Annotated in this window: 50 protein-coding genes, 1 pseudogene and 1 riboswitch (1 of these 52 cut by a window edge); of the genes and pseudogenes, 30 read left to right on the forward strand and 21 right to left on the reverse strand. The window is 71.4% G+C overall.

What is annotated here, in order from left to right; all coding sequences use genetic code 11:
* Window positions 1-498: 498 nt before the first annotated feature.
* The gene (locus tag CFN78_RS16025) at window positions 499-1305 is read left to right on the forward strand and encodes a TIGR04222 domain-containing membrane protein (RefSeq protein WP_165777575.1); all 807 of its coding nucleotides are present in this window, start codon (window positions 499-501) and stop codon (window positions 1303-1305) included.
* Window positions 1306-1436: 131 nt separating this feature from the next.
* On the opposite strand, the gene CFN78_RS16030 is transcribed toward CFN78_RS16025, so the two are convergent.
* Both CFN78_RS16030 and CFN78_RS16035 read right to left on the reverse strand, forming a co-directional pair.
* Entirely contained in the window at window positions 1437-1868 is a 432-nt protein-coding gene (locus CFN78_RS16030) for an FHA domain-containing protein (RefSeq protein ID WP_094863627.1), read from the reverse strand.
* A gap of 403 nt (window positions 1869-2271) precedes the next feature.
* Window positions 2272-3189, reverse strand: a complete 918-nt coding sequence (locus tag CFN78_RS16035) for a cobalamin-binding protein (RefSeq protein ID WP_094863787.1) — start codon at window positions 3187-3189, stop codon at window positions 2272-2274.
* A gap of 375 nt (window positions 3190-3564) precedes the next feature.
* Between CFN78_RS16035 and CFN78_RS16040 the strand changes: the two genes are divergently transcribed.
* Window positions 3565-6141: a LamG-like jellyroll fold domain-containing protein gene (locus CFN78_RS16040; protein ID WP_420807890.1), complete on the forward strand. Its 2577-nt coding sequence runs from the start codon at window positions 3565-3567 to the stop codon at window positions 6139-6141.
* 124 nt (window positions 6142-6265) lie between these two features.
* Entirely contained in the window at window positions 6266-7231 is a 966-nt protein-coding gene (locus CFN78_RS16045; RefSeq protein WP_240519491.1) for a helix-turn-helix transcriptional regulator, read from the forward strand.
* A 31-nt stretch (window positions 7232-7262) separates the two neighbouring features.
* On the opposite strand, the gene CFN78_RS16050 is transcribed toward CFN78_RS16045, so the two are convergent.
* Window positions 7263-8225, reverse strand: a complete 963-nt coding sequence (locus CFN78_RS16050) for a DUF3048 domain-containing protein (RefSeq protein ID WP_094863629.1) — start codon at window positions 8223-8225, stop codon at window positions 7263-7265.
* Window positions 8226-8331: 106 nt separating this feature from the next.
* On the opposite strand from CFN78_RS16050, the gene CFN78_RS16055 reads away from it, so the two are divergent.
* The 7 genes from CFN78_RS16055 (at window position 8332) to CFN78_RS16085 (ending at window position 16505) form a co-directional block, all read left to right on the forward strand.
* Window positions 8332-9564 (forward strand): serine hydrolase domain-containing protein, encoded by a 1233-nt coding sequence (locus CFN78_RS16055; protein WP_094863630.1) that lies wholly within the window; start codon window positions 8332-8334, stop codon window positions 9562-9564.
* A gap of 157 nt (window positions 9565-9721) precedes the next feature.
* Window positions 9722-9813: riboswitch (cobalamin riboswitch) on the forward strand.
* Between the two features lie 107 nt (window positions 9814-9920).
* Window positions 9921-10481: a hypothetical protein gene (locus tag CFN78_RS16060; RefSeq protein ID WP_094863631.1), complete on the forward strand. Its 561-nt coding sequence runs from the start codon at window positions 9921-9923 to the stop codon at window positions 10479-10481.
* Window positions 10481-12016 carry a prenyltransferase/squalene oxidase repeat-containing protein gene (locus CFN78_RS16065; protein ID WP_094863632.1) on the forward strand — a complete coding sequence of 512 codons (1536 nt, stop codon included), beginning with the start codon at window positions 10481-10483 and terminating at the stop codon, window positions 12014-12016. Before CFN78_RS16060 ends, CFN78_RS16065 begins: the two co-directional genes overlap by 1 nt.
* A 41-nt stretch (window positions 12017-12057) precedes the next feature.
* A complete protein-coding gene (locus CFN78_RS16070) occupies window positions 12058-12897 on the forward strand; it encodes a hypothetical protein (RefSeq protein ID WP_094863633.1) in 840 nt (279 codons plus the stop codon).
* Window positions 12898-12922: 25 nt separating this feature from the next.
* Window positions 12923-13999: a CbiQ family ECF transporter T component gene (locus CFN78_RS16075; RefSeq protein WP_094863789.1), complete on the forward strand. Its 1077-nt coding sequence runs from the start codon at window positions 12923-12925 to the stop codon at window positions 13997-13999.
* The gene (locus CFN78_RS16080; protein ID WP_094863634.1) at window positions 13996-15627 is read left to right on the forward strand and encodes an ABC transporter ATP-binding protein; all 1632 of its coding nucleotides are present in this window, start codon (window positions 13996-13998) and stop codon (window positions 15625-15627) included. The genes CFN78_RS16075 and CFN78_RS16080 overlap by 4 nt, the downstream gene beginning before the upstream one ends.
* Window positions 15624-16505 carry an ECF transporter S component gene (locus CFN78_RS16085; protein WP_094863635.1) on the forward strand — a complete coding sequence of 294 codons (882 nt, stop codon included), beginning with the start codon at window positions 15624-15626 and terminating at the stop codon, window positions 16503-16505. Before CFN78_RS16080 ends, CFN78_RS16085 begins: the two co-directional genes overlap by 4 nt.
* On the opposite strand, the gene CFN78_RS16090 is transcribed toward CFN78_RS16085, so the two are convergent.
* Both CFN78_RS16090 and CFN78_RS16095 read right to left on the reverse strand, forming a co-directional pair.
* Window positions 16482-17534 carry a FecCD family ABC transporter permease gene (locus CFN78_RS16090; RefSeq protein WP_094863636.1) on the reverse strand — a complete coding sequence of 351 codons (1053 nt, stop codon included), beginning with the start codon at window positions 17532-17534 and terminating at the stop codon, window positions 16482-16484. The two genes, CFN78_RS16085 and CFN78_RS16090, sit on opposite strands and share 24 nt — an antisense overlap.
* Entirely contained in the window at window positions 17531-18577 is a 1047-nt protein-coding gene (locus CFN78_RS16095; RefSeq protein WP_094863637.1) for a FecCD family ABC transporter permease, read from the reverse strand. The genes CFN78_RS16090 and CFN78_RS16095 overlap by 4 nt, the downstream gene beginning before the upstream one ends.
* Window positions 18578-18723: 146 nt before the next feature.
* On the opposite strand from CFN78_RS16095, the gene CFN78_RS16100 reads away from it, so the two are divergent.
* From CFN78_RS16100 to CFN78_RS16110, 3 genes are all read left to right on the forward strand, one after another.
* Window positions 18724-20388, forward strand: coding sequence for an ABC transporter transmembrane domain-containing protein (locus CFN78_RS16100; protein ID WP_094863790.1), 1665 nt, complete (start codon window positions 18724-18726; stop codon window positions 20386-20388).
* Window positions 20385-22151, forward strand: coding sequence for an ABC transporter ATP-binding protein (locus CFN78_RS16105; RefSeq protein WP_094863638.1), 1767 nt, complete (start codon window positions 20385-20387; stop codon window positions 22149-22151). Before CFN78_RS16100 ends, CFN78_RS16105 begins: the two co-directional genes overlap by 4 nt.
* 89 nt (window positions 22152-22240) lie before the next feature.
* A complete protein-coding gene (locus tag CFN78_RS16110; protein ID WP_094863639.1) occupies window positions 22241-23062 on the forward strand; it encodes a pentapeptide repeat-containing protein in 822 nt (273 codons plus the stop codon).
* Window positions 23063-23090: 28 nt separating this feature from the next.
* Here the strand turns inward: CFN78_RS16110 and CFN78_RS16115 are convergent, their stop codons facing one another.
* From CFN78_RS16115 to CFN78_RS16135, 5 genes are all read right to left on the reverse strand, one after another.
* Window positions 23091-24125, reverse strand: a complete 1035-nt coding sequence (locus tag CFN78_RS16115; RefSeq protein ID WP_094863640.1) for an iron-siderophore ABC transporter substrate-binding protein — start codon at window positions 24123-24125, stop codon at window positions 23091-23093.
* 57 nt (window positions 24126-24182) lie between these two features.
* A complete protein-coding gene (locus CFN78_RS16120; RefSeq protein WP_240519492.1) occupies window positions 24183-25160 on the reverse strand; it encodes an iron-siderophore ABC transporter substrate-binding protein in 978 nt (325 codons plus the stop codon).
* Window positions 25161-25261: 101 nt separating this feature from the next.
* Window positions 25262-26101 carry an ABC transporter ATP-binding protein gene (locus CFN78_RS16125; RefSeq protein WP_094863642.1) on the reverse strand — a complete coding sequence of 280 codons (840 nt, stop codon included), beginning with the start codon at window positions 26099-26101 and terminating at the stop codon, window positions 25262-25264.
* 8 nt (window positions 26102-26109) lie between these two features.
* On the reverse strand, window positions 26110-27168 hold the full coding sequence (locus CFN78_RS16130; RefSeq protein ID WP_240519493.1) for a FecCD family ABC transporter permease: 1059 nt from the start codon (window positions 27166-27168) through the stop codon (window positions 26110-26112).
* Window positions 27165-28208 carry a FecCD family ABC transporter permease gene (locus tag CFN78_RS16135; protein ID WP_094863643.1) on the reverse strand — a complete coding sequence of 348 codons (1044 nt, stop codon included), beginning with the start codon at window positions 28206-28208 and terminating at the stop codon, window positions 27165-27167. Before CFN78_RS16135 ends, CFN78_RS16130 begins: the two co-directional genes overlap by 4 nt.
* Before the next feature lie 784 nt (window positions 28209-28992).
* Between CFN78_RS16135 and CFN78_RS16140 the strand changes: the two genes are divergently transcribed.
* A complete protein-coding gene (locus CFN78_RS16140; protein ID WP_133116363.1) occupies window positions 28993-29985 on the forward strand; it encodes a hypothetical protein in 993 nt (330 codons plus the stop codon).
* Between the two features lie 785 nt (window positions 29986-30770).
* Here the strand turns inward: CFN78_RS16140 and CFN78_RS16145 are convergent.
* Window positions 30771-31064, reverse strand: a complete 294-nt coding sequence (locus tag CFN78_RS16145; RefSeq protein ID WP_094863645.1) for a WhiB family transcriptional regulator — start codon at window positions 31062-31064, stop codon at window positions 30771-30773.
* A gap of 104 nt (window positions 31065-31168) precedes the next feature.
* Window positions 31169-31498 (reverse strand): annotated as a pseudogene (locus CFN78_RS16150) (excinuclease ABC subunit UvrA); the annotation flags it as partial.
* Window positions 31499-31551: 53 nt separating this feature from the next.
* Between CFN78_RS16150 and CFN78_RS16155 the strand changes: the two are divergent.
* Window positions 31552-32109 carry a helix-turn-helix transcriptional regulator gene (locus tag CFN78_RS16155; protein ID WP_133116364.1) on the forward strand — a complete coding sequence of 186 codons (558 nt, stop codon included), beginning with the start codon at window positions 31552-31554 and terminating at the stop codon, window positions 32107-32109.
* 34 nt (window positions 32110-32143) lie between these two features.
* Here CFN78_RS16155 and CFN78_RS16160 read toward each other — a convergent pair whose 3' ends face one another.
* From CFN78_RS16160 to CFN78_RS16170, 3 genes are all read right to left on the reverse strand, one after another.
* Window positions 32144-33415, reverse strand: coding sequence for a fatty acid desaturase family protein (locus CFN78_RS16160; protein ID WP_094863647.1), 1272 nt, complete (start codon window positions 33413-33415; stop codon window positions 32144-32146).
* Window positions 33416-33431: 16 nt separating this feature from the next.
* Window positions 33432-34529: a ferredoxin reductase gene (locus tag CFN78_RS16165; protein WP_094863648.1), complete on the reverse strand. Its 1098-nt coding sequence runs from the start codon at window positions 34527-34529 to the stop codon at window positions 33432-33434.
* Window positions 34530-34693: 164 nt separating this feature from the next.
* Window positions 34694-35692, reverse strand: a complete 999-nt coding sequence (locus CFN78_RS16170; protein ID WP_094863649.1) for a hypothetical protein — start codon at window positions 35690-35692, stop codon at window positions 34694-34696.
* A 287-nt stretch (window positions 35693-35979) separates the two neighbouring features.
* Here CFN78_RS16170 and CFN78_RS29790 point away from each other — a divergent pair, with 287 nt between their 5' ends.
* Both CFN78_RS29790 and CFN78_RS16180 read left to right on the forward strand, forming a co-directional pair.
* Complete coding sequence (locus CFN78_RS29790; RefSeq protein WP_420807891.1) at window positions 35980-36426, forward strand: DUF742 domain-containing protein; 447 nt, start codon at window positions 35980-35982, stop codon at window positions 36424-36426.
* A gap of 248 nt (window positions 36427-36674) precedes the next feature.
* Window positions 36675-37931 carry a multidrug effflux MFS transporter gene (locus CFN78_RS16180; protein WP_094863651.1) on the forward strand — a complete coding sequence of 419 codons (1257 nt, stop codon included), beginning with the start codon at window positions 36675-36677 and terminating at the stop codon, window positions 37929-37931.
* Here the strand turns inward: CFN78_RS16180 and CFN78_RS16185 are convergent.
* Window positions 37915-38787, reverse strand: a complete 873-nt coding sequence (locus CFN78_RS16185; RefSeq protein WP_094863652.1) for a hypothetical protein — start codon at window positions 38785-38787, stop codon at window positions 37915-37917. The genes CFN78_RS16180 and CFN78_RS16185 overlap by 17 nt on opposite strands.
* A gap of 138 nt (window positions 38788-38925) precedes the next feature.
* On the opposite strand from CFN78_RS16185, the gene CFN78_RS16190 reads away from it, so the two are divergent.
* The 4 genes from CFN78_RS16190 to CFN78_RS16205 all read left to right on the forward strand — a co-directional run bounded on the left by CFN78_RS16190 (window position 38926) and on the right by CFN78_RS16205 (window position 42603).
* Window positions 38926-39708 carry an enoyl-CoA hydratase-related protein gene (locus CFN78_RS16190; RefSeq protein WP_094863653.1) on the forward strand — a complete coding sequence of 261 codons (783 nt, stop codon included), beginning with the start codon at window positions 38926-38928 and terminating at the stop codon, window positions 39706-39708.
* Between the two features lie 30 nt (window positions 39709-39738).
* Window positions 39739-41514: a CoA-transferase gene (locus CFN78_RS16195; RefSeq protein ID WP_094863654.1), complete on the forward strand. Its 1776-nt coding sequence runs from the start codon at window positions 39739-39741 to the stop codon at window positions 41512-41514.
* A complete protein-coding gene (locus tag CFN78_RS16200) occupies window positions 41511-41831 on the forward strand; it encodes a carboxymuconolactone decarboxylase family protein (RefSeq protein WP_165777576.1) in 321 nt (106 codons plus the stop codon). The genes CFN78_RS16195 and CFN78_RS16200 overlap by 4 nt, the downstream gene beginning before the upstream one ends.
* Window positions 41832-41907: 76 nt before the next feature.
* Window positions 41908-42603, forward strand: coding sequence for a GntR family transcriptional regulator (locus tag CFN78_RS16205; RefSeq protein ID WP_094863656.1), 696 nt, complete (start codon window positions 41908-41910; stop codon window positions 42601-42603).
* Between the two features lie 25 nt (window positions 42604-42628).
* On the opposite strand, the gene CFN78_RS16210 is transcribed toward CFN78_RS16205, so the two are convergent.
* The 3 genes from CFN78_RS16210 to CFN78_RS16220 are packed head-to-tail and all read right to left on the reverse strand — an operon-like array spanning window position 42629 to window position 46792.
* Window positions 42629-44281, reverse strand: a complete 1653-nt coding sequence (locus CFN78_RS16210; RefSeq protein ID WP_165777577.1) for a class I adenylate-forming enzyme family protein — start codon at window positions 44279-44281, stop codon at window positions 42629-42631.
* Complete coding sequence (locus CFN78_RS16215) at window positions 44278-45483, reverse strand: thiolase C-terminal domain-containing protein (RefSeq protein ID WP_094863658.1); 1206 nt, start codon at window positions 45481-45483, stop codon at window positions 44278-44280. Before CFN78_RS16215 ends, CFN78_RS16210 begins: the two co-directional genes overlap by 4 nt.
* Entirely contained in the window at window positions 45476-46792 is a 1317-nt protein-coding gene (locus CFN78_RS16220; protein WP_094863659.1) for a Zn-ribbon domain-containing OB-fold protein, read from the reverse strand. Before CFN78_RS16220 ends, CFN78_RS16215 begins: the two co-directional genes overlap by 8 nt.
* 145 nt (window positions 46793-46937) lie before the next feature.
* Between CFN78_RS16220 and CFN78_RS16225 the strand changes: the two genes are divergently transcribed.
* The 3 genes from CFN78_RS16225 (at window position 46938) to CFN78_RS16235 (ending at window position 49707) form a co-directional block, all read left to right on the forward strand.
* Entirely contained in the window at window positions 46938-47783 is an 846-nt protein-coding gene (locus tag CFN78_RS16225) for a hypothetical protein (protein ID WP_133116365.1), read from the forward strand.
* A 125-nt stretch (window positions 47784-47908) separates the two neighbouring features.
* Window positions 47909-49219 (forward strand): MFS transporter, encoded by a 1311-nt coding sequence (locus CFN78_RS16230; RefSeq protein WP_165777578.1) that lies wholly within the window; start codon window positions 47909-47911, stop codon window positions 49217-49219.
* Window positions 49220-49452: 233 nt separating this feature from the next.
* Window positions 49453-49707 carry a hypothetical protein gene (locus tag CFN78_RS16235; RefSeq protein ID WP_133116366.1) on the forward strand — a complete coding sequence of 85 codons (255 nt, stop codon included), beginning with the start codon at window positions 49453-49455 and terminating at the stop codon, window positions 49705-49707.
* Between the two features lie 103 nt (window positions 49708-49810).
* Here CFN78_RS16235 and CFN78_RS16240 read toward each other — a convergent pair whose 3' ends face one another.
* Window positions 49811-50233 carry an SsgA family sporulation/cell division regulator gene (locus tag CFN78_RS16240; RefSeq protein ID WP_094863663.1) on the reverse strand — a complete coding sequence of 141 codons (423 nt, stop codon included), beginning with the start codon at window positions 50231-50233 and terminating at the stop codon, window positions 49811-49813.
* 526 nt (window positions 50234-50759) lie between these two features.
* On the opposite strand from CFN78_RS16240, the gene CFN78_RS16245 reads away from it, so the two are divergent.
* Entirely contained in the window at window positions 50760-51434 is a 675-nt protein-coding gene (locus CFN78_RS16245) for a FadR/GntR family transcriptional regulator (protein WP_094863664.1), read from the forward strand.
* Between the two features lie 101 nt (window positions 51435-51535).
* The gene (locus CFN78_RS16250) at window positions 51536-52888 is read left to right on the forward strand and encodes an amino acid permease (protein ID WP_094863792.1); all 1353 of its coding nucleotides are present in this window, start codon (window positions 51536-51538) and stop codon (window positions 52886-52888) included.
* A 46-nt stretch (window positions 52889-52934) separates the two neighbouring features.
* Here the strand turns inward: CFN78_RS16250 and CFN78_RS16255 are convergent, their stop codons facing one another.
* Window positions 52935-54104 (reverse strand): NAD(P)/FAD-dependent oxidoreductase, encoded by a 1170-nt coding sequence (locus CFN78_RS16255; protein WP_094863665.1) that lies wholly within the window; start codon window positions 54102-54104, stop codon window positions 52935-52937.
* Between the two features lie 137 nt (window positions 54105-54241).
* On the opposite strand from CFN78_RS16255, the gene CFN78_RS16260 reads away from it, so the two are divergent.
* The 4 genes in view from CFN78_RS16260 to CFN78_RS16275 are tightly spaced (each overlapping or abutting the next) and all read left to right on the forward strand, a layout consistent with a single transcriptional unit that may run on beyond the window.
* Entirely contained in the window at window positions 54242-55276 is a 1035-nt protein-coding gene (locus tag CFN78_RS16260) for an acyl-CoA dehydrogenase family protein (protein ID WP_205660534.1), read from the forward strand.
* The gene (locus CFN78_RS16265; protein WP_094863666.1) at window positions 55273-56046 is read left to right on the forward strand and encodes a PIG-L deacetylase family protein; all 774 of its coding nucleotides are present in this window, start codon (window positions 55273-55275) and stop codon (window positions 56044-56046) included. The genes CFN78_RS16260 and CFN78_RS16265 overlap by 4 nt, the downstream gene beginning before the upstream one ends.
* Window positions 56043-56657, forward strand: coding sequence for an SAM-dependent methyltransferase (locus tag CFN78_RS16270; RefSeq protein WP_094863667.1), 615 nt, complete (start codon window positions 56043-56045; stop codon window positions 56655-56657). Before CFN78_RS16265 ends, CFN78_RS16270 begins: the two co-directional genes overlap by 4 nt.
* Window positions 56654-56884: the 5' portion of a glycosyltransferase family 2 protein gene (locus CFN78_RS16275; protein ID WP_094863668.1), read on the forward strand. The gene runs 459 nt beyond the window's last position; the window shows 231 of its 690 coding nt (coding positions 1-231); it begins with the start codon at window positions 56654-56656; the stop codon falls past the right edge of the window. Before CFN78_RS16270 ends, CFN78_RS16275 begins: the two co-directional genes overlap by 4 nt.

Raw genomic sequence — 56884 nt, forward strand, 5'->3', positions numbered from 1 at the left:
CCACTAACACCCGACACCTACAGCGCAGGGCCGCCACCGGCACCAGCCGGAGGCGGCCCTGCGCCACGTCCGACGGGTTCACACGCGTCCAACGCGGTCACATGGAACGATGGTGAGGTGGTGAACCTGCCATGGTTCGTTCGATCACCCAGCGGTGTTTGCCGAGCTCGTGCTCGACTCGACCCCCTCGCGGGCGGTCCGGACCTTAGTCGTGGCCGCACCTGACCGCCCCCGTGGTCGTCGAGCACATGAACGTGGACGACGAGGGCGCTTTCCGTCCGTCACCGCACGTACCCACCTCTGGGACGGAACATGTCGCTTTCCGGGCAGGAGAGTCGCAGCGCACGGTCCGGGTCCCCGTCATCAGACTGCTACGTTCCGACCCCGTCTGGGGCGGCGGTAGAGTTCGCCGGGGCATGCGGCTTTGTGCCTCGCCGGCTCGGTGGATCCCTATGCTCACGCCGGTATGTCCGGCGACATGGCCGTCAAGGAGTCCTGATGCAACGATGGGGTATCTCGGGTCCGCAGTTCCTGCTGTACTACCTGGTCGCCGTGATCGTCGGCTTGGCCGTGGCGTGGTTCGCCCGCAGATGGGCCAACAGGACCACTCCGGTCGAGCTTCCGTCCACTGTGGACTTCGCGGAGGCGGCGTTCCTCGCCGGCGGCACCGATCGAGTGGTCGAGGTGGCCGTCGCCCGGCTCGTCCACAGTGAACAGGTCACGGTGAACCGCAAGGGTGTGCTGTCCGCGCCGGGCGACCCGACCTCGGTCCACCCGATCGACCGGGAGGTCCACCACATCGTCCGCCAGCAGCCGGCAAAGGTCCATACGCTGCGGCGCCGACTCAGGGCGATGCCTCAGGTCCGGGCGTTGGCCGAACGGACGGCCGCCGGTCAACGCTCCCGGTCGCCGCGTGAGCGGGCGACGTTGAAGTACGCCTCGCTGGCGTTGCTGTGTTTGGTGGTCGCGATCGGTGTGACTCGCGTGGCCACCGACATCGCCGACGGCGAATCGGTCGTTTACCTTTTTTTCACGGTTGTCGTCAGCATGGCCGTCGTCCCGGCGTTCCATATTGTGGTCTGGTCGCTGCCCATCCGCACGCACCGCACGAACCCGGTGGTGGCACTGGCCGCCCGTCAACTCGACGGCGTCGACCGGGTCGCGGTGTCCGGACTGGCCGCCTATCCGGACGACAGGTTGCGCGAGACGCTTGTCGCGTCGGCCGCCCAGCCCAAGAAGAAGGTCCGCTACCACCAGCCCGAGACCCCCATCGACTACGACGCGGGCCGAGAGTGGAGCGGCTGAGCCTCACGCGACAGCTCGCGGTCCGTTGATCGAGAGATCACGCAAATATCGTCAAGGGCAACCGCGCCACAAGGCACCGCAGGGCCGTCCCCGGTCATGGGGACGGCCCTGCGGTGCGTTGGTGCCGAGGCTCAGGCTTCCGGCAGGTGGAAGCTGAGCCGGAACTTGCCGATCCAGATGACGTAACCGTCGGCGAGCTGCGCGCGGTCGACCGGTTGCCGGTTCACATAGGTGCCGTTGAGTGAGCCGGTGTCGACTATGACGTAACCGCCGCCCTCTTCCCGGACCTCGGCGTGCCGCCGGGAGACCGTGGAGTCGTCGAGCACGATGTCGCATTCCGGATGCCTGCCGAGGCTCGCCCGGCCGGCGGTGAGTTCAAAACGTTCGCCCTGGAGCGGTCCTCGTGTGACCACCAGTGCCGCGCTGGTCACCGGCAGCGAGACCGGGACCTCCGGCTCGGCGACAGGCGGTTGTGCCGCGGCTCCGGCGGGATGCGGAATCAGCCTGCTCGTGGGTTCGATCGGGCTGATGGCTCCGTCGGGCGTGTCATAGCTGCTGTCCATGGTGGAACCTCCACCTCCAGTATTGCCGAAAATGGTCTCGTCGCGGCGGGATTCCCGGTGAGTGCCTGGCCACGTGGACGTCGACGGTGACGATCAGCGACGGCGACGGGTATGAGCGGATGATCGATGAAGGAGGCACTATGGCACAGGTTGGCGCGGCGCGGGAGCCTGCCAGCCCGGCCGACTTCGGTACCGTGCTGATGCACGAGCATGTCCGTGCTGGGCGAGGTGGTCTCGTCCCCCCGGGACGGAGGGCCCCTGGTCGCTCACCTCCGCGCGCACCGCTGACCCCGCCGGTGACCACTGTGGACGGCCGCGGACCGCGTCGGCGAGTGTCGGCGACTGGCCGCGCCGGCGAATTCACCCGCGGGACCGGGTGCGATGAGTGGATCGCGATCCGGGGTCAGGCCTCGTCGATCCGCCGGGCTTCGTCCGGGGTGACCGGAGGATGGGCGGGTACGCCGTGCAGCACGTGGGCGAGCACTTCCACGCCACGTACCACGCGGGGTCCTGGGCGGTTGAAGTACGCCGGGCCGTCCAGCACCCACACCTCGCCCGAGCGGACGGCGGGCAGGCCGGTCCAGCTGGGCAGCCGCGTCAGCAGGTGGGTCTCGGTGAACGTCCGCTCCGGCGGGAAACCGCAGGGCAGCAGAAGAAGCACGTCCGGACGAGCGTCGAGCACGCGCTGCCACGACATCGGCTCGGTGTGTTCGCCCGGCACGGACAGCAGCGCGGCTCCGCCCGCCGAGGTGATCTGCTCGGGCACCCAGTGCCCGGCGGGCCACAGCGGGTCCAGCCATTCGATCGCCACGACCCGGGGCCGCGGCCTGCCCGCCACGCGTCGCCGCACGGTCCGCAGTCTGCTTTCCAGCGCGGCGATCCGCGTCGCCGCGACCTCCGGCACGCCGAGCGCGTCACCGACAGCTCCGAGACAGTCCAGTACGCCGGCGAGTGTGCGTGGTTCCAGGCTGAGTACCCGGATGCCCGCGTCGAGCATCCGTACCGCCTCGGACACCCGGCGGTAGGAGACCGCGCAGACCTCGCACAGATCCTGGGTGAGTACCAGATCCGGAGCGAGATCCGCGAGCAGCTCGGTGTCCAATGTGTACAGAGCTGAGCCTCCGTGTGCCGCACCGCCGACCGCCGCGGAGATCTCCCTGCTGCCCAGTACGCGATCGTCGACCTCGCTCGCGGTAACCACCGGGACCGCGCCGACGGACGCTGGCCAGTCGCACTCGTGCGTCCGGCCGACGAGGTCCTTCGCACGGCCGAGCTCGGCGACGAGGTCCGTCGCGGCGGGCAGCAGGGACACGATGCGCACCCGCACAGCGTAGGCGGACACGTCCTGAGCGACAGTCGCGATGTTGATTCATGTTTAGTACATGACGGTTCGTGACGAAGCGCCCTCCTGCGGGGCGGGGCAACGGTGCCGGGTGGCGCGAACTGGACGCCACCTGACGCGGGTTTCGTCCAATCGGGTGGTCGATACATGCTGGTGACGGCGATGCGGTGACCGCCAGTCGCGGAACTGTTGATTCGTGAGCGTTGTTGGTTGCATGTGTTGACATCGCGTATCCGTTTTGGGTGAGATAGGTCATGTGCCGGCGCGGGTGCGATTTCGGGGTTCCGTGAATCTGCTCCGGCACCCCGGCGCCAGCGCCCGCTGGCGCGCTCCCGCCGAGAAGGGTGTCCGACTGTGCTCTCCCGTGCTCTGTCGACTCGACGGCGTAGACGCCGTGGTCCCCTCACCGCCGTGTTCACCGCCGCATCCGCCGCGCTGCTGCTCGTCGCCGGGTCTCCCGCCGTGGCGGCACAGGCGGATCCGGTGTGGCAGATGGGTGACGCCCGCCTGCCGACCCCGTGGACCGACCAGGTCTCGCCCGACAACGCGCTGCCCGAGTACCCCCGCCCGCAGCTCACCCGGCCGCAGTGGCAGAACCTCAACGGCGTCTGGGAGTTCGCCGGGGCGGCGGCCGGCGACGCCCCGCCGTTCGGGCAGCCACTCGGCGAGCGGATCCTGGTGCCCTATCCGGCGGAGTCGGCGCTGTCCGGCATCCAGCGGCACGAGGACAACATGTGGTATCGCCGGACGTTCGAGGTGCCCGCGGACTGGAAGGTCGCCGCGGAGAAGAACCCGGCCGAGCGGGCTGCGGGTGGTGAGGCCGGGGCCAACCGGCTGAAGCTCAACTTCGGTGCGGTCGACTACGACGCGGTCGTCTACGTCAACGGCACCGAGGTCGCCACCCACCGGGGCGGCTTCGGCGCGTTCTCCGCCGACGTCACCGACGCCCTCACCGATTCCGGCCCGCAGGAGATCGTGGTCGGCGTCGAGGACCGCACGGACGCCACCTGGCAGCCGGTCGGCAAACAGCGCAACGTGCCCGACCGCGGCATCTTCTACGAGGGCGCGTCGGGCATCTGGCAGACCGTGTGGATGGAACCCGTTGCGGCCGCCTCCGTCGACGATCTCGGCATGGTCCCCGATCTGGAGACCTCCACCCTCGGGCTCACGGTGAACGCCGCGAACGCGGGTGAGGCGACGACGGTCGAGGCGGTGGTCAAGGACGGCGACACCGTCGTCAGCGCCACCGAGGGCAAGCCGGGCGAGCAGCTCGACCTGCCGGTGCCCGAGGCGAAACTGTGGTCACCGGACTCGCCGTTCCTCTACGACCTCGAGGTCGTGCTGAAGGACGGTGGCGAGGCCACCGACACCGTCACCTCTTACTTCGGCATGCGCGAGATCGGCACCACCACCGGCGCGGACGGCAAGCTCCGGATGACGCTCAACGGCGAGATCCTCTTCCACATGTCCACTTTGGACCAGGGCTACTGGCCGGACGGCATCTACACGGCGCCCACCGACGAGGCGCTGAAGTTCGATCTGGAGCAGCACAAGGAACTCGGCTTCAACACCGTCCGCAAGCACATCAAGACCGAACCCGACCGCTGGTACCACCACGCCGACAAGCTGGGCCTGCTGGTGTGGCAGGACATGCCCGCGATGAAGACCGGTGGCAGGCCGCCGGTCGACGCGCAGCAGCAGTTCGAGACCGAGCTGGACGAGATCGTGGCGGAGAAGAAGAACTGGACCTCGGTCATCGGCTGGGTGCCGTTCAACGAGGGCTGGGGCGAGTGGTCCAAGGACGACTCCGGCCGGATCGCCGACGAGGTCAAGGCACAGGACCCGTCGCGGCTTGTCAACGCGCACAGCGGGGTCAACTGCTGTGACTCGCTCGGCGACTCGGGCAAGGGCGACGTCATCGACTGGCATCAGTACACCGGCCCGGCGACACCGACTCCCGACGCCAACCGGGTGGCGATGGACGGCGAGCACGGCGGGTACGGCCTCGAGGTGGAAGGACACATGTGGTTCGGCGAGGGCGGCGCCTACGAGATGGTGCCGGACAAGCCGACCCTCACCAGCCGCTACGTGGAGAACCAGCAGGCCGTGCTCGGCGCCGCGCAGAGCTGCGGCATCAGCGGGGCGATCTACACGCAGATCACCGACGTCGAGCACGAGGTGAACGGCTTCTTCACCTACGACCGGCAGGTGGAGAAGATGGACTTCGCACAGGTGCGGGCCATCAACGAGCAGATCATCGCGGAGTCGGACGGTAGTGGTACCGGGGCGCCGGATCCCGGCCCCGGTACGCCTGGCCTGCAGGGCGTCAACGCCTATCCCTTCGACGAGGGCACGGGTACCACCGCGGCGGACGCGGCCGGCGGCGCCGACGCCACGCTGACCAACGCCGAGTGGGCAGAGGGGGTCGACGGGGGCGCGGTGTCGTTCGCCGGTGACGGCCAGGCCGACGCCGGCGCGCCGCTGGTCGACACCGCGGGCAGCTACACGGTCTCGGCCTGGGCGAAGCTGGACGAGACGGGCACCGCGTTCCAGACGGTGGCCAGCCAGGATTCCGGCAACGCCAGCGCGTTCTTCCTGCAGTACTCGGGTGCGGACGAGCGCTGGGCGATGAGCTTCGTCGGCCAGCGGGCGCTCTCGCCGGAGAAGCCGGAACCCGGCCGCTGGTACCACCTCACCGGCGTCCGCGACGCCAAGGCGGGCACGCTGGATCTCTATGTCGACGGGCAGAAGGCGGCGACGACGAGTACCTGTGCGGCACCCGAGGCGACCGGCAGCACGGTCGTGGGCCGTGGTGAGTTCGGCGGCGAACCCGTCGACTACCTCCGCGGTGACGTCGACGACGTGCGCGTCTTCGACCGGGCGCTGCCGCCGGAGGAGATCGCACAGCTCGCCACCCCGAGCGGCGAGTAGTCACCGGGGGAGGGGCGGAGCCGGGAAGATCCGGGCTCCGCCTCTCCCCGTTTTTTGACACGGCAACGACTTCCGCTGCCGCGGGGCCGTCGCCGGGTGCCGCGGCCCGTGGCACGCTCGTGACGTGAACGGACCGAGTGAACGGATGCTGCGGCTGCTGTCGCTCCTGCAGACCGGGCGCGACTGGGCGGGCGCCGAGCTGGCCGCCCGGCTGGAGACCTCGCCGCGCACCATGCGCCGCGACATCGAGCGGTTGCGCGAACTCGGCTATCCGGTGGAGTCCGTACCGGGACCGGGTGGCAGCTACCGCCTGGTCGCCGGCAGCGCGATCCCGCCGCTGCTGTTCACCGACGAGGAGGCCGTGGCGGCGGTGGTGGGCCTGCGATTCGCCGCGCTCGCCCAGATCGACGGCGATCCCGGCGCCGCCGAAGGTGCCCTGCGCAAGCTGGAACAGGTGCTGCCCTCGCGCCTGCGGTACCGGATGGCGGCGCTGCAGCGGTCGACACACGTGGTCTCCAGAGCGGTCCGCTCCCTGGATCTCGGCGCGCTGCAGCGGCTCGCGGTGGCCATCCACGCGCACGAGCACGTCCGGTTCGGGTACACGACCCGAACCGGTCAGGAGGCCACCCGCTCGGTGGAGCCGTACCGGCAGGTGCTGCTCGGCAGGCACTGGTACCTGCTCGGCTGGGATCTGCACCGGGCGGACTGGCGCACGTTCCGGCTGGATCGCATCGCCGGGCTCACCGTGCCGGGGACCTCGTTCACGCCGCGTGAGCCACCCGGGGACGAGTCGGTGAGCTTCGTGCAGGAACCGGGCGGGCCGGGCAACGGCAAGCGGGGCGTCGTGCGTTTCACCGCGCCGCTCGCCGTCGTGGCCGGGCGGCTGACCGCCGAGGCCGGGACGTTGGAGGCGATCGACGAACACAGTTGCCGCTACGTGACCGCGGCCGAGTCGTGGGAGTGGCTGGCGATGGCGCTCGCCGTGGTCGGTGTGCCTTACTCGATCGACGGGCCGCCGGAACTCGTGGAAGCGTCGAGGACCCTGGCCGTCCGCATCGCCGATGCCGCGGGCGGGCGGGCACCGGGCTGAGCCGCCGCCCGATCGTGCGCGTCGGCGCCGTTCACGCGGGAACGAGCAGCACCCACACCGGCCCCTCGGCGAACGGCACCACCGAGCCGTTCGCGTCGCGGAACACGGTGGGCGACCCAGGATCGGGCCGCGACCAGGTGCCGTCGAACCGCAGCCCGTCCCGCAGTACGACGGCATCGCCACCGCCGATCGTGACGGCCACCGGGGAGGCGTTGCCCGCCGCGTCGTCGGGTGCCGCACCCGGCGCTGTGGTCACCCGCTGCTCCACCACGGTCGCGGGGGCGACGGGGCCGGAATCGGTGGAGACGACCGGCTCGCCGTCCATCTCGACCAGCCACCGCGCCGCCTCCGGTGACCAGCGGAGGGTGAAGGAGGCCGCCGGGTAGGCGACGTCGTGCCGATCGGCCCGGGTGCCGCCGTCCGGGGCGGGCCCGTCCTCCCGGGGTGGCGCACCGGGTCCGGGGCCGGGCAGGTCGGCGGGCCGGACGAACAGGTCGTGCGGCGCGCGGCGGGCCGGATCCCGGTAGTAGGCGCCACCGGTGTCCTCCGGCGCGGCGCCGGTCAACGGTGCCGCACGCAGCGCGGGCAGCGTCTCGGGCGCGGCCCCGGAGTAGGCCAGCACCGGATTTCCGTACTGGGCCAGGATGTCGACGTCGGTGAGGCGGGCGGAGCGTACCGGGCCGACCGTGTCGGGCAGCTCGCCGTCGTAAATCGCCATGAGGCGGGTGAATCCACCCTCCACCGGTTCCACATAGACCGTGTCCGCGGCACCGATCCCGGTCTGCGGGCGGGCGGGCGGGACATTGTCGATCTTCACCGCGACCACGCCGGGCAGCGCGGGCGAGCCGGGGATCCCGGGCGCCGCCGGGCCGCCGGTGACCGGAGGTGGCGCGGGCTCGGGGCCGCCGTTGAGCAGCACGACGGCGCCGGTGATCGCCGCGGCCCCCAGCAGCACGGCGAGCGCGAAGCGCAGCCATTCCCATTCCGATCGCATGCCCCGACCACCCCGTTCCGGTCACCGTCGCGGCCGGGACGAGTCTACGTCCGGCGCCGCTTGCGCCTATCGTGGCGACGGTCGACGAGGAACGAGGAGGTCCGGCGTGACGGAACTGAAGGTGGACACCGAGCCCGGTGAGGTCGGCTTCGACGCGGACAGGCTCGGCCGGATCGACACGCACTTCCGCCACTACGTCGACGAGGGCAGGCTGCCCGGCTGGACGGTCGCGGTGACCCGGCACGGGCGGGTCGCGCACCTGAGCCACTACGGCCGCCGCGACACCGAGGCCGACCTTCCCGTCACCGAGGACACGCTGTGGCGCATCTACTCGATGACGAAACCGATCACCTCCGTCGCGGCGCTGATGCTGTACGAACGCGGCGCCCTCCAGCTCACCGACCCGGTGTCGCGCTACATCCCCTCGTTCGCCGACGTCCGCGTCTACCAGGCGGGGTCCGCGCTCAACGCGGCCACCGTCCCGGCCACCGAGCCGGTGCGCGTCTGGCATCTGCTCACCCACACCGCCGGGCTGACCTACGGCTTCCACCACGCGCACCCGGTGGACGAGATGTACCGCACGGCGGGTTACGAGTTCGACGTGCCCGCCGGGACCGACCTGGCCGCCGCCTGCGACGGGTACGCCGCGCTGCCGCTGCTGTTCCAGCCGGGCACCGAATGGAACTACTCGGTGGCCACCGACGTGCTGGGCCGGGTGGTGGAGGTGGCCTCCGGCATGCCGCTGGACCGGTTCTTCGCCGAGGAGATCTTCGCCCCGCTGGGCATGACCGACAGCGCGTTCTCCGTCGGCCCGGCCGATCTGCACCGCCTCGCCGCCCTGTACGTACCGGACCCGGCGGGTGGGCTGCGCCGCAACCGGACGCTGGCGGAGGCCGCCACCTCGCCGCGTACGTATCTCAGCGGCGGCGGGGGTCTGGTGTCCACCGCCGCCGACTACCACCGGTTCACCCAGATGCTGGCCAGGGGCGGTGAACTGGACGGCAGCAGGCTGCTGGGCAACCGAACCGTCCGGTACATGACCCGCAACCACCTTCCCGGCGGTGCGGACCTGGAGACCGTGGGCCGGCCGATCTTCGCCGAGGCGACGTTCCCCGGCGTCGGCTTCGGCCTCGGCGTGTCCGTGGTGATCGACGAGACGCCGGGCAAGGTGCTGGCCAGCCGCGGCGAGTACGCCTGGGGCGGCCTGGCCAGCACGGCGTTCCAGATCGACCCGGCCGAGGGCACCACGGCGATGTTCTTCACCCAGCTCATGCCGTCGAGCACCTACCCCATCCGGCCGCAGTTGCGGACTCTGGTCAACCAGGCCCTGGTCGACTGACACCGGCCCGCGCCGGAGGGAGAACCCGCTGCCGGCGCGGTTCTGCGGCATTCCGGTGACAGCCTGTGCTGTGACGCTGATCTGCTTCCCGATCGTCACCCGGCTGAGTTAATCTCTGGCCGGGGTCGCCGTGTGGCGACCTCTGCGAACCCGCCTGGGGGAAGCCGGTGAGACACCGGCGCTGACGCGCAGCCGTATGCGGCACCACGGATCGTTCCGGTCCGTGCTGATCCGTGAGCCGGAATGCCCAGCGGGATTCGCGGTCCGGTTCACTGTCGCGATTCGCAGTGCGGGCCCGAACGGCTCGTGCGCGGGCCGGTCCGGGCTGCGAGTCGCCGCCCGCGAAAGGCACCCGCATGACTCGGCGCGCGCTCGCCCTGTTGCTTCCCCTGTTCGCCTCGGTCCTGGTGACCGCCACCCCGGCCGCGGCCACCCCGGCCGCCTCCCCGGCTGAAGCCACGCTCGCGTGGACCGAGGGCCCCTGCCCCGGGACCACCGGCGTCACCGTGGTCGCCGACCTCGCCGCCTTCCCCGGCGGTTCGGTCGTCCGCCGTTGCGACACCGGAACCCCGGCCACCGCGTTCGCCGCGCTGACAGACGTCGAGCTGGCCCCCGAGCACGGCACCGGGGAGGGCGAGACCGGACCGTACGAGTACCTGTGCCGGATCGACGCGCTGCCAGCCACCGCCGACGACTCCTGCGCCGGTTTCGCACCGGACGCGCCCTACTGGGCCTTCTGGGTACCGGACACCACGACCGCGAACTGGGGTTACGCCGAGGAGGGCGTCGATACCTACGCCCCGGCGGCCGGTGTCGTGCTGGGCTTCTCCTTCGGCGCGGGCACGGCCTCGGACCCGAACGAGATGAGCCTGACGCTGGCGCAGGCCAAGGACCCGAACTGGACCCCGGGTAGCTGATGGGCTCGGTCACCGCCTTCTCGGCATACCGCGGCCGGATCCGCCCGCGTGCCGCCGTCGTACTGGCGGCGGCGCTGCTCGCGGGCGGATCCTCCGTTCCGCTGGCCGCTCCGGCGGCCGCGGAGGTGTCCGGCCAGGCCTCCGGTGCGGCCGTGTTCCTCGAACGCGAACTCACCCGGCTCGGTCACAGTTTTCCTTCCACCACACCGGGAACGGTGGACGGCGGCCTGGTCGCCGACACCCTGATCGGCCTGCACGCCGCGGGCCGCACCGGGGAGACGTTCAGTGCCACCACGGACAAACTGCGCGGCACGTACTACAGCGCCACCGTGCGCACCTCCGGTCTGACGGCCAAGTACCTGATGGTCGCCCGGCGAGCCGGGGTCGACCCGGCCGAGTGGGGCGTGGACTCGGCGAAGCAACCGGTCGACCTGGTCGCCCGGCTCGCCGGGACGCTGGACGAGGGTGGCCGCTACCGCAACCTCAACGCCGGGCCGTACGACCCGAAACGCGATCTCTCCAACGTCTTCTCCCAGTCGCTCGCGTTGATTGCGATGCACGAGCAGAATCCGGGAGCGGGCCAGGAGGCCGCGATCCGGTACCTGGTCCGTCAGCAGTGCCCCGGCGGCGGGTTCCGCGCCGCGCCCCCGTCCGCCGACGTCGGCTCGACGTGCACCTCGGCGGAGGCGAACGGCGGTGTCGACTACACCGCCATGGCCGTATGGGCCCTCGCGGAGACCGGCGGCGACCCCGCTGCCCTGCACGAAGGTCTCGACTGGCTCCGGGCGAACCAGCAGGACGACGGTGGCTTCGTCGCCGAGGGCGCGTCCAACGCCAACAGCACCGGCCTCGCCGCGCTCGCGCTGACCAAGGCGGGCGAGCGCGACGCCGCCGGTCGCGCCGCGGGCTGGATGGCCTCGGTGCAGGCGCCCGCCGACAGCGCGGAGCCCGCCGTGACCGGCGCGGTCGCCTACAACGCCGAGAAGTACCTCGAGATGACCAGGGATCCGGCCGCGTTCTGGTCCGGCACGTCCCGGCAGGACCAGCTCCGCCGGGCGACCGCCCAGGCCGTCCTCGGCCTGTCCGCGACCCCGCCCACCGACATCCCGGCCCCGCCCACCGACGGGGACGGTGGCACACCCGGCCCCGCGCCGGGCGGTACGCCGCCCCCCGGAGGCGATGGCGCGGAGGTCACTCCCGAGACCAGGACCGCGGCCCTCGACGCGGCCTCGGTGAGCACCGCCGCCGCCACCGCGGCAGTCACCGCCGCGGCGAACCGGGCGGCGGCCGGGGCCGCGGTCGCCGCCCCGCCGCCCGCGGCGCCCCCGACGGTGCCCGCGCCCGGCATGCCCGCCGAGCGCGCGCCGGGTGGTGTGGAGTCCGTCGGCCGCGCCGATCCGCTGCCCGCGGCGGACGGCGGTTTCGGTGCCTTCCTGCGCGGCCCGTGGGGGATCGCCTCCTCGGTACTGCTCGGGTTCGCCGTCGCCGGAGCGGGATACTTCCTCGCGGTCCGCCGCCCGGGTGGCCGAGGGTGACGCGGGAAACCCCTACGGGGCAAGGAATCCGGTCGGGCGCGATGCGGGGCCTCGTCGCGGTGGCGGTGCTGCTGGTGTCCTCGGCGCTGCCCGCGTCCGCGATCGACCGAGGGCGCGGCACCCCTGGTTACTGCGCCGACGCGAACGGCGTGACGGTCGTCGTCGACTTCCAGCGGCTCGGCGGGGACGTGGTCATCCGCTGTTCGCCGGGAGTGCAGGACAGCGGGCTGGCCGCGCTGCAGAACGCGGGCTTCGAGGTGTCGGGTACCGACCGCTGGGGCCCCGCGTTCGTGTGCAGGCTGGAGGGCAGGCCCGCCGCCGACACCGAACCGTGCATCGACACCCCGCCCGCCGACGCGTACTGGTCCTACTGGCACGCGCCCAACGGCGGTGGCTGGACCAGCAGCCAGTACGGCCTGATGAACCGGACGCCACCGCCCGGCACCTTCGAGGGCTGGTCCTTCGCCGAGGACCGCGGCGAGAACACCGGTGCGGCACCGCGTATCGCGCCGGTGCGGCCCGGTCAGCCGGTGGGGCCACCGCCGCCACCGGAGGCGCAGAACGGGGTCATCCCGGGGCGCGAGGGCCCGCCGCGGGATGACCAGCCGGAACCCGCACCGACGCAGGCGGCTCCGGACGCGCCGCCATCGGCACAGCCGGCATCCCCGATGGCAACCGCTCCGCCGTCCACCTCGGCGGCCGTGGAGGACCCGGTCGGCGGGGTGGCCCCGGGCGGTGTCGCCTGGACGGGCGGCGAGGCGCTGCCCGCGGCGGACACCGGCGGCTTCCCGTGGGGCGCCCTGATCGGCGGTCTCGGCGCACTCGTCCTCGGCAGTGCGGCGGGCATCCTCGCCCGGCGGCGCCGGCGTGCACGCTCCTAGGCCCCGCCCGGCCCGCGCCGTCCGGCTGCCGAGGGCGCTGCACCCGGCCGCGTGGTGGATCTGGGCGCTGGCGCTCGCCGCGGCGGCCAGCCGCACGACGAACCCGATTCTGCTCGGCCTGATCATCGCGATCGTGCTGCTGGTGGTGACCGCCCGCCGATCGGACGCACCGTGGGCGCTGGCGTTCCGGCTCTACGTCTACGCCGCGATCTTCGTGGTGGTCATGCGAATCCTGTTCCGGATCCTGGTCGGCGGTCAGGACGGCGGGCACATCCTGTTCTCCCTCCCGGAGATCCCGCTGCCGGACTTCGCGGCTGGCATCACGCTGCTCGGCCCGACCTCCGCCGAGGAGCTGCTCGGCGGCTTCTACGACGGGCTGCGACTGGCGACCATGCTGCTGTGCGTCGGTGCGGCGAACGCGCTCGCCAACCCGAAGCGGCTGCTGAAGGCCGTACCGGGCGCGCTCTACGAGGTGGGCACGGCAGTCACCGTGGCACTGTCGGTGGCCCCCCAACTCGCCGAGAGTGTCCAGCGGGTGCGCAGGGCGAGGCGGCTGCGGGCGGGCAGGCAGCGCGGGATGCGGGCGCTGAAGGCCATCGTGATCCCGGTGCTGGAGGACGCCGTCGACCGCTCGCTGATGCTGGCGGCGGCGATGGACTCCCGGGGTTACGGTCGTCGCGGGTACCTCCCGGTGCGGACGCGGCTGCTCACCGGCGGCTGCGTGCTGGCCGGGCTGCTCGGGGTGTGCGTGGGTGTCTACGGCGTACTCGACGGCACCTCGGGCGCTCTGGGCGTGCCGCTGCTGCTGGCCGGCCTCGTGCTCGCCACCGCGGGTTTCGTGCTGGGCGGCAGGCAGGTGCGGCGCAGCCGGTACCGGCCGGACCGCTGGCGGCTCGAGGAGATCGCCGTCGTCGTGGCCGGGGTGGGCGCCTGCGCGCTGCTGTTCGTCACCGGCTCCATCGACCCGGCCGACCTGTATCCCTCGCTGAGCCCGTTGCGCTGGCCGGAACTGTCGCTGCCGCAGGCCGGGTCGCTGCTGCTCGGTGTCCTGCCCGCGTGGTGCGCGCCGCCGCCGGCCGATCTGGTGAAGGTACCCGCATGATCGAGTTCTCCCACGTGAGCGTCACCTATCCGGACGGGGACGGCCCCGTTCTGTCCGATGTGGACTTCGTGATCCCGGAGGGGGAGCTGTGCCTGGTGGCGGGGCGGACCGGTACCGGCAAGTCGACACTGCTCGGTGCCGTCAACGGTCTGGTGCCGCACTTCACCGGCGGGCATCTGCGCGGCAGCGTGCGGGTGGGCGGGCAGGACACCGCGCAGGCGCCGCCGCGTGAGTTCGCCGAACTCGTCGGCGTCGTCGGGCAGGACCCGCTGGCCGGTTTCGTCACCGACACCGTCGAGGAGGAACTGGCCTATGGCATGGAGCAGCTCGCCGTGCCCGCCGAGGTCATGCGCAAGCGGGTCGAGGAGACCCTGGACCTGCTCGGCATCGCGGAACTGCGTAACCGTCCACTGAGGACACTGTCCGGCGGGCAACAGCAGCGGGTCGCGATCGGCGCGGTGCTCACCGCGCACCCGGCCGTGCTCGTGCTGGACGAACCCACGTCCGCGCTCGACCCCACCGCGGCCGAGGACGTGCTCTCCGCGATCACCCGCCTGGTGCACGATCTCGGCACCACGGTGGTCGTCGCGGAGCACCGGATGGAACGGGTGGCCCAGTACGCCGACACGATGCTGTACCTGCCCGGCGACCGCACGGTCCGGTACGGCCCGCCTGCCGAGGTCCTGCGGACCTCCGAGGTCGCGCCGCCGATCGTCGAGCTGGGCAGGCTCGCGGGCTGGTCGCCGCTGCCGCTGTCGGTACGCGACGCCCGCCGGGTGGCCGGGCCGCTGCGCGAACGCCTCCGGGACGGTTCCGCCGCCGCCGGCATCCGCGGCGCCGCGGGAACCCCGCGGGCCCAGGGTGGCGAGGCCCTGGCGGCGAAGGACATCGTCGTGCGGTACGGCGAGGTCATCGCCGTCCGCGGGGTGGAACTGCGACTTCGTCGCGGCCAGATCACCGCCATGATGGGGCGCAACGGTTCCGGGAAGTCCTCCCTGCTGTGGGCGCTGCGGGGAGGGCGGCGAGACGGCGGCTCGGTCACCGTGGACGGGGCCGATCCGCGTCGGCTCGGCGCCCGCCGGGCCCGTGAACTGGTCGGCCTGGTGCCGCAGACACCGGGGGACCTGCTGTACCTGAACACCGTGCGGGCCGAGTGCGCGCAGGCGGACGCCGAGTCCGGGGCCGAACCCGGATCCTGCCGCGCGCTGCTGGACCGGCTCACCCCCGGAGTCGACGGTGAGCGGCATCCGCGGGATCTGTCCGAGGGGCAGAAGCTCGCCCTGGTGCTGGCCGTCCAGCTCGCCGCCGCCCCGCCGGTGATGTTGCTCGACGAGCCGACCCGGGGACTGGATTACCACGCGAAACGAGAGTTCGCCGGTGTGCTCGCCGACCTCGCCGCCCGCGGGCACGCACTGGTCGTCGCGACACACGACGTCGAGTTCGTGGCGACGGCGGCCGACCGGGTGGTGGTGCTCGCCGAGGGCGAGATCGTCGCCGACGGCAGCACGCCGGAGGTCGTCGTCGCCTCCCCGGCCTTCGCCCCGCAGGTGGCGAAAGTGCTGGCACCACTGGAATTCCTCACCGTCGCCGAGGTCGGCGCTGCGCTCGAAACGGAGCCGGGCCGATGAGCGAGCGCGGCTTCCTCGGCAACGCCGGGGCCATCCGCATCACCGCCCGGTCCGGGCTGGTGCTGACTGTCGCGGCCGTTCTCGGCATGGCGATGTTCCTCTGGCCCCTGTTCGCCGCCCCGTCCGCCGACGCGGGCGCACACGTCGCCGACGCGCCGTTCGTGTTCATGCTGACGCTGCCCGTCCTCGTCCTGATCGTGCTCGCGGAACTGTCCGGTGGCGGGCTCGACTCCAAGGCGCTCGCCATGCTCGGCGTGCTCTCCGCGATCAACGCCGGACTGCGGCCGCTGGGCGCGGGCACGGCGGGCATCGAGACGGTGTTCTTCCTGCTGGTGCTGGCGGGCCGGGTGTTCGGGCCCGGATTCGGCTTCGTGCTCGGCTCCACGTCGTTGTTCGCCTCGGCACTGCTCACCGCGGGCGTCGGGCCGTGGCTGCCGTTCCAGATGCTCTCGTCCTCACTGATCGGACTCGGCGCGGGCCTGCTGCCGAGACGGCCCCGCGGCCGGTCCGAGATCGCGATGCTCGCCCTCTACGGCGTGCTGGCCGCGTACTTCTTCGGGTTCGTGATGAACATGTACTCCTGGCCGTTCCTCGCCGGGACCGATCTGGCCGGCGACACCGGCGGTCTCGGGTTCGTTCCGGGCGCCCCGCTCGGCGAGAACCTGCACCGGTTCTTCGTGTACTCGCTGCTGACCTCGACGCTGGGCTGGGACACCGGCCGGGCGCTGACCAACCTGGCGGCCATCCTGCTCGTCGGGCCCGCCATCCTGGCCACCCTGCGCCGCGCCGTGCGCAGGGCCGCGTTCGGCGCCCCGGTGACCTTCGACCCGGAGGGCCCGGCGATCTCAGCCCCCTCAGCCCACCGTCCGCCGCGCTGATACCCATCCGGATGCCTTGCGGCGCAACCACTCCCCGCCGAGCAGCCAGATCAGGTAGAGGCCGCCGATCGAGCCGGTGGCGATCCCCACGGGCAACTGAGTGCCGGGGAAGAACTGCTGCACCATGACGTCGCCGACGACCAGCAGCACGGCACCCATCAGCGCCGAGGGCACGATGCCCGGCCCGGACGCGCCGGCGAGCCTGCGCGCCAGGTGCGGGGCGGCGAGCGCGACGAACGCGATCGGCCCGGTCAGCGCGGTCGCCACCGCCGCGAGCGCCACGCTCACCAGCAGCAGCAACAGCCGGGTGCGGTGCACCGGCACACCGAGCCCGGCCGCGACCTCGTCGTGCATCTCCAGCAGGGACAGTCTTCTGGCGTGATAGAGCGCCACGGGCAACAGGAGCACGAGGGCGCCGCCCATGATCAGCACGTGCTCCCAGTCGCGCAGGTTCAGGCTGCCGGTGCGCCAGGCCTGCGCGGCCAGCGCGTCGTAGATCGAGGCCCTGCTGATCAGGAAGTCGTTGAACGCGAACAACATCGCCGAGACCCCGATGCCCACCAGCACCAGCCGGAAACCGTGCAGACCGCGGCGGAACACGAGCAGGTAGATCACCAGTGCCGTGCCCATGCCGCCGGCGAAGGCGCCGAGTGAGACGTCCGCCATCGCACTGCCACCGCCGATGATCGCCAGCAGCGCACCCGTGGTCGCGCCCGCGGTGATGCCGACGAAGTCCGGGCTGCCGAGCGCGTTGCGTGTCAGGCTCTGCATGAGCGCGCCGCTGATCGCGAGCCCGGCGCCGACCAGCACGGCGGTCAGCGTGCGCGGCAGCCGCAGCCCGGTGATCACCTTCTGGTCGCGGACCGGGCCGTTGCCGGTGAGCGCCGCCAGCACCTCGCCGGGGGAGAGCCCGAGCCGCCCCACCGACATCGACAGGAGCGCGAGGACCAGCAGGATCACCAGCAGCGCCTGTCCCGCCAGTACGGCGCGCCTGCGGCCGCGCGCCGCCGTCCTGGCCACCGTCGTCATGCGCCGGTCAGCTTCCGGCGCAGGCAGAGCGCGATGAACACGGGCGCGCCGAGGAACGCCGTGACGATCCCGACCTGCATCTCGTCCGGCGCGATGACCAGCCTGCCGATGGTGTCCGCGCCGACCATCAGCATCGGGGCGAGCACCACCGAGTACGGCAGGATCCAGCGGTGGTCCGGGCCCGCGATCATGCGTGCCACCTGGGGCACGGCCAGCCCGATGAACAGGATCGGGCCCGCGGCCGCCGTCGCCGCCCCGCACAGCACGGTGACCGCCACGGCACTGAGCGCCCGGATCGTGGTCAGGTTCACGCCGAGCGCGCGGCCGGTGTCGTCGCCGAGCGCGACGGCGTTGAGCGCGCGTGACAGTGGCAGCGCGAGCAGGATGGCCGCCACGATGAACGGCGTCACCGGACCCAGCACGTCGGTCTGCCTGCCGGCGAGGCTGCCGATGTTCCAGAACCGGAACTCGTCGAACGCCCGCGGATCGAGGAGCAGCACGGCTGAGTTGAACGCCAGCAGCACGGCGGTGACGGCGGCACCGGCGAGCACCAGCCGTTCCGGCGAGTGCAGGCCGCGGCCGCCCGAGCCCAGTGCGTATACGAGGGCGGAGGCGACCGCGGCCCCGCCCATCGCGAACCACACGTGCCCGGTGACGCTGCCGACGCCGAGGAAGGCGATGGCCGAGACCACCGCGGTGGACGAGCCCATCGTCACGCCGAGCAGGCCCGGATCGGCCAGCGGGTTGCGGGTGAGCGCCTGCATCAGCGCCCCGGCCAGGCCGAGTGCCGCTCCGACCAGCATGCCGAGCACCACCCGGGGCAGCCGGACCTCGCGGATCGTGACGGCCTCGACCGAGCCGTCGTTGCCGAGCAGCGCGGACACGGTGTCGCCGAGCGAGATGTCCGCGAAGCCGAGGCCGACACTGGCCAGGGCGATCAGCACGAGTGCCAGCACCGCCAGCACCAGGCCCGCGGCCCGCGCTCCACCGGCCGTACCGCCTGTCCCGGGCCGGGTGCGCGCGGACGGGGCGTCGATCACCATGGGGCGCCGCTCCCGTGTACCGCGATGCCCGGACGTCGAACCATCGCCTTAGCGTAGCCTTACCTGCCGGTGGTTCTGGTCGCCGGTCGAAGGAGGCGCGTGCGGTGGGAGAACGTTCCCCTGAGGCCCGTGCCGTCCTGCGCGACATGGTCGCCGGGCAGCGCGGCCGTGTGCTCGCCAGTTCCCTGCTCTCCGCCGCGCACCAGTCCGGCGAGGCGCTGGTGCCGGTCATCATCGGGGTGGTCATCGACATCGCCGTGAGCCGTGGCGAGGTGGGTCCGCTCCTGCTCTGGCTCGGGATACTGGCCGTGGTGTTCGCCGTACTGTCGTTCAGTTTCCGCTTCAGCCTGCGGGTGGGGGAGCGAGCCGTCTTCGAGGGCGAGCACGGTCTGCGGATGCGGCTTGCCGGGCGGGTGCTCGACGCCCGGGGCGGAGCCGAGGCGGGCAGGCTGCCGGGAGCGCTCGCCAACGTCGCCACGAGCGACGCGCAACGGGTCAGCACGGTGAACTTCGCGATCCCGCTCGCCGTCGCCGCGCTGGCGGGTCTGCTGGTGGGCGCGGTGGCGCTGCTGCGTGTCTCGGTGGGTCTCGGCGTGCTGGTGCTACTGCTGACCCCGCTCCTGCTGCTGCTCGCCCGCGTACTCGCCGCCCCGCTGGAACGGCGCAGCGACACCGAGCAGGAGCGTGCGGCCACCGCCTCCGGTGTCGCCGCGGACCTGGTGTCCGGTCTGCGGGTGCTGAAGGGCATCGGCGCCGAGCGCGCCGCGGCCGACCGCTACCGCGAGGTCAGCGGTGACTCGCTGGGCGCCGCCGTCCGGGCCGCGCGGGCCCGGGCCTGGCTGGACGGCTCGATGCTGGCCGTCACCGGCATCGCGATCGCCGTGGTCGCCCTGATCGGCGGCCGGATGGCGGTCGCGGGTTCCATCTCGGTCGGCGAGTTCGTCGCCGCGGTCGGGCTCGCACAATTCCTGCTGTGGCCCCTGCTGACGTTCTCCCAGGTGGCCGGGCATCTCGCACGAGCACGGGCCTCCGCGGCCCGGGTGGCCGACGTGCTCGCCGCTCCCGCGGCGGCCGTCGCGGGCACCGCGGCACCCGCCGACCCGGTCCGCGGGTCCTTGGCGCTGCACGCGGTGTCCTGCCGGTCCGTGCACGAGCTGACGTTCACCGCGGGGCCGGGGGAGTTCCTCGGCGTGATGGCCACCGACCCGGCCGACGCGGACGCCCTCGTCGACTGCCTGATGCGAGAGACCGAACCGGCGGCCGGGACGATCACGCTGGACGGGGTGCCGGTGCGGGAACTGGACCTGACGGCGTCCCGTGCGACGATCGTCGTCGCCGAGCACGCCGCTCATCTTTTCGAGGGGACCGTGGCAGGCAACATCGCGCCCGGCGGTGGCCGGACAGGGGAGCCCGGGGCGGGTCCGCTCCGGAGCGCGCTCGCCGCCGCACGGGCCGACGAGGTGATCGAGGCGCTGCCCGAGCGAGCGGACACCGTCGTCGCCGAACGCGGCGGGTCGCTCTCCGGCGGGCAGCGGCAGCGGATCGCGCTGGCGCGGGCGCTGGCCGCCGACGCGCCGGTACTCGTGCTGCACGAGCCGACCACGGCCGTGGACGCGGTGACCGAGGGCGAGATCGCCGAGGGTGTCCGGAACCTGCGGGCCGGTCGAACGACCATCGTCGTCACCGGCAGCCCGGCGCTGCTGGCCGCCGCGGACCGGGTCGTGCTGCTCGACGGCGGCCGCATTGTCGCCGAGGGCACCCACAACGAACTGACCGCGGACGACCGCTACCGGGCGAGCGTGCTGGCATGAGCCCGGCCGACACGGCGCTGCTGCCGACCGCCACCCCCGCTCGCACCTTCGCCGCGGTCCGCGCGTCCTTGCGGCCGTACCGGGTCCGCACCGCCGCGGCCGCGCTCGCCATCCTCGTCAGCACCGGGGCGGGCCTGCTCATCGCACCGTTGCTCGGTGTCGTCGTGGACCTGATCGCCGAGGGCGGGGCCGCCGAGGCGATCATCCTGCCGGTGGTGCTGATCGCGGTGGCCGCGTCCATTCAGGGCGTCGTCGCCGCGATCGGGGCGGGAATGATCGCCCACCTGGGTGAGACGGTACTGGCGCGACTGCGGGAACGGTTCGTCGAGCGGGCGCTCGCACTGCCGCTGGAGCGGATCGAACTGGCCGGATCCGGTGATCTCACCACCCGGGTCACCCGGGACATCTCGATCGTCGGCGAGGCCGTGCGCGGCGCACTGCCGGTGCTGCTGCGCTCCGGCCTGACGATCGTGCTCACCTTCGTCGCGATGGCCGTGCTCGACTGGCGGTTCCTGCTCGCCGCCCTGCTCGCCGTGCCGGTACAGCTCAACACCGTGCGCTGGTACGCGGGTCGCGCGCTGCGGGTCTACGCCGAGCAGCGGGTCGCGGTCGGGGTCCAGCAGCAGCGCCTGCTCGGCTCGGTGGAGGGCGCCCGCACGGTACGGGCGTTCCGGCTCTCCGGCGGGCACCTCGACGACATCGGCGCACGCTCGTCGTCGGCGGTCGCCCTCTCGTTGCACGGAACTCGGCTGGTGACCCGGTTCTTCGGCAGGCTCAACCTCGCCGAGTACATCGGCCTCACGGCGGTGCTGGTGATGGCGTTCGTCCTGGTGGGCAACGGTTCGGCGACGGTGGGCACGGCAACGGCGGCCGCGTTGTACTTCCACAGCCTGTTCAATCCGGTCAACGCGGCGCTGGCCATCGCCGACGATGCCCAGTCGGCCGCGGCCAGTCTCGCCCGCCTGGTCGGGGTCACCGAACTCGCCGACACCGCGGGCGGAGCACGGGGGACCTCCACCTCCTCGGCGGCGGTGAAGCTCGCCGGCGTCGGACATTCCTATGTAGACGGTCATCCGGTGGTGCGCGGGGTCGACCTCGATCTGGCGGCCGGTGAACTGGTGGCGGTGGTCGGCGCCAGCGGGGCCGGCAAGACGACGCTGGCGAAGCTGGTCGCCGGGGTGCACCGGCCGACCGAGGGTTCCATCCTGGTCGACGGTGTCCCGCCGGCCGACCTGGATCCGGACGCGGTGGCCGGCACGGTGGTGCTGGTGACCCAGGAGGTGCACGTCTTCGCCGGGCCGCTGGCCGAGGACCTGCGACTGGCGCGGCCCGCTGCCACCGACCAGGAACTGCGCTCCGCACTGTCCACTGTGGATGCTCTCGGCTGGGCGGAGGCCCTGCCGGACGGCCTCGGCACCGTCGTCGGCTCCGGTGGGCACGGCCTGACGGCGACCCAGGCGCAGCAGCTCGCCCTGGCCAGGCTGGTGCTCGCCGATCCGGCGGTGGCCGTGCTGGACGAGGCCACCGCGGAAGCGGGAAGCTCCGGCGCCCGCGCGCTGGAGCGGGCAGCCGTGGCCGCACTGCGCGGCCGGACCGGCCTGGTCGTGGCGCACCGGCTGACGCAGGCCGCGGTGGCCGACCGGATCGTCGTCATGGAGCACGGCCGGGTGGTGGAGACCGGTACGCACGAGGAACTGGTCCGCGCGGGCGGCCGTTACGGCGAACTGTGGGCTGCCTGGGCGGACACCCGGGCAGGGGACTGAGGCACCGCCCGGGAAGGAAACCGGTGGACGTGGCCGGGCGGCCGGACTCTACTGTGGACGTTGCCCGTGTGGGAAGGAGACCCGCGACCGTGTCCGAGCACCCCACCGCCACCGGTCGTCCGGAGCTGCGGGCGGACTGCGCGAACTGCTTCGGGTTGTGCTGCGTCGCGCTGGCCTTCACCGCCTCGGCGGACTTCGCGATCGACAAGGAGGCGGGGGAACCCTGCCACAACCTGCTGCCGGACTTCGGCTGCGGTATCCACAGCAGGTTGCGGCAGGAGGGTTTCCCCGGCTGCACCGTCTACGACTGTTTCGGTGCCGGGCAACAGGTGTCCCAGGTGACCTTCGCCGGACGCGACTGGCGGCGGGACCCGGACAGCGCGCCGCTCATGTTCGCCGCGCTGCCGATCATGCGCCAGCTCCACGAACTGCTCTGGTACCTGAACGAGGCGCTCGGCCTGGAGTCGGCCCGCCCGCTGCGCGCGGACCTGCGCCGCTCACTCGCCGAGACGGAGCGCCTGACCGGACTCGACGGTGGCGCGCTCGTCGAACTCGACGTGGCCGCCCACCGGGCCGGGGTGAACGCGCTGCTGCTGCGGGCAAGCGAACTGGAGAGGTCCGGAATCCGGCGCAGGGGCTCCGACCGCGCCGGCGCCGACCTGATCGGCGCCTCGCTGCGGGGGGCGTCCCTGCGTGGGGCCAGCCTCCGGGGTGCCTACCTGATCGCCGCGGACCTGCGCGGCGCGGACCTGCGTTCGGCCGATCTGATCGGCGCGGACCTGCGGGACGCCGACCTGCGCGGCGCCGACCTGGGCGGCTGCATCTTCCTCACCCAGGCGCAGCTCAACGCCACCAAGGGAGACGCCACCACGGTCCTGCCGCCCTCGCTGGCCCGGCCCTCGCACTGGTAGTGCGGGGCCGGGCCAGCGCGAGCCGGGCTCAGGCCTGGCCGGCCAGCATCGGTACGAGCTGGTCGATGGCGTACGGCATGCTCAGCACCGTGCCGAAGGAGACCGCCGCGCCCAGTGGCGGGTCCGAGTACGGGATGAACAGGTCGCGGTTCTCGGTGACGACCTTCAGCTTGGCGTACAAAGGATCCGCTTCGACGCGCTGTTGCATCGCCGTGTCCGAGGCGAGCCAGACGAGGCGGTCGACGTCCATCAGCGGCAGTCCCTCGGAACCGACCTCGGTGGCGTTCTTCTCCTTCGGCAGGTCCATAAGCTGTTGCGGCGCCTGGAAACCGAGGTCCAGCATGAACTGCAGCTTGGGGTCGTGCCCGGCGAAAGCGGAGTAGACACCGGGCTCGAAGCTGTCCGCGACCACCATGGTCTGCTCGGCGAACTCCGGATGCTGCTGCCGGGCCGCGGCGAACTTGTCCTCCACGCCCTTGATCAGCCCCTCCGCCTCGGTGGCCTTGCCCATCGCGGTGCCGATCGCGCGGGTCATGTCCCGCCACGGCGCCGCGTAGTCGGCGAAACCGGTCGGCTGAGCGACGACGGGGAAGAACTCGGAGAGCTTGTCGTACTGCTCCTTGGTCATCCCGCTGTACTGGGCGATCACCACGTCCGGCTGCAGTTCGATGATCTTCTCGATGTCGAAGTCGTCGCGCTCGCCGACGATCTCCGGCTGCGTGCCGTTCCACTTCTCCTGCTGCCAGGGGTACACGCCGAACGGACGCTCCTTGAACCAGTCGACCGCGCCGATCGGCTTCACGCCCAGCGCGAGCGCGACCTCGTGATCGGACAGGCCGAGGGTGACCACGCGGTCGGCCTTGGTCACCTCGGTGGAGCCGTACTTGTGCGTGATCGTCACCGGCAGCGTCCCGCCGGACCCGGAGGCCTCCGGCTGCTGCTCGCCGCCCGAGCCGCCACAGGCGGCCAGCAACGTGCAGGCGAGCGCGGCCGCCAGCAGGCGGGCCGCCCTCCGTCCGCCGCCGTGGCGCCGCTGCGTGGTGGGCGCGCCGGATGTGTGCATGGTGTTCCTTCCTGCCGGGGCGGCGAGAACGTGTCAGCGCCGGGGTTCCGCGTTCGTTCAGGCCGCCGGTGCGAGCGTCTTCGCGAACAGGGGCGTGGCGTTGTCGATGGCCCACAGGGTGCCGAGGGTGGACGCGCTGGAGAACGCCGAGAGCAGGGTCTCGTCCTCGAGCAGCAGCAGATTCCCGGCCTTCGCGGACGGGATCTGGTTGAGCACCTGGTCCGAGCGCAGGGCGGCGGGGTCACCGCCGATCGGGAAGACGACCGTCAGATCGGCGCTGAGCAGTTCGATCTGCTCCCGGGAGAGATCGGCGTAGAAGTTGCCGTTCGACAGCGCCTGGATCTCCGGTTTGTTGACGAAGCCGAGGCTCTCCATCAGGTCGACGCGCGAGTCGCCGCGCACATAGCCGCCGTACTTGTCCGCGTAGTACGCGCCCACCCCGACGGTCTTTCCGGCGAACTGGGGGTTGGCGGCCTTCGTGCCGGCGATCTTGGCGTCCACCTCGCCGATCAGCCGGGCGCCCTCGTCGGGCTTGCCCAGGGCGGAGGAGACCATCTCCATCTGCTGGCGCCAGGTCGTGCCGTAGGAGACCACGCCTTCCGGCGGTCCGATCGTCGGCGCGATCTTGCTGAGCTCGTCGTTCTTCTCCTTGCTCGCGTCCGAGCGGGTGTTGAGGATCAGATCCGGATTCAGACCGGAGATCTGCTCGTAGCTGAGTTCGGTGGTGCCGAGGATCTGCGGCGGAGTCGTGTAGCGCCCGGCCGCCCAGGGGCCGACGCCCTCGCCGCCGAAGGCCAGCCAGTCGCTGGCGGCGATCGGCTGCACGCCCAGCGCCAGCGCGGCCTCCGCGTCGGACCAGCCGAGGGCGATCACCCGCTTCGGCTGCTCGGGAGCGGTGACCGAGCCGAACATGGTGTCGATGGTTGCTCCGGCAGGCGCGGACTCCTCCTCGACCTGGCCGCAGGCGGCGAGCGTGACCACGCTCAGTGCCACCGCCGCGAACGCTGTGATTCGACGCCGCATTCGTTTGGTCACGGGAACTCCTGTCCAAGTTTTAGGTAAGGCTAACCGTAAGTCACCCGATCGGATCCGTCACTGTGCGCTTGGTCAAACCTGACCAGCGGTTCGCGGTGCGTTCAGCCCGCGCGCTCCGCGCCACCGTTCGCGGTGATCTCCCGGCCGACGTGATGCCTGCCGATGGGCACGATCATCGGCGTCCGGGAGACCGGGTCCTCGACGATCTCGCAGCGCATGTCGAACACGCGCTCGATGGTCGGCGCGTCCACCACGTCCGAGGGCGCGCCCTGCGCGACGATCTCGCCCTCGCGCATCACGATGATGTGGTCGGCGTAGCGGCAGGCGAGGTTGAGGTCGTGCAGCACCACGACGACCGTGCTGCCGTCGGTGCGGTTCAGGTCCGTCAGCAGGTCCAGCACCTCGACCTGGTGGCTCACGTCGAGGTACGTCGTCGGCTCGTCCAGCAGCAGCAGATCGGTTCGCTGGGCGAGCGCCATCGCGATCCACACCCGCTGACGCTGTCCGCCGGAGAGTTCGTCGACCGGGCGCGCGGCGAGTTCGATCGTGTCGGTGGCGACCAGCGCCTGCGCCACCGCCTCGTCGTCGGCCGGCGTCCAGCGGCGGAACCAGCCCTGGTGCGGGTACCGGCCGCGGCCCACCAGGTCGGTCACCGAGATGCCCTCAGGGGCGACCGGCGACTGCGGCAGGATGCCGAGCACGGTGGCGACCTCGCGGGTGGGCATCGAGCGGATGTCGCGCCCGTCGAGGTAGACCGTTCCGGAGGTCGGCGTCAGCAACCGCGCCAGCCCGCGCAGCAGGGTCGACTTCCCGCAGGCGTTGGGGCCCACGATCATCGTGACAGCGCCGGGCGGGACCTCCATCGACAGTCCCTTGACGACCTCGCGGTCGTCATAGCCCAGCCGTAAGTCACTCACCCGCAGGGTGTGCTCAGCACTCATCGGTTTCCTTATCCACCACGGCCCCCGCGGTTCGCTCTCGCCAGCAGCCACAACAGGTACGGGGCCCCGACCGATCCGGTGAGCACCCCGACCGGGAACTGCCCGACGCCGGGAAGATTCTGTGCCGCGAAGTCGGCGACGCCGAGTATCAGCGCCCCGACGAGCGCGGAGGGCAGCAGGGCCGCGCCACCGTCGCGGACCAGCCTGCGCGCGATCGGGGCCGCCAGGAGCGCCACGAAGGCCACCGGCCCGGTGGCCGCCGTCGCGATCCCGGCCAGCGACACCGCGCAGAGCAGCAGGCCGATGGTGCCGGTCTCGACCCGGGCGCCGAGGCCGCGGGCCGTGTCGTCGCCGAAGCGCAGTACGCCGAGCGTCCGGGAGAGCAGGAACGCCGAGGGCACCAGCACCAGCAGGCAGATCGCCAGCGGAACCGCCTGCGACCAGTTGCGGCCGTTGAGGCTGCCGGTCAGCCAGATCAGCGCCTCCGCGGCGTCGGTGACCTGGGAGCGGGTCAGCATGTACGAGACGACGCTGGACAGCATCGCGGCGAGTCCGATCCCGACCAGCACGATTCGGTAGCCGGAGATGCCCCGCCGCCATGCGAGCAGGTACATCAGCGCGGCCGTCAGCAGCGCGCCGCCGAGGGCACCGGCGGAGACCGCCAGCCCGCCGAGGCCGAAGGCCACGATGCACACGATCGCCGAGGCGCTCGCGCCCATGCTGATCCCGATGATGTCCGGACTGGCGAGGGGATTACGCAGCAGGGTCTGGAAGATCGCGCCGGACAGGCCGAACGCGGCGCCGACCATCAGGCCGGTCAGCGCCCGGGGCAGCCGGGACTCCAGGATGATGTAGTTGGTGTTGCGGCTTCCCTGACCGGCCAGTGTGGACAGTACGTCCGGCAGGGAGATGGTCTCCTCGCCGATCGACAGCGCCACCGCGAACATCGCCGTGACGAGCGCCAGCAGCGCCGTGGACGCCGTCCTGCCGCGGCGGGCGATCGAGACCCTGGTGTGGCCCACAGCGGCCGCGGCCGGTTTGTCCTGTGTGGACAGTGTGCCGCTCACAGTTCTGCCACTTTCCGCCTGCGCACCAGGGCGATGAACATCGGGGCGCCGACCAGTGCGGTGACGATACCGACCTGGATCTCGCCGGGACGTGCGATGACCCGCCCGAGGATGTCGGCGCCGAGCAGCAGCACCGGGGCGAGCACGAGTGAGTACGGCAGGATCCACCGATGGTCGGGCCCGGTGATCGTGCGGGCGATCTGCGGGACGGCGAGACCGACGAAACCCACCGGCCCGATCGTCGCGGTGGCCACCCCGCACAGCACGACCACCGCCGCCCCCGACACCGCCCTGGCCAGGGCCACGTTCTGGCCGAGCGAACGGGCGAGGTCCTCGCCGAGGGAAAGGGTGTTGAGCAGCCGCCCGGATGCCAGCGCCAGCGCGATCCCCACCCCGATGAACGGTGCGGCCTGCCAGAGGATCTCCGTGGTCCGCCCGGACAGCGAGCCGACCTGCCAGAAACGGAACTGGTCGAAGGAATCGGTGTCGGTGAGCAGAACCGCCGTGGTGATCGAGAGGAACGCGGCGTTGGTCGCGGCCCCGGAGAGCGCGAGCTTGATCGGTGTCGCGCCCTCCCGGCCGAGCGAACCGACGCCGTAGACGATCGCCGCGGCCGCGAGCGCCCCGGCGAAGCCGAACCAGACGTACCCGGTCAGTGCGGTCAGGCCGAAGACGTTGATGCCGAACACCACGAACAGCGAGGCACCCGCGTTGATGCCGAGTACACCCGGATCGGCCAGCGGATTCCGGGCGATGGCCTGGAGTATGGCCCCGGCCAGTCCCAGCGCGGCTCCGGCGAGCACGCCCACGGCGGTCCGCGGCAGGCGCTCGTCGACGATGAAGAGGTGATCGTTATTCGTGGGATCGAAGCGCAGCAGCGCGTCGGCGATGGTGCTCACCGGGATGTCCTTGGACCCGATCAGCACGCTGGCCGCGCTCACCGCCAGCAGCCCTGCGACGGCGAGCAGCAGACCCGCGGTCAGCCGGGCACCGCGTGCGGAGCGGCGCGGCGTGGCGCGATCGAGTTCGGCGACGATCATGTCGCGGCCGTCGGCGTGCTCGTCCCGGGAAGAATCGACGCGATCACAGATACTCCCGGACTCAGGCAAACCTAACTAAGGCGACGCTAACACAGGCCTTCCACCCTCCTCCAGCCCGTGCCGGACGCCGGCTGGACCCGGCGCCCGCGTCCGCGTCGATGTGCGGTGCGACCACTGACCGGACCCCCGGAGTAGCTCGTGGTGACACCGGCCGGAAACGGGTGCGCGGCGGTATCGATCAACCGTTGACGCGACTCCGCAGAGTTGGTTAGTTTCACACTCAACGTCACCTGTACGAGTGACGGACCTGAATCGGCGATGGGGGCGGTGTGCGGTGAACACCTGGCTCGGACAACGCCCGCGGACCGGTCCCGCACGGCTTCCGGCGGTGACGCTCAGCGTCACCGGGTGGGGACGCGCCACGGGCAGGTGGACGTCCCGCGCCATCCCGGCATCCGCCGGATAGGCCGTCCCATCGCGGACGAGGTCCGCACGGCACGGCAGGTGCCGCAGCACCATCGGGCCGTACCCGGTCCTGGGGCGGAGCTTCCCGGGCACGGCCTTCAACCGGTATGTGAGCGCTCACTCGAGGGCGGATGAGCGCACGGGCGTGAGACCGCGGTGGCCGGCAACCTCCGTCGCGGGCCTCGCCTGCACGTACCGGAAACCCGATTCGTCACCCCGACTCAACCGAATCGGACAACCCTGCGCGACGGGCCCGGATTCGCGTCATCCGTGAATCCGGGCCCGTCACGGAAATCCCCGAAAGGAACGGTTGATCGAAGTGGCGACCCACGACCGATCGCAGGCACCCGGTAAACGGAACCGGACGGCGACGATTCTCTTCGCCTCGGCACTCGCCGCGGCCGCGCTCGCGACGACCTCGCAGACCGCCGCCGCGGACGGCGACGGCGGCACCTACACCCGCGGTCCGGCGGGCAAGGACCCGGCGGCGATCCAGCTCGAGCGCGAGAACGCCGCCGTCGCGGCGGGCCCGCTGAGCTTCGGGGCCGAACCACTGCAGGCCGTCGAGGCCGCCGCCGCGAAGGCGGCACCCGCAGCGGGCTGCCCCGTGACGGCCGCGGAGGCCACGGCGCTGACGCTCGCGCCGACCTGGCCCGAGGTGGCCTCCGGGTCCACCGAACCGCCGTCCCCGATGACGCTGTCCCGCTTCGACAACCAGGCCTCGCTCTACGACCCGGAAGGCAGGCCCGGCCTGTTCTTCAACCCCGGCATCGGAATGTGGCAGCTCGACTCGGCCGGCCTCGGGGCGGACAACACCGCGTTCAGCGCGATCGACGCGGTGACCGCGGCGGACAAGATGGCCCCGTACATCGTCAACAAGTACTGCGCGGGCATCAACGGCGGCAGCGCGCCCGCCGCGGCCAGGGCCACGGCCTGGCGGGACTGGCACGCCTGCGACGAGGGTGCCTGCGAGGACACCTACACCCGGGCACTGGCCGGGGTCACGCCGGTGGCGGGCGTCGGCCGCTACGGCGGCGCCGTGCCGACCACCTGCACCTACAAGGGCGCGCAGTACCCCTGCCTGTTCGTCGACCCGGCGAAGGCGCAGGGGGCGAACTGGTGGGCGCAGCCCGGCGGCGGCAGGGCCCCGGTGCCCGCTCCGTTCCACGCCTTCACCTACGAGAGCGGCGGGACCACGTTCGAGGTGCGGTACTGGCTGCCGGAGCACTCCGGCGCGCCCACGCCGGTGTCCGTCTCGCGCCAGTTCGGCACCGACGCCCGCGCGGAACTGCGCTGGGAGAACGCGATCTGAGTTTCCTGAGGGGTCCGCGGCACCGTCGGAAAAGCGGTGCCGCGGACCCCCGCCCTCGCGTCACCCGACGAACCACGCCACTGGGCAACGACACTCCGCGAGCTACGCCTATCCCGTGACTCGCACCCGTATCTCGCTCACGGCGCGCAACCCCAGGACCGCAATACGTCGACGTATTGCGGTTTTTATGGGCCGCACGGGTGGTGTCGTGGCGGGGGAGGGTCGGGTGTTGTTGCGGAGCGTGGTGCGGTGAGGGTGACCCGCTCGGTTCGGCTCCGGAATAGGTTCGCCCCACACGGTTCGCCGCGGGTGGCGGTGGTGGTCCGCGAGGGCGGGATCGGCGGCCCGGTAACGAATCCGTGGCCCGGAGCGGGTGAGCGTCCGGGCGGTAACGGCGGCGGGGCCGTTGCGATGAAATGGGCATCTGTCCCGCATTTCGCGTGACACCGGTGGCGTTTCGCGGGACGGCGGCTGGGGAATGGGTGTTCCGGGTTCGAGATGGTGGCGGGCGCGCAGACGGTTGCGGCTGCTGCTGCGTGCCTGGCGTCGCGACATCGACAGCGAGCCGTATCGGCCACCGTCGCGAGAGCGCGGGCCGAATCGGGACGGCCGGTGAGCCGCCGACCCACCGGTTGTTCCCCGCATTCCAAGGAGTTTGCGAGGCGTTCACGAGCAAGTGCGCCTCGGCGGCCTGAGGGCACCGCCGGCGGCGAGTCCGTGGTGAGTACCGCACGCCGTCGGGGCGTCACGGCCGGGCGCGTTCGCTGACGCCCCTCCGGGGGCGGTCAGGCCACGCACGCGACGGCCCCGGTGGCGGGCCTGAGCCACACCACCGGGGCCGGCAGACCGTGCCGCGTCAGATTCCGGCGTTCCGTCTCGGACAGGCCGCCGAAGACGCCGGTGTCCAGGCCGGCGTCGATCGCGTCGGCGAGGCACTCGCGCCGCACCGGGCACCGTCCGCACACCGATTTGGCCGCCGCGAGCTGCCGGGCGCCAGGGCCCCGTTCGGACACCGGGAAGAACAGTTCCGGATCGGTGCGCTCGACGCGGCACCGGGCGTTCGCTCGCCAGTTCGTCATCGGGCACCTCCTCGGATCGTGGTGCACCCAGCGTACGGCGGGCGAACCCGGAACCGCGCCCGTTTTTCCTGCACTCGTCCGGTCGGCGGGCGGGGGCGGCCGGCGAGGTACTCGCGCAGGTGCCGGGCGGTGAGCGTGTCACCGTCGGCCACCAGTTCCGCGGGGGTACCGGCGAAGACCACCTCGCCGCCGTCCTGACCCGCACCGGGGCCGAGGTCGATGATCCAGTCGGCATGCGCCATCACGGCCTGGTGGTGCTCGATGACCACCACCGAGTTGCCGTCGTCGACGAGCCGGTCGAGCAGTACGAGAATCCGGCCCACATCGGCCAGCCTGGCCAGCAACGCCCTGGGCGCGCAGGCCGGGAAGAACTCCCTCGCCTCGGTGACCGGCATGGCCGGTACCTCGCTGATGTTCTTACCCCGCAAGGTGTAACGCGGAGACGGAATCCTTCCCCGAGTGCGGGGAAATGAACACGCGGATCTCGATGTCAGCAGACACGCTTCACGAACGGCCCCTGCCGCGGCACGACGCCGGTACCCAGCGCGAGGCGACGATGAAGATGCTTTCCGCAGGCCTGATCTCCACGGACGAGCGCAACGACCGGGATCTGCCGGAACTGGTCCCGGGCCGGTTCAAGATCACTCTCACCGTGGCCGCCGGATCGGTCGCCGACGCCGTCACGGCGCAGGCGCTGCGTGCGGGATCGTCCGCCGGTGACACGGTGTTCGACATCGGCGCCGCCGTGCACGCCGCCGCCCGCCGCGAACTGTTCGTCTCGCCGACCCTGCTGCGCCGTTTCGACCGGACGATCGTCGGCCTGCTGGTCGCGCACACGACGAACGCGAACCTGCTGACGAAGAGCGAGAAGCGCATCGTCACGCTGATCGCCACCGGGATGTCGAACGTGGCCATGGCACGCTCGCTGCACGTGAGCCCGGCGACGGTCAGCACCCATATCAGCAACATCCTGCCCAAACTCAAGGTGGCCAACCGCACGGCGGCGGCCCGCACCGTGCTCGGCCGTTCCCGCGAGCACACCTGACCGCCGAGGTCCACAGTGGACCTCGGCGGTGCGGTCAGCGCGCCGGTGCGGTGGCCCGCGCCGGGGTGCGGTACGGCCCGGGCTTGCGGCGCGGTTTCCCACCGGGGAACGCCAGCCGTGCGATCGTGCGGTGCACCGAACCGAGCTGCCGGGACAGCGGGCCCGCGTTGTACGGCAGCTCGTACCGTTCGCAGATGTCCTTCACCCGTGGCGCGATCTCCGAGTAGCGGCTGCTCGGCATGTCCGGGAACAGGTGGTGCTCCACCTGGTAACCGAGATTGCCGCTGATCAGGTGGAACAGCGGGGAACCGGTGATGTTCGCGGCGCCGGTGAGCTGACGCGCGTACCAGCCTCCCTTGGACTCGTCCCGGACCTCCTCCTGGCCGAAGGTGTAGGCCTGGTCCGGAAAATGACCGCAGAAGATGATGGAATGCGCCCATACGTTGCGCACGATGTTGGCCGTGACGTTGGCCCAGAAGGTCGTCGCGAAGGTGCCTGCCAGATCGTCCCGCGCGGCACGTGCGTGGGCCCGGAGCGCGCCGCGTCCACGGCGTCCGCGCACGCGGTCACGCACGGCCGAGGGCAGCGAGCGGGGTTCGCGGTGGGTCAGCCTGCGTGCGGCCGTGGTCGCCAGGGCGCTCACCAGCGGCCAGCCGAGGTAGTCCTTGACGATCTGGTCCCTGGCCTTGCCGGAGATTCCCTTGATGTCGTGCCAGACGTCCTTCCACGGCTTCTTTCCCGCGCGGATCGCCTCGACGTCCATGTCGTGGACGGCGACGCCCCACTCGAAGAACGCCATCAGCAGCAGGTTGTAGAACGGCTGGAAGAGGTACGCCGGGTGCCAGGCCTGGTGCGGGTCGATCCGCATGATCTCGTAGCCGAGATCCTTGTCCTTGCCACGGATGTTCGTGTACGTGTGGTGGATGTAGTTGTGCGAGTGCTTCCAGGCATCCGCCGTGGAAGCGGTGTCCCAGTCCCATGTGGACGAATGAATGTAGGGATCGTTCATCCAGTCCCACTGACCGTGCAGGACGTTGTGCCCGATCTCCATGTTCTCCAGGATCTTCGCCAGGCCGAGCGCGCTCGTCCCGGCCGCCCACAACGGTTTCCGGCCGGATCCCAGCAACAGGACCCTGCCCGTGACGGCCAGTGCGCGCTGCAGCCGGATGACGTCGGTGATGTAGCGGCGATCCCGTTCGCCGAGGTCGGCGTAGACCTCCTCGTGCAGGGCGTCGCACTCGCGGCCGAGTTCGGCCAGGCGATCGGGGCTCAGGTGCGCGAAGGGGCTGACGAGTTCGGTTTCCATGGTGTCCTCCCGTTTCTCACAGTTCGAGCGCGACGTCGCCCTCGGCGCCGTGCACGCAGGTGCGGACGATCTCGTTTCTCGTCTCGCTGACGTCACCGGTGCGCAGGTCCCGGATCCGGCCCTCGCGGACCCGCAGGACGCAGGTGTGGCAGATGCCGACCCGGCAGCCGTACGGCATCTCGATGCCCGCGTTCTCACCGGCGACCAGGATGGGCGTCCCCGGCGGACATTCGGCCTCGACGTCGCGGCGGACGAACCGGACCGTGCCGCCGGTCCCGGTCGAGTCCGCCCCGCCCACCACGGGCTGGAAGCGCTCCATGTGCAGCAGGCCGGGATCGCCCCGCTCCGTCCAGTGCGCGCGCAGCGCGTCGAGCAGTTCGCCCGGTCCGCAGCAGAACGTCTCCCGCTCCCGCCAGTCCGGGCAGATCGCCTCCAGATCGGCGGGGGTGAGTCGGCCGTCCACCGCGGTCGCCCGCCGGTGCAGCCGGAAGCCGTCATACCGCCGTTCGAGCGTGTCCAGTTCCTCGGCGAACGTCACCTCGCCGGTGGACCTGGCGGAGTGCACGTGCACGATGTCGCGCAGGCCCTCGCCCATGTCGAGGTGACGCAGCATGCTCATCACCGGAGTGATGCCGCTGCCCGCCGTGACGAACAGCAGGCCACGATCGCGGCGTTCCGGCAGCGTGAACCCGCCCTCGACGACGCCGAGCCGGACGATGTCGCCGGTACGCAGACGGTGTACCAGGTACGACGAGACGGTCCCGCCGTCGACCACTTTCGGCGTGATCGAGATCAGGCCGTCGGCACGGTCCGGGCTGGACGTGAGCGAGTAGGCACGCCAGTGGTTGACCCCGTCCACGACGACGCCCAGCCGCAGGTACTGCCCCGGTTCGTGACCGGCCCAGTCGAATCCGGGCCGGATCAGGACCGTCGCGGCACCTCCGCGTTCGGGCTCCACCCGTTCCACCCGGCCGCGCAGTTCCCGCGTCGACCACAGCGGGTTGACCAGTTCCAGGTAGTCGTCCGGCAGCAGTGGTGTGAACAGCAGCCGTACCGCCCGCAGCGCCCGACGGCGCAACGGGGGGACCGACGGCCGCATGCCGGTCTCGGCCATCAGGCCACCTCCGGCACCGCGGCTCCGGCGGTGCGGACGATGCGTGCCCGGCTGCCTCTGTGCATACGCGGCAGCATACATTCGAGAGAACAGTTGTACACTATGGCGAGGAAATTCCCAGCTCACAACGGATAGCTGGATGCACGCGTGTACCGGTCACGAGGTCAGCCCGGCAGTCGCAGCCTGCCGCGCTCGTCGCGCACGTTGCGCAGAACGCGGAAGTCGCCCACCGTCGCCCCATCGAGGTCGGCGGTCACCGTGACCGCGTGATCCGCTCGCCCGGGTGTGCCCTTCGGGGCGGGCCCGTCGGCGAACAGCACGTGACCGGTCAGCAGCCCGGCCCTGCCCGGTGCCAGTCGCCAGATCGCACCGGGCTCCTCCGGCGCCGCGCCCGGCACCGCGGTGCGCAGCCAGCGGGCCACGGCGCCGCTCACCCGCTCCCGGAACACCCGTGCGTCCTCGTCGGGCCGGGACAGGTGCACATCGGAGGGCACAGGCACGGTTCCCTCCCGGTGCGGCGGGAAGGACGCGACGACGGTGCGGTGCGCCCGCAGTGCCGCCAGCACCGCGTCGTCGGTCAGCCGTAGTTCGGTGGGCAGCGCGGGATCGGTGACCGGGCAGTTCGCCGCCGCGGCAGGGTCCACGATGCGCACGGACGCCGACCAGGGGCCCACGGGCACCCCGAGACGCTCCCGCTCCCGCCGCCAGTCCAGCACCAGCCCGGCGATACGGGACAGCTCGGCGGTGACCGTCTCGTCGGTCAGCCGCAAGGCGATCCACGGGTCCCGGTGACCGGGACGCAGCCCGACGACGGGGACACCGGCACCGTCGAAAGTGGACAGCAGTGCCCGCAGTCCCGTGGCCCGCAGCCTGCCGAGTTCGATCGCCTCGGTCAGCGCCACCGCCCTCTCCTCCTCGCTGACGGCCGCGGAGCGGTCCATCCGCAGGCGGACCACCGCGTCCGGGTCGTCGGCGAGGGCGAAGACGACCTCGGAACCGAGATCCTGCGGGAACAGGGGACGCGCGGACACCACCGTGAGCAGGCCCGGACGCAGCCGCTCGGCCAGTGCGGCCGCCTGCCGTCCGTCGGGTGCGGTGTTCAGGATCCGTCGGCTGGACCACAGGGCCGCGCCGATCGTGAACAGGCCTTTCGACCGCGCCATGACCAGCTCCCGTCGTCGCGTGACCGTGCCGGTGACTCTAGGCCCGGTCCTGCGGTTCTCGCCTGTGGTTCCCGGCGTGAGTACCGGATGCCGGGTCCACCGATCGCCGGGCGGGTGCCGCCACGCGACACGGCCGGCAGCCGCGGAGATCTCCCGGTGAAACCTTGTGTTATGCCGGTAGGCGGGAGGTTCCGCGCGGTGTGCGCGCCGTTCGAACGGATTCCGCACCGAAACCGACAGTACGATCGTGGACAAGGCGACGGGTGATCGAGCTTCCCGGGAGAGCTGTGGACGGACCGAGCGACGGTGGGCGGCGCGACCGCCGGCTGGGCGAGCGGCCTGCGCGGCCGCCGGAACGCGAGGGCGAAGCAGAGGTGGGTGAGCCCGACGACATCGCGTCCGGCCTCGTCCGGCCGTACTTCAGGACCCGGGGCAGGACGCGGTCGAGTCGTGAACTGCAGATCGAGTCCCTGGTGTCCACCACGGATGCGGGCAGGCGGCTGGACGAGGTCCGTTCCCTCGAACACCGGGAGATCTGCCGCCTGTGCTCGGGGACCCGGTCGGTCGCGGAGGTGGCGGCCCTGCTGCGGGTGCCACTCGGCGTCGCGCGGGTACTGATCGGGGACACCGCGGACCTCGGCCTGGTGCGGATCCACGGCGCGACCTCGGAACCGGGCGGCAGGCCGAGCGTCGACTTCATGCAGCGCGTGCTCCGGGGCCTGCAGGGACTCTGAGACCGCTCCGGCACCCGGGGCGGATAGCATGGCCACGTTCCCGGCGGAACGCGACGAGGCGCCCGCCGCGCCGCCGCAGCCGTCGGCATCTTCCCGGCCTGCCGCCGAACCCCTCACCGTCCCGGAATCCGGACACCCGCGTCCTCGCGGGAATTTCCGCGAGGGCTGGTGGCTTGGGCCCGAAAGGGCCCGCGCGGGGAACGGGCCCCACCACAGACACCGGACAGCCACCGGACCCGGAAGGCACGATGACAGTCACGCAAGACAGACCGGCCGAGGTCGCTCCGCAGAGCCGTCTCCGGATCGCCCTCGTGCTCGGTGCGCTGATCGCGCTGGGCCCGTTGACCATCGACATGTACCTGCCGGCGCTGCCGGCCATCACCACCGAGCTGTCGACAACCTCGTCCACCATTCAGCTCACCCTCACCGGCACCCTGGTCGGGCTGGCACTCGGCCAGCTCGTGATCGGGCCGCTGGCCGACTCACTCGGCAGGCGCGGGCCGCTGCTGGCCGGAACGGCGCTACACGTCGTCTCCTCGCTGCTGATCGTGCTGGCGCCGAACGTCGCCGTGCTGGGCGTGCTGCGAGTGCTGCAGGGGGTGGGTGCCGCCGCGGGGGCCGTGGTGGGCCTCGCCATCGTGCGCGACCTGTTCTCCGGCCGGGCGGCGGCGACCCTGCTGTCCCGGCTGATGCTGGTGATGGGCGTGGCGCCGGTACTCGCTCCGACCCTGGGCGGCGAGCTGTTGCGGGTCGCGTCCTGGCGCGGTGTGTTCGCCGTGCTCGCCGTCTACGGCCTGATCCTGATCCCGCTCGTGGCGTTGAGCCTGCGCGAGACGCTGCCCGTGGAGCGGCGCCGCAGCTCCGGGGTCCGGGCCACCCTGGCCACCTACCGCGGCCTGTTCCGCGACCGGGCGTTCGTCGGCCTGGTGCTGGTCGCCGGCCTGGCGATGGCCGGGCTGTTCGGGTACGTGTCCGGCTCCTCGTTCGTCTACCAGGAGCAGTTCGGCCTCGACCAGCAGGAGTTCGGCCTGCTCTTCGGCGCGGGCGCGGTGTGGCTGATCGCCGCCACCCAGCTCAACGCCCTGGTGCTGCGCTGGTTCGAGCCACGGCAGATCCTGGTGGTCGCCATCGGCGCGGGGACCGCGGCCGGACTGCTGCTGCTCACCCTCGCCGCGACCGGGACCGGTGGCCTGCTCGGCGTCGTTCTGCCGCTGTGGGCGGTGTTGTTCACCTGCGGGCTGGCCCTGCCGAACGCCCCCGCGCTGGCCCTTTCCCGGCACGGCGAGTCCGCCGGTACCGCCGCGGCGCTGCTCGGTGCGGTGCAGTTCGGCGTCGGAGCCATCGTGTCACCGCTGGTCGGCATCCTCGGCAACGACGCCACCGCGATGGGGGCGGTGGTGTCCGGAGCGCTGCTGCTGGCGGTTCTCGTACTGGTCGTCGTGGTGCGGCCGTGGGAACTCGACGACATCGACCAGGACGACGAGGCGGTCATCGCGGCGCACTGACCCCGGTGTGGGCGACACCGGCGGCGAGCATCCGCAGCGCCGCGTCGGCCGCGTGGGTTCCCGGCCCGATGCCGAGCCGGGCGGCGCAGGCGTTGACCTGGGAGACGATCCCGGTGTCGAAGGTGCTCCGGCCGTCGCCGACCGCCGCGGTGGTCCCGTCGACGACCGCGGCGGGGATGCCCCGTTCGTCCAGCCGGTCCATTCCCCGCACCGCGGATCTCTCCGGCGGGTCACCCGCGTCGTTGGTGATGGTGCCGTGCAGGCGGTAGCGCTCGACGTAGTCGGCCATCGACGTGCCCGAGTGTGAGCCCATGCAGATGACGGTGCCGTCGATCCGCTCGTCGGCGTGGCCGATGGTGTCGAGGGCGATGACGGTGCCCGTCTGACCGGTGTGTACGACGTGCTGGATCTTGCGCACGGCATGTGGGCCGAGCCGCCCGGTGGCCATCAGCAGGGTGGCTTCCGGTACCGGCATCCCGGCCGTGACACCGAGACTGGCCGCGCCGTCATTGGCCAGCAGCACCCGGCCGCGCTCGTACATCGCGCGGCCGTCGGCGATCGGTGCGGAGTCGCCGTCGACCGCGGCTCCCGGCACTCCCGCCCGGTCGAGGACGGCCAGCCCGGAGACCCCGCCCGCGCGAAGGCCGGGTCCGGCGGCGTGCCCGACGACCCCGCGCAGGCGCAGGTGGAGCAGGAGCTCGACCGCGCAGGCCGCGGTGTGCGACCCGGCGACCACGACGTCGGACGGCGACAGCCGCTCGTCCACATGCCCCATCGAATCCATACAGACGATCCGGGAGCCGTCCGCGCCCGTCCACACGAGGTCGTGCGAAGCCGTGCCGTCACTCAGTGCCATGTCCGCGCCTCTCCGCAGGTATCTGGCGCCGTCGACGAGGGCGAACAACGCCGTATCGGATTATTGTATACCGAATACCGTGCTGCTAGGTTCGAGTGAGGCCGTCTCCGGCCTGCGGTGGAAGGGGAGGGAAACCGGATGGCTTACCAGGACATCATCTACGCGACCGACAACGGGGTCGCGACGATCACGATCAACCGGCCGGAGAAGCGCAACGCGTTCCGGGAGGAGACCCTGGACGAGCTGATCGAGGCGTTCCGGCTGGCCGAGGCGGACCGCGAGATCGGCGTCATCGTGCTCACCGGCGCGGGAGACAAGGCGTTCTGCTCGGGCGGCGACATCGCCTGGGAACACGCCTCGTCGCCGGAAGGCGCTCATCAGCTCGCCCGGCGCACCACCACCCTCGCCATGATCATTCGCGGCTGCGGCAAACCGGTGATCGCCCGGGTCCGCGGTTACGCGGTCGGCGGCGGCAACGAACTCCAGCTCCTCTGCGATCTCACGGTGGCCTCCGAGGACGCGGTGTTCGGGCAGTCCGGGCCGAAGATGGGCAGCGTGCCGATCTGGTGGGGTACACAGCTCCTGCCCAGGCTGGTCGGTGAGAAGCGGGCCCGTGAGGTCGTGATGCTCTGCGAGCAGTACAGCGCCGAACAGGCACTGAGCATGGACTGGATCAACAAGGTGGTGCCCGCGGCGGAACTCGACGAGGCGGTGCGGGCCTGGTGCGACCGCCTGCTCGGGATGAGCCCGCAGGCGCTGCGGGTGGCCAAACTTTCCCTCAACTTCGAGTCCGACCAGCTCTGGCCCTCGGTGCTGCACGGCTACCAGATGATCTCGTTCATCCACGGCACCGAGGAGTTCCGGGAGGGCACCTCGGCCTTCCTGGAGAAGCGCCCGCCGGACTTCTCCCGCTTCCGCTGACCGGTCGCTTCTCGCAGGAAAGGACGGCCGATGACGCCGCAGATCCCGGCCGGATTCACCATCCCCGCCAACGAGGGCGCCGCGGTGCTGACGTCGCTGGGCGCGGCCGTGGCCACGCACATCCGCCCGCACGACGTGGTGCACGTGGCCTATTCCGATGCGCGCCCGAACGCCGCCCTGCACGAGATCGTCCGGCAGTGGGCGGGCAAGGACCCCAGGCTGACCCTGGTCACGGCCGGCCTCGTCAGCTCGCAGCACGCCCTCGTCGAAACCGGGGTGGTGACCAAGGTGATCGCCTCGTTCGCCGGGGAGAACCTGCCGACCCCCCGGCCGAACCGTGCCTTCCAGCGTGCCGTCGCGGACGGCAGGGTAGAGGTGGAGAGCTGGTCACTGTGGAGTCTCACCGCGCGGCTGATGGCGGGTGCGCTCGGCGTACCGCATCTGCCGGTGCGCTCCCTCGTCGGCAGTGACATGGCGAACGATCTGCGGGGCAAGGGTTTCCGCGAACTGTCCGATGAGGACGGTGAGACCTACGGCGCGGTGTCGCCCTTGCGGCCCGATGTCGTGCTGCTGCACGCGGTCGCCGCCGACCGGGCCGGCAACGTGGTCATGTCCGCGCCCTACGGAGAGGGAGCCTGGGGAGCGCTCGCGGCGAAACGCGGCGTGATCGTCAGCGCGGAACGGATCGTGGACACCGCCGCGATCCGCGAGCACGCGTACCTCGTCCGGATTCCCGCGCACACCGTGCTCGCCGTCTGCGAGGTCCCTTTCGGTTCCCATCCGTACGGTCTGTACAACCCGGCGTTCCCCGGGGTGGCCGACTACGTCGAGGACGAAGCCTTCGTCGGGGAGGCGTTCGGCGCCTCGCGGTCGGCGGAGGGTTTCCGCGCCTGGATCGACGAGTGGATCCTCGGCACCGCCGATCACGCGGCGTACCTGCACAGGCTTGGCGAACGGCGGCTCGGGGCGCTGCGTGCGGCGGCGGATCCCCCGCACGGGCAGGAAGAACCCGCCGTGACCGGGGGACACACCCGTGCCGAGGCGATGATCGTCACCGCGTCCCGGGTCATCGCGGACCGGATCCGCGACGGCGGGCACCACGCGGTGCTGGCCGGGGTCGGGCAGGCGAACCTGGCGGCATGGCTCGCGGTGACGGAGCTCAAGCGGACGGGTGCCGACGTCGAGCTGATGGCCGAGATCGGGATGTTCGGCTACCGGCCGAGACCGGGGGAGCCGTTCATCTTCGCCAAGCGCAACCTGCCGACCTGCACGATGCTCACCGATGTCGCGACCGTGCTCGGCGCGTTCGTCGGCGGACCCGCTACGCGCTCCTTCGGCGTGATCGGCGCGGCGCAGATCGACCAGGCGGGCGACATCAACTCGACCTGGTCCGCGGACGGCCAGTACCTCGTCGGCTCCGGCGGCGCGAACGACGTCGCCAACGCCGACGAGGTACTGGTGACGGTGGACCACCGGAGATCCCGTCTGGTGCGCAAGGTCCCGTTCGTGACCTGTCCCGGGCGCGCCGTGCGGACCGTCGTCACGCCGGCCGCCGTGTTCGAGCGGGACCCGGACCGTTTCGTGCTGACCGGCATCGTCGGCACCCCCGGGCCCGGCGGGGTCCGGGAGGCCGTCGCCGCGATCCGCGCCGAATGCGAGTGGGAGTTCGAGGTGGCGGCCGAACCCGCCGTGCACCCCGTGCCGGGCGCGGAGGAACTGCGCGCGCTGCGGCTGTTCGACCCGAGACGCCACTTCCTTGGACGGCTCGGCACGGAAACGAGCGAGACGAGGAGGAACGCGTCATGACCGATGATCGACCGGCGACGACCTGGCGGGACCGGGTGCGCGAGTACGACGAGGACGGGCACAGCGCGATGGTCGCCTATCTCGGTCACGTGACGGCGAAGCCGGACATCCCCGAGGCGTACCGGGAACTCATCCTGTTCGCGGTGTCGACGGGCCTGCGCTTCGCGCCAAGCATGCGCACGCACGGTGCCAGGGCCCTGGAATCCGGTGCCACACATGGGCAACTGGTGCACGCCGTGCAACTCGCGGCCCTCTCCGGAGGGTTCACCTGCCTGATCGAGGGAATGAGTGTCCTGGCCGAACTGGACCGAACGTGACTGCCGAACACCCCGGTTCACGGTATACGGTGAATCGGTGTCGTCCGGACGGAGACGCACGCGTGAACGGGATGCGATGAGCGAGACCATTGGGGTAGCACGGGAGATGGCGGGTTCCGAACGGCTGGAACGGGCGACTCTGGGCTCGCAGATCGCCGACGTACTGCGCCGGGAGATCATCTTCGGCCACCTCAAGCCCGGCGAACGGCTCGGCCAGCACCAGCTCTGCGAACGGTTCGGCACGAGCCGGATGCCCGTCCGGGACGCACTGCGGCAGCTCAACTACGAGGGTTTCCTCGCCGAGGACGGCGGGCGGCACCTCGTCGTGGTGCGGATGCGGCGGGAGGACATCCGCGACACCTATGAGATCGAGGGCATGCTGCACGGTCTGGCCACCCGCAGGGTCGCGACTCGCGGCGACGCGGGCGAGCTCGCCGAACTGCGCGATTTCCACGAGAAGATGCTGGCACGCCAGGACGAGTTGCCCGCGATGGCCGAGCTGAACTGGCGCTTCCATCGCCGGATCAACCACTTCGCGGCCTCACAGAAACTGGTGGCGGCCCTCCGGTCGCTCGCACTGCAGATCCCCAGGGACTACCTCGTGGAGTTCCCCGCGTGGGCGGGCCGCGCCAACGACGAGCACGCCGGCATCGTCGACGCGATCGCGGCGGGCCGCGCGACGGAGGCGGAATCGCTGATGCGCGAACACGTCCTCGCCGCCGGTGAGTATCTGATCGACTTCCTGCAGACCTCCGGCGTCGATCTCGACTGACCGATGGCCCCGCCGCCCGGGCCGGTCAGGCCCGCATCCGGGCCGCCGCGGTCTCGGTGAGTTCCGTCAGCCGTACCTTGCCCGAGGGCGTCGTCGGCAGCTCGTCCTCGGTCACCGGCCACACCCGGCGCGGCTGCTTCTGGCTGGACACCCGTTCCCGCATGAACGCGATCACGGTGTCCTCGGTCAGGTCCGGTGCGCCGACGACGAACGCGACCGGCACGCTGCCGAGCCGCTGGTCCGGCACGCCGACGACGAAACAGGCCCGCACGCCGGGGCAGGCGAGAACGTGCCGCTCGACCTCCGCGGGATAAACGTTGAACCCTCCCACGGTGATCATGTTCTTCCGCCGCCCGGTGAAGTAGAGATAGCCGTCCTCGTCCAGCCTGCCGAGATCGCCCGAGCGGAACCAGCCGGCGGGCGTGATCGCCGCCGCGGTCGCTTCCGGCGCGGCCAGGTAGCCCTTGCCGACACACGAGCCGGGTTCCGCGTCACCGAACCAGATCTCGCCCACCGTCCCGGTGGGCTGGTCCCGGCCCGTCTCGGGATCCACCACCCGCACCAGCGCGCTGGGCAGCGCCCTGCCCACCGAGTCGATCCTGCGCTCCAGTGGATCGCGGTCGCTGGTGACGGTGGAGAGCCCGCCGCATTCGCTCATGCCGTACGCCTGCATGGCGTTCGGCGCCAGCTCGTCGACGATCCGGCGCATCAGGGCCGGGTCGACGGCCGAACCAGCGACGTGGGCCGTGCGCACCGAGGAAGTATCCGTTCGGGGAAAGTCCTTGTGCGACAACAGCATCCGGAACATCTCCGGGGAACCCGGGACGTAGGTCACCCGGCGGTCGCCGATCGCCGCGAGACCACGTCCGGCGTCGAAGGTCCTGGTCACCTCCAGCCGGCAACCGTTGAACAGGGCGAGCGCGTTGGTGTAGAGGCAGCCGAAGTTGGTGAACATCGGGACGTGGGCGAGGATCACGTCGCCGGGGCCGAGCCGGGCCAGCTCGCTCCAATGCCGGACGGTCGCCAGATTGTTGGAGTGCATGGAAAGTCCGGCCTTCGGAACGCCGGTCGTACCCGAGGTGTACATGACGTTCATCAGGTCGGTCGACGCGAGCCGCCCGCGGATCCGTTCCAGTCCGGTGAGTTCCGGCTCGACCCCGGCGACCAGTTCCGTCATCGGGGTCGCGCCGGGCAGGCCGGTGTCCTCCACGGTGACGACCGCACGCAGGTCCGGGCAGGCGGCGAACGGGGCGCCGCCTGCGTCCAGCTCGGGCAGCAGTGCCCGCAGGATGCGCAGCGGGTCGGTCTTGCCGGCGAAATCCCGCGAGGTCAGCAGCACCGGGGCCCGCGACTCGGCAAGAGCGTGGGCCAGCTCCACTTCCCGGTAGTAGGAGTACAGCGGCAGCAGCGCACAGCCGGCCCGGTAGACCGCCCACTGGGCGACGAGGAAATCCAGACTGTTGGTCATCCAGACAGCCACCACCTGCCCCGGCCGGACTCCGCGTCCCAGCAGGGCCGTCGCCAGCAGGTCCACCTGTTCGCGCAGCGCCCCGTAGGTCAGTACCCGCTCGCCGTCCGCGGAGTACACCGCCTCCGGCCGTGTTCCGGTGCGATCCAGGAACAGATCCACCCAGGTCTCGGGTGCCACTGTGTTCGCGGTGCCGTCCGCCCTGGTCACCGGGACGTCCCGTCGTCCGGTCGCGCGGGGTCGGAGATCACGGCGACGCAGGCGAGCGATCCGGGGCCGCCGAGTGCGTGCGCGAGGCCCCGGCTCGCCCCGGGGACCTGCCGCGGTCCGGCGCGATCCCATACCTGGTCGCAGATGTCGACGATCATCCGTACTCCCGTCGCGCCGATGGGATGCCCGCAGGCCTTGAGCCCACCAGAGGTGTTCACCGGAATCGTGCCGCCGTCGCCGGTCGCGCCGGAAAGGACCATGTCCCGCCCCTCACCCCGGTCGCACAGGCCGAGGTCCTCGTAGTTGACGATCTCGGTGATGGTGAAGCAGTCGTGCAGTTCGACCACGTCGAGCTGTCCGGCGGGATCGTCGATCCCGGCCTGCCGATAGGCCGCCGTGGCGGCGTTGCGGGTCGACTCGAATCCCAGCATGTCGAAGCGGGGCGAGGTGTTCGCCGTGAAGTAGCCGAGATCGTTGGACATCGCGATGCCGCTCACCGTGGCCGACCGCTTTCCCCGCGCGTCCTCGGCGCGGACCAGGACCAGCGCGGCCGCGCCGTCGGTGGTGGGGCAGGCGTCGAGCAGGCCGATCTCCCCGGCCAGTCGTGGCGCGGACTCGACCTGGTTCTCGCTGACCTCCGACCGGAAGTGGGCACGGGGGTTGCGCGCGCCGTAGGCGTGGTTCTTCCGTGCCACCGCCGTCATCGCCGGCCGAACCTCCCCGTAGACCGACCGGTACCGCTCCGCGACGATGCCGAAGATCCCCGGCGCGGTGCGCCCCTTGCTCAGCAACGGATGGCCCCGGTCGACGTGCTGCATGACCAGGCTGCCCCTCGGTCCCACGTCGCGCATCTTCTCGGCGCCGACCACCAGTGCCACATCGCAGGTCCTCCCGCGCAGCGCGGCCACCGCCTGCCGGGTGGCGTCGATTCCGGACGCGCAGTAGGCGGCGACCCTGGTGACCGGGCGGCCGCGCAGCCCCAGTGGCTCGGCGAGCGAGGTGCCCGCGTTGCCCTCGTCGGAATAGGTGTACGCGAACGCGGTACCGAGCCACGCGGCGTCCACCGCATCCAGCCCGAGGCCCGCGTCGGCGAGCGCCTCCGCGGTCGCGGCACGGGCGAGATCGCCGAATCCGAGGTGGAAGAACTCGCCGAACGCGGTGCTGGCCGCACCGATCACCACGACGTCGCCGTGCTCAGTCATCGAGGTCCACCTTCCAGAAGTAGTGCGGGCGGCCGCCGCCGGAGTGCAGGCGGCGCAGGCTCAGCCGGACGGTGTCGCCGACGGAGGCCCACCGTCGTGGCGCCGCGACGGACTGGCCGAAGAAGCGGCCACCCCCGTCGAGTTCGACGACGATCATCTGCACCTCGCGCTCCGGGGCGGCGAACAACCGGTCGACGTTGTGGCTCAGCACGGTGCCGTGCCGGGCGAGCGGGTGGGCGGCGACCTCGGCGGCCCCGCACATCTCGCAGGTCGCCGCGCCCGGGAACGTCACGCATTCGCAGGCCGTGCAACGCGATCCGGTCAGTCGGAGGAGCCCGGGGACCTCCCGGCGCAGTTTCGCGGGTGAGGTCCAGATGCCCTGTCCGGACGGTGTCGCGGAACGCAGCCAGTCCCGGTAGCCGTACTCGGCGGTGGCCGGACGCCGGGTGACGTGCACTGTGTCGGCCACCCGGTCGCCCGCGCGCAACAGGACTGCGTCGCCACCCCAGGCGAGATCGAGTACGGCCACCAGCGCACCGGGGCCCGCGTCCGCGAGCCGTTCGAACGTCGTCCGCAGAGTCGCCGCTGCCAGTCGGCCGGCCTGTCGCTCCGGCGGGCCGGGCGTCCAGACCCGGGAGACCTTCCAGCGTTCGGCCCAGCGGTCGGCCCGTACCGGCACGACGCAGTTGAGCACCACGCCGGCCAGGTCGCCCGGTGTGACTCCCGCGCCCGCGCAGAGGCAATCGAGCAGCTCGGTCCCGTCCGAAGCGAGCAGGGTCTCCTCGATGAAGCGCGGATCCTCGGGGTCCTCGGTGCTGCCGTCCGTCCAGCGGTCGAAGGCCAGTGTGTGCAGCGATTCGGAGTGCAGTATCGCCGCGGCGTCGGGGGAGCCGAAGCGGAGCGCGACGGCACCGTCCGGTGCCGGTGAGGCTGCCGGGTCGGCCGGCCGGCCGTGGTCCGCGACGACGGCGATCTGTGCTCGCAGGCCGGCCGCCATCGCGAGCAGGGCGGGTGCGCCCGACTCTGCGGCGAGGGGCAGTACCACGCACGGGTCGTCCACCCCGCCGGTGGCGGCGAGGTGGGCGAGGGCGGCCCTCGGCTCGGCGCCGGATGTGGTGCGCAGCGCCACCCGGTCACGCGGGGCGCTGCCCGGCAGTGTCCGCAGTGCCTCAGCGGACAGGGTCAACGCGTCCTCGTCGGGAGCGCACAGCGGGAGATCGGCGGCACCGCCGAGTTCCGCGGCCAGGCTGCCTGCCAGCCGGTACCCGGGGACGTACGAGCCGACGGATTCGATTCCCACCGTGGGCATTCCGGGCCTCCTGCCTGCTGTGACGTTGTCGCAACGCAGTCTTGCACGTCGTTGTGAATACGGTATACCGTAAGTCGAAGTGGTCGCCGTCACAACCGTCACGAGGGTGAACGGTCAGACCTCAGCCCCCGACAAAGGAGTGCCGGTGACCGGAGAACGGCACATCGTGGTCGCGGCCGAACCGCCGGACCGGGCCATCGCGATGGATTCCATCACCCATGCGAACGGCGAGTACGGCCCCGGCGACGTGTTGATCGGCGCCAGCTTCGCCGGAATCGTCGCCGTGCAGTTCGCCGCGCGGTACCGCCCGAAGGCCGTCATCGCGCACGACTGCGGGATCGGCCTCGACGGGGCGGGTGTGAACGGACTGTGGTTCCTCGACGGCGCCGGGATCCCGGCCGCCGCGATCGACTCCGCTTCGGCCCGGATCGCCGACGGCGTGGACATGTGGGACCGCGGCGTCATCTCCGTGGCCAATCACTGGGCCCGCCTGCTCGGAGTCGGGCCGGGAATGCCCGTGCGGGACGCGGTCGCCGGCTTCTTCGCCTGGGACGGAGTCCCGTGGGCCGACGAGGCACCGCGGGAACACCGCAGCGTGGTCGGCTCGGCGGGCGGCCGCCCGATCGTCGCTGTGGACAGCATTCGTTTCGCCCTGCCGGAGGACCGGGGGGCCGTGGTCTGCGTGGGTTCGCACGGCGGGCGGACCGCCGCCGCGTACGCGCTGGAGATCATGCCCGCCGGCTTCATCAGCTCGGACGGCGGCGTCGGCCGGGACGACAGCGGGATCAACGGGCTGGCGATCCTCGGGGAGGCCGGGATCGCGGCGGCCGCCGTATCCGTGGCCTCGGCCCGGATCGGCGAGGGAAACAGTACCTATCAGGACGGCGTGATCTCGTTCGTCAACGAGATCGCGCGCGAACGGGGCGTGCGTGCCGGTGATCCGGCTCGGTCGGCCGCGAAGGCGATGGCGAACGGCGCCACGGTCCGGTGAGGCGGACCGGCGGCGACAGCGTCGGCAGCGACCGGAGCAACGACCGGCGATCTCCACGATCAGATCACGGTTCGTTCTCGCAACTCTCACAACGCGTCGGGATGACTTCTCGAGAGGAACCAGCAATGGCCGTCCAGCCCGCACCAACCGATCACGTCGCCGAACCGGTGACGAGAAAGAAGAATCGCGCGCTCGGCGCCGTCGTCATCGGCAGCGCCATCGAGTGGTACGACTTCTACGTCTTCGGCACCGCGTCAGCACTGGTGTTCAGCCGGATCTTCTTCCCGTCCATGTCCGCGGCCAGCGGCATCCTGCTCTCCTTCGCGACTTTCGGCGTCGCGTTCCTGGTGCGCCCGTTCGGCGGGATCGTGCTCGGCCATCTCGGCGACCGGATCGGCCGGAAGAACATCCTGCTCGCCACCCTGATCATGATGGGTGTCGCCACGGTCGGCATCGGGCTGATCCCCGACTATCGCAGCATCGGCGTTGCGGCCCCGCTGCTGCTGGTGCTGTGCCGCATCGTGCAGGGGATCGGTGCCAGCGGGGAATGGGCAGGGGCGGCGCTGGTCGCGTTGGAGAGTTCCACGCCGAAGAACCGGGCGCTGTACGGGAGCCTGCCCAACATCGGGGTCCCCGTCGGCCTGCTGTTGTCGACGACGGTCTCGCTGATCTTCTACGCCCTGCCGGAGGAGGACCTGCTGTCCTGGGGCTGGCGGGTGCCGTTCCTGATCAGTTTCGTGTTCGTCTTCGTCGGTGTCTACATCCGTCGCCGCCTCGAGGAGACCGACGACTTCACCGAGGTCAAGAAGAACAAGGACGTGCGGCGGTTCCCGCTGGCCGAGGTGGTTCGCGGCTACTGGAAGGAGTCGCTGATCGTCTTCTTCGCCCAGGGCAGCCTTACGGTGGTGTTCTTCGTCGGTTCCACCTACATGCTCAGCTACGCGACGAAGGTGGCCGGCTTCAGTCAGAGCACGGCACTGCTGGCGCTGATCCTCGCCTCCACCGTGCTGATCGCGACCATTCCGCTCGTCGGCAGATGGGCGGACCGGATCGGCTACGCGCGAGGTTTCCTCGTCTCCACGGTCGCGTCGATATTCCTGTTCGCGGCGGTGTTCCCGATGGTCGACTCGGGCAGTACCGTGCTGCTCTTCCTCGGTGCCGGAGTGCTGTTCGGCGTGGTGGCGGGAATCGGGTTCGGCTGCCAGTCGGCATTGTTCGGAGTGCTTTTTCCCGCACGGGTTCGCTATACCGGAATGACATTCAGCTTTCAGCTCTCCGGTGCCGTCTTCGGCGGACCGCTGCCGTTGGTCGCCAGCGCTCTGGTCGATTCCAACGGCAGCCCGTGGGCGCTCGTGCTCTGCATCGGCCTGGTCGCCGTCGTCGGCTCGGTGGCGACCATGGCCGTATCCAGAAAAGCCGCGTCCACCTGGACGTGAGCTCGTGAACTGCCGGTGCCGCCCGTACGTCCACAGTGGATCGAGTGACCGGAGGCGGCGACTCGGGTCGAGGACGTCCTTCGGACGGGTGGCATTCGCGCCGAATCCTCACTCGAATGTGTCGTCCGCATGCTGTGAATTCCCGTGCCGTGTACGTTTCGTCGCCGCGGGGAAATTCACGGCCCTGCCGGGAACGCCCCCGTTCCGGAAATGGATCTACCGAGGAGTGTGCAGTGCTGAAGAAGGCTGGAATTGTTGTTACCGGTGTCGCGGCGGCCCTGATGGTCGCCGGTGGTACCGCCTTCGCGAGCGACGTGCACGAGGGCCCGGAACACGGTGGTGGCCACGGCCAGTCCACCAACTTCCTGAACGGCATCGACGTGCTGGAGAACATCAACGTCTGCGGCAACCAGGCGAACGGGATCACCGTCCCGGTGCTGAACAACGTCGGCGCCGACTGCGCCGCCGCCAGCGCGGACGAGAGCTGATCCTCACCGCGAGGTGACCGCCGCCCGCGCGGCGGGCGTGAAGGGCGATGACGCCGGCAGTGCCGCCGGGGTCATCGCCCTTTCGCGTGTGCGGTGAGCCTGGTCAGGACCGGTCGTTCGGCAGCAGCCGGGTCAGCGCCTCGTCCACGGTGACCCAGTGGTGCTCGTTGCCGGGCAGCACGACCTCGTAGGTGCGGTCCAGGAAGTCGGCCAGTTCCTGCGCCGAGGTCTCGAAGACCGCCTGACCGGACGGGGAGCTGAGCTCCATCAGCACGGCCTCCGGGTCCTCGGCGGACGGCCGGATGTGGACGTCCCCGTCGCCGGCATCGGCGAGCAGGCCGTCGGCCAGGAGGTCGCGGGCGAACACCCACTCCACCCAGTCCTGGCCCGCACGGAAAGCCGCGACGACCGCGTACGGGTCGAGCGTGTCGTAACGCAGTTCCACCTTGACCGGAACCGCGGGCATCCGCGGGGCCAGCAGATCGAAGACCGCCGTTGAGTGGATCGTCACGTGATCGTCTCGCATGGTCCTACCCTTCTGGTCCCTTCGCTTCAATGGCTCTGGTGGTGAGACGCAGTCCGCCCGAGTTGTACACGCAGTACGACTCGACTTCACTCGTTCGGGTCTCCTAACACCCAGATGTTCTAGTACAGCGGCCAGTGCTGGTACCCATATGGTCACCTGGTCGCGGGGTCGTACGGTCCCGGAGTACCCGGGGCGGGCCGGGCGGACACCGTGACCTCCTGCACCCGCCCGGAGGTCTCCGGGCCGGCGCACGGCTCCGGGGTTCGACCCGACCGTCCACAGTGGAGCGTGCGGGACCGTGCGGAGCAAGCTCGCGAGCGGGTCTGCCCCGTCCGGTGACGGTACGGCCGATCGGTGCGCCCCGGCCGCCGCGGGCGACTCGTGCGGAGCTTCCGGACAGACGTTCTGGGCCGGTCGCGCAGGGCGGGTTTCTCGGCTTGACACTCGCGTGCGGCCAGATTCACCATCTGTGCCCGTGAACCTGTCAGACAACCGGACAAGTAGGACATCCCGGCGGGTCAGCGCCATGGAGGTCGTGCTTGCCGGGCTTCGCTCGGCGATCGAACGGCGGCAGTTCGCCGTCGGCGACAAACTTCCGTCCGAGGCCGCGCTGTCCGCCGAATTCGAGGTCAGCCGTTCGGTGATCCGGGAGGCCCTCCGTGGACTCCAGGCCCTGGGCCTCACAGTGTCGCACCCGGGAAAGGGCACCTTCGTCGCGGCCGGTGGCCCGGCGCAGAACCCCGTTTTCGGCGACTACCCCACCCGCGATCTGCTGGAAGTGCGCAGGCACGTCGAGATCCCGGTGGCGGGGTACGCGGCGATCCGGCGGACCTCCGACGATCTCGACGTGCTCGAACGGCTTCTCCACCGGATGGCGGGGGAGACCGACGACACGGCCTGGGTCGCACTGGACACCCTGTTCCACATCACCGTCGCCCAGGCGTCGGGGAACCCGGTGTTCGGCAAGGTGATCGCGGAGATCCGGGACGCGCTGTCGCGGCAGTCGGCGTTCCTCAACCAGCTCGGCGATCGCCGGGAGCAGTCGAACGTGGAGCACCACGACATCGTGGCCGCCATCGCCGACCGGAACGAGGACGCCGCCGTCGGCGCGATGAACACCCATCTGACCAAGGTCGAGAGAACGCTGACCACCATCGTGCGCCCCGAGGCGCACCAGATTTCTGGAGAAGATCCCACGTGACGGATCAGGGTGTGCGAGCCGGGGAGACCGGCCACGCGACCGGAACGGTAGACGCAGGCGACGCCGGATACAGCAAGTCCTTGCAGCCGCGGCACATCAGCATGATCGCCATCGGCGGCGCGATCGGCACCGGGTTGTTCCTCGGCGCGGGCGGCCGCCTCGCCACGGCGGGCCCCGCGCTGGCCATCGGGTACGCCGTGTGCGGCGTTTTCGCGTTCTTCGTGGTGCGCGCGCTGGGCGAGCTGATCCTGTACCGGCCCTCCTCGGGCGCGTTCGTGTCCTACGCCAGGGAGTTCATGGGCGAGAAGGGCGCGTTCGTCGCGGGCTGGATGTATTTCCTGAACTGGGCGACGACGGGGATCGCGGACATCACCGCGATCGCGCTGTACGCGCACTTCTGGAGCATGTTCACCGACATTCCACAGTGGACCCTCGCGCTGATCGCGCTCGCCGTCGTGCTGGCGCTGAACCTGGTGTCGGTGAAGCTGTTCGGTGAGATGGAGTTCTGGTTCGCCATCATCAAGGTGGCCGCGCTGGTGCTCTTCATGATCGTCGGCATCGTCCTGCTGATCAACGGCGACCCGATCAACGGCACCGCGCCCAGTCCCTCACTGCTCACCGACGAGGGCGGCTTCCTGCCCAACGGTGTGATGCCGCTGGTGCTGATGATCCAGGGCATCGTGTTCGCCTACGCCTCGGTGGAACTCGTCGGCGTCACCGCGGGGGAGACGGCCGAGCCGGAGAAGATCGTGCCCAAGGCGATCAACTCGATCATGTGGCGCATCGGTGTCTTCTACGTGGGTTCGGTGGTGCTGCTGGCGATGCTGATGCCGTGGAACGCCTACACCGAAGGGGAGAGCCCGTTCGTGACCGTGCTGTCCAACATCGGTATCCCGGCCGCGGGCGACGTGATGAACCTGGTCGTGCTCACCGCCGCGATGTCCAGCCTCAATTCCGGTCTGTACTCCACCGGCCGGATTCTGCGCTCCATGGCCGTGGCCGGGTCCGCACCACGGTTCACCGGGGTGATGAACAAGAACCAGGTCCCCTACGGCGGCATCCTGCTCACCTCGGGTGTCTGCGTGCTCGGCGTGGGCCTGAACTACCTGGTGCCCGCCGACGCCTTCGAGATCGTGCTGAACTTCGCGGCCATCGGCATCCTCGCCACCTGGGGCATCATCACCGTCAGCCACCTGCTGTTCTGGCGCAAGACCCAGTCGGGAGAACTCACCCGGCCGTCCTTCCGGCTGCCCGGTTCGCCGTTCACCGAGATCGTCACGCTGGCGTTCCTGGCGAGCGTGCTGGTGCTCATGTGGTTCGACGACTCGGGCAGGCTGACCTTGCTGTCGTTGCCCGCCATCATCCTGGCACTGGTCGTCGGCTGGTTCTGCGTGCGCAAGCGGGTGGACACCACGAAGGCGCTGAGTGAGGTCCACGGCGAAGAACGGCAGTGACCGCGACGCCGGTGGCGCCCGCCGCGGGTGCGGGGGCCACCGGCCGTCAGGGCAGCGGCGCGCCGTTCCGCACCAGTTCGGCGCCGGCCTCGTAGTCCTCGTCGGCGCCGTGGGTGAGCACCCCCGCGGTCGCCCCGCGGCGGCCGTACCAGACCGTGAACGCCCCGCCGGAGTGACCGGTGAATCTCGCCTCGTCGACCTCGTCGCCCCAGGCGGCGTACTTCAGCACCCGGTCGCCGATCACCGACCAGAAGCCGGGAACGCTCGTCCAGCGGCCCGGCGAATCCGCGGCGGCACGGCCGGCCAGTTCCCCCATCGTCTCCGCCTCGCCCCAGTGCTCCACCGGTAGTGGGCGCCGCGCCGCGGCGTTGTGCGCGAGCGCGACGTCACCGGCGGCGAACACCTCCGGCGCGCTGGTACGCAGGTGTTCGTCGGTGCGGATCCGCCCCTTCTCGACGGTCAGTCCAGCCTGTTCGGCGAGATCCGCTCGCGGTCGTACACCGGTGGCCAGCAGCACGATCCCGGCGTCGATCGTCTCGTCCCGGTCGGTGCGCACACGCCGTCCGTCCTCGACGGCGGCCAATGCGGTCCCGGTCCGTACCTCGACGCCCTCTCCGGTGAGCCAGTCCCGCAGCACCCGGCCCGCGTCCGCACCGAGCCTGCGGCGCTGCGGGACGGAGTCGCGGCAGAGCATGGTGACGCCGAGACCGCGCCGGGCGAGCGACACGGCTGCCTCGCAGCCGATGAATCCGGAGCCGACGACGACCGCCCCTGACGCGCCATCCGCACGCTCCCGCAGCAGTCGCGCGGACGCGGCCGAACGCAGGGTGAGCACGGCGGGATCGCCGGCCCCGGGAACGTCCGGGCGCACCGGCTCGGAACCGGTCGCCAGCAGGCACCGGCCGTAGGTCACCGTCCGGCCCGCCCGGGTGGTCACCGTTCGGGCTCCGGTGTCCATTGAGGTCACCGGATCTCCAGGAGAGAACTCGATCCGCCGCTCCCGGTAGTACGCGGGCGATTCGATGGGCAGTGCGTCCTCACCGGACTCGCCGCGCAGGAAGTCCTTCGACAGCGGTGGCCGTAGATACGGGGGCTCGCCGTCCTCGGACAGCATCAGGATCGGCCGCTGCCCGCCCGCCTCGCGGTAGGCGTGTGCCGCGGACAACGCGGCGGGCCCGCCGCCGATGATCAGAAATGGATCCGTTCCCGTTGCCATGCAAGGGAATACCCGGACGCCGGCCGAACAAACGGCGGTCACGGAGAACGCGGCGGCGAAGCCGAAGGATTGAAAACCGCCCACCTGGATATCCCCTGCGGAGACGACATCGTGCCGGGGTGGGAGAGGTGAGGCGTGTGCGTGCTGCGGTACGAGCCCATTCGGACCGGGACACCGGCACCGGCTTCACCACCGAGGTGGACCGGACCATGGCGGAACTGGCACACCCCGGACAGTGGACGGCGAGGCGGCGCTGGGGCCTGCTCAGCAGCCTGTCCTTTCGCGACGTCCCGCTGGCCCGGCTGGTCGAGGCGCACCTCGACGCCCTCGCCATCCGGACCGAAATCCTCGGCGCAGGGGCCGGGCAGCACGGGTACTGGGGCGTGTGGGCGGCCGAGCCCCCGGACGGCCGGGTCACCGCCCGTCCGGACGGCGACGGTGGCTACACCCTCTCCGGTACCAAGAGGTGGTGTTCCGGTTCCCACCTGTGCACCCATGCCCTGGTCACCGTGCACGCACCGGACGGTCGCGTCCTGGTCGAGGTGGACCTCGCCCAGGACGCGGTGACACCCTCGGAGGGCGAGTGGACGGGGCTGGGAATGCGGGGCGCGGACACCGGATCCGTCGCCTTCGACGCGGCCGGGGCCACCGTGGTCGGCGGCCCCGGGTCCTATCTGGACCGTGCCGGGTTCTGGCACGCGGCGATCGGGGTGGCGGCCTGCTGGTACGGCGGCGCCGCCGGACTCGCGGCCCCGCTGCGCCGCGCCGGTGCGGCCGGGCGGCTCGACGAGCATGCCCTCGCCCACCTCGGCGCGGTGGACGCGGCACTGCACGCCGCGCGCTGTGCGCTCCGGGAGGCCGCGGCGACGATCGATCGCCGTGCCCTGGAGCGATCCGAGCGATCCGAGCGGTCCCATTCGCCCCAGGATTCCGGGGAGCCGGTGCCGGACGCCCGGCGTCGCGCGCTGCGGGTCAGGGCCGTGGTGGAGGCCGCGGTCACCACTGTCGCCGATCACGTGGGACGGGCGCTCGGCCCCGCCCCGCTCGCCCACGACGCGGATCACGCGCAGCGGCTCGCGGACCTGACGGTCTACGTGCGGCAGAGCCACGCCGAACGCGATCTGGCCGCGCTCGGCCGGATCGGCGCACCCGAGGACGGTGGAGCGCTGTGACGGCGTCCCAGGCCCGGAATCTCGACGGGCCGGGCACACCCGAGCAGGACTGGCAGGCGTGGCCCGGTCTGCGCGAGCTGCCCGTGGTGGATCCGCGTACCGCCGCGGGCGCGGGGTACCCGTGGGCGGACGTGGTGGTGGTCGCGCCGCATCCGGACGACGAGGTGCTGGGGATCGGCGGGACGATGGCGCTGCTGGCCGGGGCCGGGGTGCGGATCACACTGATCTCGGTGACCGACGGCGAGGCGTCCCATCCAGGCAGCCCGACGCTGTCGCCCGACGACCTGCGGCGGCTGCGCGTCGACGAACGGGAGAACGCGCTCGCCGTGCTCGGCCTCGCCGACATCGAGGTGGTCCGGCTGCGAGTGCCGGACGGTGAGGTGATCGAGCACGAGAACCACGTGGAGCACGTGCTGCGCGATCGCTTGCGACCTGACTCGCTCTGCCTCGCACCGTGGCACCACGACGGGCATCCGGACCACGATGCCACCGGCCGGGCGGCACTGGCGGCGGCCGAACCGCACGCCTGCAGGCTGCTGGCCTACCCGGTGTGGATGTGGCACTGGGCGGAACCCGGGGGCACGGCGGTGCCGTGGTCGACGATGCGAGCCGTGCCGCTGGGTGACGAGCTCGCCGCGGCCAAACGCGCCGCGGCCGCCGAGTTCGCCACCCAGGTGGGCCCGCTGTCCGCGGCGGCGGGCGACAAGGCCGTGCTGCCCGGGCACATCCTGCGCAGGCTGCTGCGTGACTTCGAGGTGGTACTCGCGTGAACCCGGCCGTGCCGCGCGCCTACTTCGACCGGATGTACGCCGGGTCGCCGGATCCGTGGGGACTGGCCGAACGCTGGTACGAACGGCGGAAGTACGACTGCTCGCTGGCCGCACTGCCGCGACGGCGCTACCGCAGCGGTTTCGAGCCGGGCTGCTCGGTGGGCGTGCTCTCCGCGCGGCTCGCGGACCGCTGCGACCGGCTGCTCGCCGTGGATCCGGTGCCGGCCGCCGTCGGGCAGGCCGCCGACCGGCTGGCGGGGCATCCGCATGCCCGTGCCGGTGAGCTCACCGTTCCGGGGGAGTGGCCGGAGGAACGGTTCGACCTGATCGTCGTCAGCGAACTCGCCTACTACCTCGACGAGGACGGGCGGGCCGCGCTCTGGGCGCGCGCGGCGGGCAGCCTGGAACCGGACGGCACGCTGCTCGCCGTGCACTGGCGGCCCCGGGTTCCCGGCTACGCCGCCGACGGCGACCAGGTGCACCGGGAACTCGCGCGGCAGGAATCCTTCCGGTGGGCCGGGGGCCACCAGGATCCGGACTTCCTGCTCGACGTGTACCGGCCCGCGGACGGCGAGCCGCGCTCCGTCGCGCAGCGCGAAGGCCTGCGATGAGTGGGGATCCGGCGGGTTTCGGCCGGATCGCGGTGGTGGTCCCCGCCCACGACGAGGAACGTCTGCTGCCGTCCTGCCTGCGGTCGTTGCGGGTGGCGGCGGCGGAGGTGCCGCCGGAGGTCGTCGTGACGGTGCTCGTGGCGGCCGACTCGTGCACCGACCGCACGGTGGCCGTGGCGCGCGCGGCGGGCGCCGACGTACTCGAGATCGATGCCCGGAACGTGGGC

The sequence above is a fragment of the Amycolatopsis antarctica genome (genome assembly GCF_002262875.1).
Classification (GTDB): Bacteria; Actinomycetota; Actinomycetes; order Mycobacteriales; family Pseudonocardiaceae; genus Amycolatopsis; species Amycolatopsis antarctica.

Bases quoted from the DNA above. Each gene is read 5' to 3' on its own strand.
- CFN78_RS16025 (WP_165777575.1), top strand. From the start codon at position 499: ATGCAACGATGGGGTATCTCGGGTCCGCAGTTCCTGCTGTACTACCTG.
- CFN78_RS16030 (WP_094863627.1), bottom strand. From the start codon at position 1,868: ATGGACAGCAGCTATGACACGCCCGACGGAGCCATCAGCCCGATCGAA.
- CFN78_RS16050 (WP_094863629.1), bottom strand. From the start codon at position 8,225: ATGCGATCGGAATGGGAATGGCTGCGCTTCGCGCTCGCCGTGCTGCTG.
- CFN78_RS16060 (WP_094863631.1), top strand. From the start codon at position 9,921: ATGACTCGGCGCGCGCTCGCCCTGTTGCTTCCCCTGTTCGCCTCGGTC.
- CFN78_RS16065 (WP_094863632.1), top strand. From the start codon at position 10,481: ATGGGCTCGGTCACCGCCTTCTCGGCATACCGCGGCCGGATCCGCCCG.
- CFN78_RS16070 (WP_094863633.1), top strand. From the start codon at position 12,058: ATGCGGGGCCTCGTCGCGGTGGCGGTGCTGCTGGTGTCCTCGGCGCTG.
- CFN78_RS16080 (WP_094863634.1), top strand. From the start codon at position 13,996: ATGATCGAGTTCTCCCACGTGAGCGTCACCTATCCGGACGGGGACGGC.
- CFN78_RS16085 (WP_094863635.1), top strand. From the start codon at position 15,624: ATGAGCGAGCGCGGCTTCCTCGGCAACGCCGGGGCCATCCGCATCACC.
- CFN78_RS16090 (WP_094863636.1), bottom strand. From the start codon at position 17,534: ATGACGACGGTGGCCAGGACGGCGGCGCGCGGCCGCAGGCGCGCCGTA.
- CFN78_RS16095 (WP_094863637.1), bottom strand. From the start codon at position 18,577: ATGGTGATCGACGCCCCGTCCGCGCGCACCCGGCCCGGGACAGGCGGT.
- CFN78_RS16100 (WP_094863790.1), top strand. From the start codon at position 18,724: ATGGTCGCCGGGCAGCGCGGCCGTGTGCTCGCCAGTTCCCTGCTCTCC.
- CFN78_RS16105 (WP_094863638.1), top strand. From the start codon at position 20,385: ATGAGCCCGGCCGACACGGCGCTGCTGCCGACCGCCACCCCCGCTCGC.
- CFN78_RS16115 (WP_094863640.1), bottom strand. From the start codon at position 24,125: ATGCACACATCCGGCGCGCCCACCACGCAGCGGCGCCACGGCGGCGGA.
- CFN78_RS16125 (WP_094863642.1), bottom strand. From the start codon at position 26,101: ATGAGTGCTGAGCACACCCTGCGGGTGAGTGACTTACGGCTGGGCTAT.
- CFN78_RS16135 (WP_094863643.1), bottom strand. From the start codon at position 28,208: ATGATCGTCGCCGAACTCGATCGCGCCACGCCGCGCCGCTCCGCACGC.
- CFN78_RS16145 (WP_094863645.1), bottom strand. From the start codon at position 31,064: ATGACGAACTGGCGAGCGAACGCCCGGTGCCGCGTCGAGCGCACCGAT.
- CFN78_RS16155 (WP_133116364.1), top strand. From the start codon at position 31,552: ATGTCAGCAGACACGCTTCACGAACGGCCCCTGCCGCGGCACGACGCC.
- CFN78_RS16160 (WP_094863647.1), bottom strand. From the start codon at position 33,415: ATGGAAACCGAACTCGTCAGCCCCTTCGCGCACCTGAGCCCCGATCGC.
- CFN78_RS16165 (WP_094863648.1), bottom strand. From the start codon at position 34,529: ATGGCCGAGACCGGCATGCGGCCGTCGGTCCCCCCGTTGCGCCGTCGG.
- CFN78_RS16170 (WP_094863649.1), bottom strand. From the start codon at position 35,692: ATGGCGCGGTCGAAAGGCCTGTTCACGATCGGCGCGGCCCTGTGGTCC.
- CFN78_RS16180 (WP_094863651.1), top strand. From the start codon at position 36,675: ATGACAGTCACGCAAGACAGACCGGCCGAGGTCGCTCCGCAGAGCCGT.
- CFN78_RS16185 (WP_094863652.1), bottom strand. From the start codon at position 38,787: ATGGCACTGAGTGACGGCACGGCTTCGCACGACCTCGTGTGGACGGGC.
- CFN78_RS16190 (WP_094863653.1), top strand. From the start codon at position 38,926: ATGGCTTACCAGGACATCATCTACGCGACCGACAACGGGGTCGCGACG.
- CFN78_RS16195 (WP_094863654.1), top strand. From the start codon at position 39,739: ATGACGCCGCAGATCCCGGCCGGATTCACCATCCCCGCCAACGAGGGC.
- CFN78_RS16200 (WP_165777576.1), top strand. From the start codon at position 41,511: ATGACCGATGATCGACCGGCGACGACCTGGCGGGACCGGGTGCGCGAG.
- CFN78_RS16205 (WP_094863656.1), top strand. From the start codon at position 41,908: ATGAGCGAGACCATTGGGGTAGCACGGGAGATGGCGGGTTCCGAACGG.
- CFN78_RS16215 (WP_094863658.1), bottom strand. From the start codon at position 45,483: ATGACTGAGCACGGCGACGTCGTGGTGATCGGTGCGGCCAGCACCGCG.
- CFN78_RS16220 (WP_094863659.1), bottom strand. From the start codon at position 46,792: ATGCCCACGGTGGGAATCGAATCCGTCGGCTCGTACGTCCCCGGGTAC.
- CFN78_RS16230 (WP_165777578.1), top strand. From the start codon at position 47,909: ATGGCCGTCCAGCCCGCACCAACCGATCACGTCGCCGAACCGGTGACG.
- CFN78_RS16240 (WP_094863663.1), bottom strand. From the start codon at position 50,233: ATGCGAGACGATCACGTGACGATCCACTCAACGGCGGTCTTCGATCTG.
- CFN78_RS16245 (WP_094863664.1), top strand. From the start codon at position 50,760: ATGGAGGTCGTGCTTGCCGGGCTTCGCTCGGCGATCGAACGGCGGCAG.
- CFN78_RS16250 (WP_094863792.1), top strand. From the start codon at position 51,536: ATGATCGCCATCGGCGGCGCGATCGGCACCGGGTTGTTCCTCGGCGCG.
- CFN78_RS16255 (WP_094863665.1), bottom strand. From the start codon at position 54,104: ATGGCAACGGGAACGGATCCATTTCTGATCATCGGCGGCGGGCCCGCC.